The 57671-nt window shown below is 66.1% G+C and carries 49 protein-coding genes and 1 pseudogene; 31 read left to right on the forward strand and 19 right to left on the reverse strand.

Annotation, left to right across the window (positions count from 1 at the left end; all coding sequences use genetic code 11):
- The first annotated feature begins 470 nt into the window (after window positions 1-470).
- The 5 genes from G3A44_RS14240 to G3A44_RS24115 all read left to right on the forward strand — a co-directional run bounded on the left by G3A44_RS14240 (window position 471) and on the right by G3A44_RS24115 (window position 7001).
- Window positions 471-1547: a glycosyltransferase family 2 protein gene (locus tag G3A44_RS14240; RefSeq protein WP_163458200.1), complete on the forward strand. Its 1077-nt coding sequence runs from the start codon at window positions 471-473 to the stop codon at window positions 1545-1547.
- Between the two features lie 40 nt (window positions 1548-1587).
- On the forward strand, window positions 1588-3159 hold the full coding sequence (locus G3A44_RS14245; RefSeq protein WP_163458201.1) for a glycosyltransferase: 1572 nt from the start codon (window positions 1588-1590) through the stop codon (window positions 3157-3159).
- A 50-nt stretch (window positions 3160-3209) separates the two neighbouring features.
- On the forward strand, window positions 3210-4940 hold the full coding sequence (locus G3A44_RS14250; protein ID WP_163458202.1) for an ABC transporter ATP-binding protein: 1731 nt from the start codon (window positions 3210-3212) through the stop codon (window positions 4938-4940).
- 136 nt (window positions 4941-5076) lie between these two features.
- Window positions 5077-5889 carry a DUF707 domain-containing protein gene (locus tag G3A44_RS14255; protein WP_163458203.1) on the forward strand — a complete coding sequence of 271 codons (813 nt, stop codon included), beginning with the start codon at window positions 5077-5079 and terminating at the stop codon, window positions 5887-5889.
- Complete coding sequence (locus G3A44_RS24115) at window positions 5886-7001, forward strand: glycosyltransferase (protein WP_163458204.1); 1116 nt, start codon at window positions 5886-5888, stop codon at window positions 6999-7001. Before G3A44_RS14255 ends, G3A44_RS24115 begins: the two co-directional genes overlap by 4 nt.
- Window positions 7002-7065: 64 nt before the next feature.
- On the opposite strand, the gene G3A44_RS14265 is transcribed toward G3A44_RS24115, so the two are convergent.
- Complete coding sequence (locus G3A44_RS14265; RefSeq protein ID WP_163458205.1) at window positions 7066-9453, reverse strand: penicillin-binding protein 1A; 2388 nt, start codon at window positions 9451-9453, stop codon at window positions 7066-7068.
- Between the two features lie 204 nt (window positions 9454-9657).
- Here G3A44_RS14265 and G3A44_RS14270 point away from each other — a divergent pair, with 204 nt between their 5' ends.
- The 17 genes from G3A44_RS14270 to G3A44_RS14350 all read left to right on the forward strand — a co-directional run bounded on the left by G3A44_RS14270 (window position 9658) and on the right by G3A44_RS14350 (window position 29865).
- Window positions 9658-10737 carry a pilus assembly protein PilM gene (locus G3A44_RS14270; RefSeq protein ID WP_163458305.1) on the forward strand — a complete coding sequence of 360 codons (1080 nt, stop codon included), beginning with the start codon at window positions 9658-9660 and terminating at the stop codon, window positions 10735-10737.
- Window positions 10734-11384, forward strand: a complete 651-nt coding sequence (locus G3A44_RS14275) for a PilN domain-containing protein (RefSeq protein ID WP_163458206.1) — start codon at window positions 10734-10736, stop codon at window positions 11382-11384. The genes G3A44_RS14270 and G3A44_RS14275 overlap by 4 nt, the downstream gene beginning before the upstream one ends.
- Window positions 11381-12109, forward strand: a complete 729-nt coding sequence (locus G3A44_RS14280) for a type IV pilus inner membrane component PilO (RefSeq protein WP_163458207.1) — start codon at window positions 11381-11383, stop codon at window positions 12107-12109. Before G3A44_RS14275 ends, G3A44_RS14280 begins: the two co-directional genes overlap by 4 nt.
- A gap of 35 nt (window positions 12110-12144) precedes the next feature.
- Window positions 12145-12639: a pilus assembly protein PilP gene (locus G3A44_RS14285; protein WP_310734380.1), complete on the forward strand. Its 495-nt coding sequence runs from the start codon at window positions 12145-12147 to the stop codon at window positions 12637-12639.
- On the forward strand, window positions 12636-14786 hold the full coding sequence (locus tag G3A44_RS14290; RefSeq protein ID WP_163458209.1) for a type IV pilus secretin PilQ: 2151 nt from the start codon (window positions 12636-12638) through the stop codon (window positions 14784-14786). The genes G3A44_RS14285 and G3A44_RS14290 overlap by 4 nt, the downstream gene beginning before the upstream one ends.
- A 175-nt stretch (window positions 14787-14961) precedes the next feature.
- Window positions 14962-16950, forward strand: a complete 1989-nt coding sequence (locus tag G3A44_RS14295; protein ID WP_163458210.1) for an Ig-like domain-containing protein — start codon at window positions 14962-14964, stop codon at window positions 16948-16950.
- Entirely contained in the window at window positions 16947-17546 is a 600-nt protein-coding gene (locus tag G3A44_RS14300; RefSeq protein ID WP_310734381.1) for a shikimate kinase, read from the forward strand. Before G3A44_RS14295 ends, G3A44_RS14300 begins: the two co-directional genes overlap by 4 nt.
- The gene (gene aroB / locus G3A44_RS14305; protein WP_163458211.1) at window positions 17488-18609 is read left to right on the forward strand and encodes a 3-dehydroquinate synthase; all 1122 of its coding nucleotides are present in this window, start codon (window positions 17488-17490) and stop codon (window positions 18607-18609) included. The genes G3A44_RS14300 and aroB overlap by 59 nt, the downstream gene beginning before the upstream one ends.
- Window positions 18610-18630: 21 nt before the next feature.
- Window positions 18631-19329: a transposase gene (locus tag G3A44_RS14310; RefSeq protein ID WP_163458212.1), complete on the forward strand. Its 699-nt coding sequence runs from the start codon at window positions 18631-18633 to the stop codon at window positions 19327-19329.
- 136 nt (window positions 19330-19465) lie between these two features.
- Complete coding sequence (locus G3A44_RS14315; protein WP_163458213.1) at window positions 19466-24220, forward strand: glutamate synthase-related protein; 4755 nt, start codon at window positions 19466-19468, stop codon at window positions 24218-24220.
- A 98-nt stretch (window positions 24221-24318) separates the two neighbouring features.
- Window positions 24319-25800: a glutamate synthase subunit beta gene (locus G3A44_RS14320; RefSeq protein WP_163458214.1), complete on the forward strand. Its 1482-nt coding sequence runs from the start codon at window positions 24319-24321 to the stop codon at window positions 25798-25800.
- Window positions 25801-26039: 239 nt separating this feature from the next.
- Window positions 26040-26846 (forward strand): ABC transporter ATP-binding protein, encoded by an 807-nt coding sequence (locus G3A44_RS14325; RefSeq protein ID WP_163458215.1) that lies wholly within the window; start codon window positions 26040-26042, stop codon window positions 26844-26846.
- Complete coding sequence (mlaE, locus tag G3A44_RS14330) at window positions 26843-27625, forward strand: lipid asymmetry maintenance ABC transporter permease subunit MlaE (RefSeq protein ID WP_163458216.1); 783 nt, start codon at window positions 26843-26845, stop codon at window positions 27623-27625. Before G3A44_RS14325 ends, mlaE begins: the two co-directional genes overlap by 4 nt.
- A 28-nt stretch (window positions 27626-27653) precedes the next feature.
- Window positions 27654-28133 (forward strand): outer membrane lipid asymmetry maintenance protein MlaD, encoded by a 480-nt coding sequence (gene mlaD / locus G3A44_RS14335; RefSeq protein ID WP_163458217.1) that lies wholly within the window; start codon window positions 27654-27656, stop codon window positions 28131-28133.
- Complete coding sequence (locus G3A44_RS14340) at window positions 28130-28852, forward strand: MlaA family lipoprotein (RefSeq protein WP_163458218.1); 723 nt, start codon at window positions 28130-28132, stop codon at window positions 28850-28852. Before mlaD ends, G3A44_RS14340 begins: the two co-directional genes overlap by 4 nt.
- Window positions 28853-28935: 83 nt before the next feature.
- Complete coding sequence (locus G3A44_RS14345) at window positions 28936-29568, forward strand: MlaC/ttg2D family ABC transporter substrate-binding protein (protein ID WP_163458219.1); 633 nt, start codon at window positions 28936-28938, stop codon at window positions 29566-29568.
- Window positions 29569-29592: 24 nt separating this feature from the next.
- Window positions 29593-29865, forward strand: a complete 273-nt coding sequence (locus G3A44_RS14350; protein ID WP_163458220.1) for an STAS domain-containing protein — start codon at window positions 29593-29595, stop codon at window positions 29863-29865.
- 52 nt (window positions 29866-29917) lie between these two features.
- Here G3A44_RS14350 and G3A44_RS14355 read toward each other — a convergent pair whose 3' ends face one another.
- The gene (locus G3A44_RS14355) at window positions 29918-30814 is read right to left on the reverse strand and encodes a MurR/RpiR family transcriptional regulator (protein WP_163458221.1); all 897 of its coding nucleotides are present in this window, start codon (window positions 30812-30814) and stop codon (window positions 29918-29920) included.
- A 51-nt stretch (window positions 30815-30865) separates the two neighbouring features.
- The gene (gene zwf, locus G3A44_RS14360) at window positions 30866-32311 is read right to left on the reverse strand and encodes a glucose-6-phosphate dehydrogenase (RefSeq protein ID WP_163458222.1); all 1446 of its coding nucleotides are present in this window, start codon (window positions 32309-32311) and stop codon (window positions 30866-30868) included.
- A gap of 229 nt (window positions 32312-32540) precedes the next feature.
- Between zwf and tal the strand changes: the two genes are divergently transcribed.
- The 3 genes from tal to G3A44_RS14375 all read left to right on the forward strand — a co-directional run bounded on the left by tal (window position 32541) and on the right by G3A44_RS14375 (window position 35856).
- Complete coding sequence (tal, locus tag G3A44_RS14365; protein ID WP_163458223.1) at window positions 32541-33497, forward strand: transaldolase; 957 nt, start codon at window positions 32541-32543, stop codon at window positions 33495-33497.
- 78 nt (window positions 33498-33575) lie between these two features.
- Entirely contained in the window at window positions 33576-35207 is a 1632-nt protein-coding gene (pgi, locus tag G3A44_RS14370) for a glucose-6-phosphate isomerase (RefSeq protein ID WP_163458224.1), read from the forward strand.
- 4 nt (window positions 35208-35211) lie between these two features.
- Entirely contained in the window at window positions 35212-35856 is a 645-nt protein-coding gene (locus G3A44_RS14375) for an HAD family hydrolase (protein WP_163458225.1), read from the forward strand.
- A gap of 23 nt (window positions 35857-35879) precedes the next feature.
- Here G3A44_RS14375 and G3A44_RS14380 read toward each other — a convergent pair whose 3' ends face one another.
- The 6 genes from G3A44_RS14380 to G3A44_RS14405 form a co-directional block, all read right to left on the reverse strand.
- Complete coding sequence (locus G3A44_RS14380) at window positions 35880-36833, reverse strand: GlxA family transcriptional regulator (protein WP_163458226.1); 954 nt, start codon at window positions 36831-36833, stop codon at window positions 35880-35882.
- 83 nt (window positions 36834-36916) lie between these two features.
- Window positions 36917-37618: a DJ-1/PfpI family protein gene (locus G3A44_RS14385; protein WP_163458227.1), complete on the reverse strand. Its 702-nt coding sequence runs from the start codon at window positions 37616-37618 to the stop codon at window positions 36917-36919.
- Window positions 37615-38238, reverse strand: coding sequence for a cysteine hydrolase family protein (locus tag G3A44_RS14390; RefSeq protein ID WP_163458228.1), 624 nt, complete (start codon window positions 38236-38238; stop codon window positions 37615-37617). The genes G3A44_RS14385 and G3A44_RS14390 overlap by 4 nt, the downstream gene beginning before the upstream one ends.
- 134 nt (window positions 38239-38372) lie before the next feature.
- Window positions 38373-38930: a flavodoxin family protein gene (locus G3A44_RS14395; RefSeq protein WP_163458229.1), complete on the reverse strand. Its 558-nt coding sequence runs from the start codon at window positions 38928-38930 to the stop codon at window positions 38373-38375.
- A gap of 216 nt (window positions 38931-39146) precedes the next feature.
- Entirely contained in the window at window positions 39147-40367 is a 1221-nt protein-coding gene (locus tag G3A44_RS14400; RefSeq protein ID WP_163458230.1) for a M20 aminoacylase family protein, read from the reverse strand.
- 104 nt (window positions 40368-40471) lie between these two features.
- Window positions 40472-41614 carry an ABC transporter substrate-binding protein gene (locus G3A44_RS14405; RefSeq protein ID WP_239061888.1) on the reverse strand — a complete coding sequence of 381 codons (1143 nt, stop codon included), beginning with the start codon at window positions 41612-41614 and terminating at the stop codon, window positions 40472-40474.
- Between the two features lie 239 nt (window positions 41615-41853).
- Here G3A44_RS14405 and G3A44_RS14410 point away from each other — a divergent pair, with 239 nt between their 5' ends.
- From G3A44_RS14410 to G3A44_RS14425, 4 genes are all read left to right on the forward strand, one after another.
- On the forward strand, window positions 41854-43929 hold the full coding sequence (locus G3A44_RS14410; RefSeq protein ID WP_163458231.1) for a molybdopterin-containing oxidoreductase family protein: 2076 nt from the start codon (window positions 41854-41856) through the stop codon (window positions 43927-43929).
- A 5-nt stretch (window positions 43930-43934) separates the two neighbouring features.
- Window positions 43935-45086 (forward strand): aminopeptidase, encoded by a 1152-nt coding sequence (locus tag G3A44_RS14415; RefSeq protein ID WP_163458232.1) that lies wholly within the window; start codon window positions 43935-43937, stop codon window positions 45084-45086.
- A gap of 29 nt (window positions 45087-45115) precedes the next feature.
- Window positions 45116-45415, forward strand: a complete 300-nt coding sequence (locus G3A44_RS14420; RefSeq protein WP_163458233.1) for a polyhydroxyalkanoic acid system family protein — start codon at window positions 45116-45118, stop codon at window positions 45413-45415.
- A gap of 125 nt (window positions 45416-45540) precedes the next feature.
- On the forward strand, window positions 45541-45795 hold the full coding sequence (locus tag G3A44_RS14425; RefSeq protein WP_163458234.1) for an acyl-CoA-binding protein: 255 nt from the start codon (window positions 45541-45543) through the stop codon (window positions 45793-45795).
- A gap of 30 nt (window positions 45796-45825) precedes the next feature.
- Here the strand turns inward: G3A44_RS14425 and G3A44_RS14430 are convergent, their stop codons facing one another.
- From G3A44_RS14430 to G3A44_RS14465, 8 genes are all read right to left on the reverse strand, one after another.
- Window positions 45826-46323: a SixA phosphatase family protein gene (locus G3A44_RS14430; RefSeq protein ID WP_163458235.1), complete on the reverse strand. Its 498-nt coding sequence runs from the start codon at window positions 46321-46323 to the stop codon at window positions 45826-45828.
- Between the two features lie 97 nt (window positions 46324-46420).
- Window positions 46421-46978, reverse strand: coding sequence for a flavodoxin family protein (locus G3A44_RS14435; protein WP_163458236.1), 558 nt, complete (start codon window positions 46976-46978; stop codon window positions 46421-46423).
- 237 nt (window positions 46979-47215) lie between these two features.
- Entirely contained in the window at window positions 47216-48457 is a 1242-nt protein-coding gene (locus G3A44_RS14440) for an MFS transporter (protein ID WP_163458237.1), read from the reverse strand.
- 34 nt (window positions 48458-48491) lie between these two features.
- The gene (locus tag G3A44_RS14445) at window positions 48492-49178 is read right to left on the reverse strand and encodes an L-threonylcarbamoyladenylate synthase (protein ID WP_310734382.1); all 687 of its coding nucleotides are present in this window, start codon (window positions 49176-49178) and stop codon (window positions 48492-48494) included.
- On the reverse strand, window positions 49147-50178 hold the full coding sequence (locus tag G3A44_RS14450; protein ID WP_203561416.1) for a Fe(II)-2OG oxygenase family protein: 1032 nt from the start codon (window positions 50176-50178) through the stop codon (window positions 49147-49149). The genes G3A44_RS14445 and G3A44_RS14450 overlap by 32 nt, the downstream gene beginning before the upstream one ends.
- A gap of 213 nt (window positions 50179-50391) precedes the next feature.
- Complete coding sequence (locus tag G3A44_RS14455; protein ID WP_163458239.1) at window positions 50392-51672, reverse strand: HlyD family secretion protein; 1281 nt, start codon at window positions 51670-51672, stop codon at window positions 50392-50394.
- A 6-nt stretch (window positions 51673-51678) separates the two neighbouring features.
- Window positions 51679-52182, reverse strand: coding sequence for a YbhB/YbcL family Raf kinase inhibitor-like protein (locus G3A44_RS14460; RefSeq protein WP_163458240.1), 504 nt, complete (start codon window positions 52180-52182; stop codon window positions 51679-51681).
- Between the two features lie 103 nt (window positions 52183-52285).
- On the reverse strand, window positions 52286-54274 hold the full coding sequence (locus tag G3A44_RS14465) for an aconitase family protein (RefSeq protein ID WP_163458241.1): 1989 nt from the start codon (window positions 54272-54274) through the stop codon (window positions 52286-52288).
- Window positions 54275-54355: 81 nt separating this feature from the next.
- Between G3A44_RS14465 and G3A44_RS14470 the strand changes: the two genes are divergently transcribed.
- Window positions 54356-55036, forward strand: coding sequence for a GntR family transcriptional regulator (locus G3A44_RS14470; RefSeq protein ID WP_163458242.1), 681 nt, complete (start codon window positions 54356-54358; stop codon window positions 55034-55036).
- Between the two features lie 125 nt (window positions 55037-55161).
- Here the strand turns inward: G3A44_RS14470 and leuD are convergent, their stop codons facing one another.
- Together leuD and leuC are read right to left on the reverse strand one after the other, a co-directional pair.
- The gene (gene leuD / locus G3A44_RS14475) at window positions 55162-55782 is read right to left on the reverse strand and encodes a 3-isopropylmalate dehydratase small subunit (protein WP_163458243.1); all 621 of its coding nucleotides are present in this window, start codon (window positions 55780-55782) and stop codon (window positions 55162-55164) included.
- Between the two features lie 3 nt (window positions 55783-55785).
- Window positions 55786-57201: a 3-isopropylmalate dehydratase large subunit gene (gene leuC / locus G3A44_RS14480; RefSeq protein WP_163458244.1), complete on the reverse strand. Its 1416-nt coding sequence runs from the start codon at window positions 57199-57201 to the stop codon at window positions 55786-55788.
- Window positions 57202-57366: 165 nt separating this feature from the next.
- Here leuC and G3A44_RS23595 point away from each other — a divergent pair.
- Window positions 57367-57544 (forward strand): annotated as a pseudogene (locus G3A44_RS23595) (IS481 family transposase); the annotation flags it as partial.
- Window positions 57545-57671 lie beyond the last annotated feature (127 nt).

The following is a 57671-nucleotide window of genomic DNA, read 5'->3' on the forward strand; positions in this document are numbered from 1 at the left end:
GCGCGTGGCCGTGCTCAATCGCTTCAGTCAGATCGGCCGACCGCAGACCGTGCCGGTGGTCGCCGTGGCATGAGTCCGTCCGGGGCTGGGGTCATGCCGTCTGCTCACGGATTTGTGCAACAGAGCCGGCCCAACCAGCGGAGTTCGGCGCTCGGAATGACAAGTCAGTCGCCGGATGGAACCCCAAGTTCTGGGTAGCTTCGTAGGATTGACGCGGCCAGCATGTGGCCGTATCCACTGTCCATCGCCGCTGGAGCCGCATCTGTCGGGCCAGTGCAGCGTTGGGTCAAGGGAGCGTCAGACAATGCTCTTTACAATCACTTTCTACTAGAAGAGAACGCAACATGCCAGTCACCTGACTGATGATGGAAAGTCTGGTGGTTCTCACTAGCATGCTTGGCACCAAATATATAGAGAAATAATCAGTGGAAGTTTTTGAATCCTCATCATGGTCAAGCGACCATTCGCCGTTGATTTCCTTCATCGTTCCGGCCTACAACACCAAGGACTACATAGGTCGTACGCTTGCCGGATTTGAAGGTCATCCTGGTGTGAGCTTCGAATTGATCGTGGTCCATGATGGCGGCACTGACGGGACCCTCCAAAAAGTATTAGGTTGGGCCCGGGAAAACGAGCACATCCCTGTCAAGGTATTGGATCAGCCCAATGCTGGACTTTCGGCCGCACGACACAGCGGACTGCGGGTGGCGCGCGGACAGTACGTCGCCTTCTGTGACAGCGACGATCTCATTGATGTGTCGGTCTACGGGGAAATGGCGAGGATCGCCCGGCAGCGATCTTGCGAGATCTTCCTCTGCCGTGCGGTTGCCTTTGACAACGTATCCGGTTGGAGCCACGATTTTTATGACGGCTCGGTCTTTGAGGAGATTGTCGGGAAAAATGACTACGTGGTCACCAGTTGGGCAAGGCATCCCTCCATTTTCACCCTGGAGCCCAATGCCAACGTTCGCATCATCGCCCGAGAATTCTTCGAGCAGGCAGGGATAAGGTTCGAACCCGGCGCTCATTATGAGGATCTGGGACCGCACGTCAGATCACTCTGCAAGGCCCGGCATGTCGGCTTGCTCAACAAAACGGGCTTCTATTACCGGGTAGGGCGCCATGGCGCCATCACCGGTGAGCAAGGGATGCGGCGCTTTGATGTGCTGCATGGCGCCAAAGAAGCGCTTGACGCATGCGATGAAGAAGGATTGAGCGCCGAGGGGCGGGCTGCCGTCTTGGCACTCATCCTCAGGATGGTGTTTTGGTGTGGCAAAAACGTTCCCTATGCCGCGATCGGCCAGTTCGTGGAGCAATCCATGGCCGTGTTCCATGGGCGGATTTCCCGCGATGTGGTGGCCCAAGGCATGCGGCGCTTTTTCCGTACGCGGCGGCAGGCATTTTTGGCGCTGGCGTACATGGATGGGATGAAAGAATTGATTCAGCTTCGGCTGGAGGAAGGGCGGCTGCTCAAGTGGTCGGTGATTTCGTTTGCTGCCAGAAATCGGAAATTGATCCGCATGGGTTTCAAGCGACTTGGCGCCTGAATTGGTGACTCGCAGGGAAATGCAGAGGAGGTACGATTAAATGTACAGATTCCCAATGATTGAAAAGGCCAAGTCCATCATGCGCGGGGTGGTTGACGAGGCGCAGTTGGATGCAGATGCCTATGCCGTTTTTTCATCTGACGTTGGACCCTATCACCGTCCAGTGTCTGGCGAGACGCAGGCTGTCCTGCTGGGCCTTGGCTCTGGTCTGGATGTCGTGGCCTTTCTGGAAGGGTCTCCGGATTTGAAGGTGACTGTCGTCGAACGCGCCAGTGACTATGTTTCCGGAGTTCTCGACCGGCTGCGTGAGATCTTCCCGGGCCGCGTTGATAATTTTGAGACCTTCGATGAGTTTCTCCAGCGTCATCCAGATGGGCAGGGAGGCCGTAACCTCTTCGTCAAAGTCCGTGGCGGATTTGCTGCTGAATTCTTATCGCGACTGCATCAGATTGAGTCTCGGATCGTCACACTTTGCGGCGAGCTGAGATCTGCGGCCATGGATCCCATGGACCTTTATCGGCGCCTTCGGGACCAGGGAGTCGCGTTCTATCTGAATTTTTCAGACCTTGGGCAGCGTATTTTCACCAGCGAGGCCCCTGCGGAAGTTGAGGTTTCAGTGGTGGTTCCGGTCTACAACGTGGGTCGGTTTGTGGATAACTGCCTAGAGCGCCTTGCGCTGCAGACTTTGCGGCGCCTCGAAGTGTTGGTCATCGATGATGGCTCGCCTGATGACTCTGGCCAAAGGGCAGACGATTGGGCTTCTCGCTTTCCCGGGCGCATCAAGGTCATCCACAAGAAAAACGCTGGGTGTGCTGCCGCCAGAATGACTGGCCTTGAGCATGCGACGGGCGAGTTCGTGGGCTTCGTCGACGGCGATGACTGGGTCGACGTGCACATGTACGAAGACCTCTATCGTTCCGCCGTCCTGCACCATGCCGACATCGCACAGTGCGGGTTCACCCTGGCTTTCGACCATTCGGGCCGGCGTGAGCCGGTGGCAGAGGGATTTCCCGCGCTGACGCGGGGTGGTCATCCGTTCCTCGGGGTGCGGCCCACCATTTGGCGGCGAATCTACCGTCGGAGTTTCCTGAAGAAGAACGGCATTAATTTTCCTGCGCACATACGGCGGTTTGATGATCTGCCGTTCCAATTCTGCGCCTTGGTCCATGCTGGTTTTGTCTCCAGCATTCCGGAGCACTACTATTTTTACCGGCAGGAGCGGCCTGGTCAGGATATTGCCGTTCGTGACGGCAGGTTGTATGTCCACTTTGAGATCTTTGACTGGCTGGATGGCCAGCTTCAGAACTCGCTCACCAGAAAAGTGGAGGAGCAGCTGGTGAAAGTGGAGCTCAGTACCCACATCTGGGCGCTCTCGATCATCGACGAAAAGTTCAGGGCGGAATACCTCAGTCGTGCGAGTGCCCAAATATTCCGTGGCCGGCGACATTTGAGTTGGTGGAAGGTGGCCCGCTTGTGCTTGAAGCGCCCACACGATCAGCGGTCCTGGGGCCGCCGACTGGTGCTGCGCGGACTGCTGGGCGGTCGCGTCGATGTCGCAGGTCAAACGGAAGTTTTAGGTTCTGTTTTGTCGGCTGATGCCAAGAACAGCTGATTCTTTCGTAGGGAATATTTTGGGCGTGTAGATCAAAGGCTGCTCATTTGTTGACTTTCAAGGAAACAGGCCTCAGGCTTCTGGGCTACTTCCGCGCGACGCGTGTGCGCATGCTGAGTGGCATCGGGTTTTTTTTCCTGGCTGCGATGATGGAGCCCCTGGTCCCAGCATTGCTCGGGAAGCTTCTGGATACCGGTTTCAAGGCCGATCTCGGATTTCCCGTCTGGTGGGTTCCTATCATTCTGGTAGGAATGTTCTTGTGCCGGGGGTTGTTCCAGTTCTCAGGGGCCTACCTTTTTACCACCTCCAACGCGCGGGTAGTGATGGATCTGCGCGCGGATATGGTCCGGGCCATGATCAAGGCGGATGCGCCCTTGTATGCCCGGATGGGGCCAGGGGTCATGGCCGCTCGGATCATCAATGATCCGCAGGCCGCAGTGGGATCATTGCAGGGAGCGGTGGTCACGCTGCTGCGGGATGGCACCACGTTCATCGCCCTGGTGGGTTATCTGCTCTACCTGAATTGGTGGTTGACCATGGTTTCCATGGTGACCATGCCCCTGCTGGCGATCGTGGTGCGCATCGTTCAGAAGCGAATCCTCCATGCTGCAGGAAAGAGTTACGAGTCTCAGGTCAGGCTGATCGGCATCACCGACGACATCGCCCGGGCGTGGCGGGTGGTGCGAACCTTCGATGCCGGTGATTTCGAAGTCTCCAGGTTTCTATCTGAGGCAGATAGGCTCCGGCGCGCTGTGGTGAAGAACGGAACAGCGGCCGCCTCGATGACACCCTTGACCCAGTTGGTGGCCAGCCTGGGTGTGTCGGCCATACTCACCATGGCTATCCTGAATGCCCAAGGGGGAGGGGCGACGGTGGGTGAGTTCGTCGGTTTCATCACCGCCTTGCTCATGATTATTTCCCCGCTGCGTCACCTCACAGACGTGTCTCAGCCCATCATCAACGGATTCATCGTGGCGCGTGTCTGCTTTGAGTTCATGGATACGCCTAGTGAGCCTGATGCGGGTGAAGTGGTTCTGGACAGGTCGTCCGTGTCGGGCCACATCGAGTTCGATCGAGTGACCTTGAAGTATCCGGACAGTGAGACGAAGGCGCTTTCCGAGTTATCCCTCAACATCCCCGCCGGCTCCACGGCCGCGTTGGTCGGCGCCTCCGGTGCCGGCAAGACCACCATCGTCAGCACCCTGCTGGGCTTTGCCCAGGCGCAGGAGGGGGCCGTTCGGTTGGATGGCGTGTCCCTGCCCGAGATCCGCAAGCTCTCGCTGCGCCAGCAGTTTGCGGTGGTCTCCCAGGACATCGTCCTCTTCGAGGGCTCGATCGCGGACAACGTGACCTACGCGCTGCCCTTTGACGCCGCCAAGGTGGAATCGTGCCTGCGTGCGGCCAACCTCTGGGACTTTGTGCAGAGCCAGCCCGAGGGGCTGCAGACGGCCGTGGGCACCAACGGCAACCGGCTCTCGGGTGGGCAGCGCCAGCGGCTGGCCATTGCCCGGGCGTTGTACAAGGACGCGCGCATCTGGATCTTTGACGAGGCGACCTCAGCGCTGGACACCGAGTCCGAGCGCATCGTGCAGCAGTCCATCGAGCAGTGGCAGGGCCGCAAGACGCTGATCCTGATCGCCCACCGCCTGAGCACAGTGCGCAACGCCGACTGCATCCACGTGCTCTCGGAAGGGCGGGTGGTGGAGTCGGGCACGCATGAGGTGCTGATGGCCCGCCAGGGCCTGTACGCCGGCATGGTGAACGCCCAGTCCATGGCCTGAGTCCGCGTGGCAGTGGCCCTGGGGCCGGCCCTGCCTGCGCCTACACTTGCGCCCGCGGTGCCGCCCTCAGGGCTCGGGCCCGTTCAGCAAGGCGGCGCCGGACGGCGGATCGGCGCGGCCTGGACCCAGAGGCAAGATGTCCCAGCGCAACCTCATCATCCTGCGGGCCGGCGATGGCTCACTGCACCCCCAATGGCAGGTCGGCGCCACCCCCGATTTCGACCTGTTCATCAGCTACTACGGCAAGCAGGCCGGTCGCCATCAGGCCGACGCGACCTACTACGAGCACCGCCCGGGACCCAAGTGGTCCTGCATCGGCGAGTTGCTGGCGTCCCGGCCCGAACTGCTGGATCGGTACGACGCCTTCTGGTTTCCCGACGACGATCTGGCCGCCGATGCCCACACCCTGAACCGCATGTTTGCGTTGTTTCATGGCTTTGGCCTGGCCCTGGCGCAGCCGGCCCTCACCCAGGACTCCTTCTACAGCTGGGATCTGCTCCTGCAGGACCCCCGCTACGTGTTGCGCCACACCGGGTTTGTGGAGGTCATGGCGCCGATCTTCAGCCGGGCCGCCCTCAAGGCCTGCCTGCCCACCTTCACCGAGAGCCGCAGCGGCTGGGGTCTGGACTTTGTCTGGCCGCAGCTCGCGGCCCGTGGCAGCCAACGGGCGATTGCGGTCATCGACGCCACGCCGGTGCGCCACACGCGGGCGCTGGGCGGCAACCTCTACGCCAACAACCCGGACCTCGATCCCCGCGCCGACCGGGCCGACGTGGTGACCCGCTACCAGGCGCAGCGCGCCATGGTGCTGGCACCCCATACCTGTCACGGGGGGGTGCGCCTTTCCGGCCTGGGTTGGTGGGACGCGTTGAAATGGGCCTGGCGGCGCAAGTACGCGCTGCACCGCATGCGCCAGCGCCGGCGCCAGGGCAAGGCTGAGGGCCTGTGAACCGCCCGGTGGTCTTCCATGTGGTGGCCGGCAGCTTCACCGGGTCCACCCAAGTGGCCGCGCAGCTGGTGCGCGGTGGGCTGGAGGCGGGCCTTTACCAGCCTGTGCTGGTGCTGTCGGTCAAGCCTGGGGATGACCCGAGTCGCTGGCAGGCGTTGCAGGCCCAGGGACTGACCGTGGAGACGGTGCCGGCCCGCAGCCGCTGGGCCACGGTGCGGGCGGTCCGACGGTTGTGTCTGCGCCATCGGCCACAGGTCCTGGTGGCGCATGGTTTTCCCGAGCACCTGTATGCGCGCTGCGCGGGCTGGTGGGCGGGTGTGCCGGTGCTGATGCATGTGGAGCACAACAGCCGCGAGCGCTATAGCCGCTGGCGTCGTGCGCTGGCCCGTTGGCTCGCCGGAAGGACCGCCTGGTCCATCGGCGTGTCGGAGGGTGTCCGCCAGCAGTTGCTGGCCATGGGGCTGGCGCCGGGGCGGACGGTCACCATTGGCAATGGCATCGACCTGACCCGCTTTGGCGCAGCTGCCGGGAGGCCGCTGGCCGAGCGTCAGCCAGGCCTGGTGATGGCGGCACGGCTGGTGCCCCAGAAGGACCATGCCACCCTGCTGCAGGCCTTGCACCTGCTGCGGCGGGATCACGGTCTGGCGCCGCCGACCTGGTTGGTGGGGCAAGGGACGCCGGAGCGTTTGCAGGCCTTGCGTGCCGAGGTGCAGGCCCTGGGCCTGCAGGACCAGGTGCAGGTGCCCGGTCACCATGATGACGTGCCTGCCCTGATGGCCGGGCTGCGCGTAGGTGTGCTGTCCACCCACTATGAGGGCATGCCGCTGACCTTGCTGGAGGCCATGGCTGCCGGCATGGCCGTGGTGGGCAGTGCGGTGCCAGGGGTGCAGGAGCTGTTGCGGGATGGCGTGGATGGCTTGTTGGTGCCTCCCCGTGACCCCGCCGCCCTGGCCGCTGCACTGCACCGGCTGCTGACCGAAGAGGCCTTGGCCCAGCGGCTCGCCACCGCCGCACGCCAACGCGCGTGTGCAGAGTTCTCCTGGACCCGGACGCAGGCCGAATACGACCGTCTCATCCTGCAGTCCCTGGCCCGGCCACCCGCGGGCGGCTGAGGCGCCTGCGGCCAGGGGGCCTCTCCGCCGGGCCGCGGCTCGCGCCGCCCCCGGGGCAACAGGCTCAGCGGAACAGCTCCAGAATGCTGCGCCGCTCGGCCTCGGTGGTGCGCGGCCCGGCCGGCTCGGCGGGCAGCGGGGCGGAGGCTGGCGATGCCGGCAGGCTCAGGCGGTTGACTCCACCCTCCTGCGCCGACTCCACGTACAGCCATTCGCCATTGACGGAGGTGATGCCTTCGGGCGGGGTGTACTCCATCACCGGCTGCTGGCGCAGTGCCACCCCCATGTAGTCGATCCACACCGGCAGCGCCAGGCCACCGCCGGTCTCCCGGTCCCCGAGCTTCTTCGGGGTGTCGAAGCCGATCCAGACCACGGCCACACGGGAGGGCTGGAAGCCCGCGAACCAGGCATCCATCGCATCATTGGTGGTGCCGGTCTTGCCGTACAGGTCGGTGCGCTTGAGCTGCACCGGCGCCTTGGCCGCGGTTCCGGCGCGGGTCACCTCCTGCAGCAGTGTGTTCATGACAAAGGCATTGCGGGCGGGCAGGGTGCGCTGTGCCTCGTCGGGGGCCTGGAAGCGGGCCTGGTAAAGCACCTTGCCGCGGTTGTCGGCGATGCGTGAGATCAGCCCCGGCCGGACCAGGTAGCCCCCGTTGGCAAACACGCCATAGGCGGAGGCGACCTGCAGCGGCGTGACCGATCCCGAGCCCAGCGCCATGGTGAGGTAGGGGTCGTGCTTGTCCCGGTCAAAGCCAAACCGGGTGACCCAGTCGCGGGCGTTCTCCACCCCCACCGACATCAGCAGCCGGATCGACACCATGTTCTTGGACTTGGCCAAGGCGCGTCGCAGGGTGATCGGACCGTCGAACGTGCCGTCGTAGTTCTTGGGCTCCCAGGGCTGGCTGCCGGTACTGCCCGCATCAAAGAACAGGGGGGAGTCGTCCACCACGCTGCTGGGGTTGAATCCCTTCTCGATGGCTGCCGAGTAGATGAAGGGCTTGAAGCTGGAACCCGGCTGCCGCCACGCCTGGGTGACGTGGTTGAACTTGTTGCGGCTGAAGTCAAATCCCCCCACCAGGGCCTTGAGCTCGCCGGTCTGTGGATCCAGTGACACGAGGGCCCCCTCGACTTCGGGCATCTGGATCATGCGCCATTCGCCCTTGGCGTTGCGCATCACCCGCACGATCGAGCCGCGCCTGAGCTGGACCTTGGGGTCGGCCTTGGGGTGCAGCCCCGCGGCGGCGAACTTCAGGGCGTCGCCGGCCAGGGTGACGGATTCACCGTTCTGCAGGGCCAGCGTCAGCCGGCGGGGTTCCACGGTCAGCACGACGGCGGGCCGGAGTTCGTCGCCCTCGGGCCGGTCACTGAGGGCTTCGGCGATCCGGGGGTCCAGGGCGTTGGCGTTCTCCGGCAGTTCCACGTGCGCCTCGGGCCCGCGGAAGGCCTGGCGGGCCTCATAGTCCAGCAGGCCTTTGCGCAGGGCCTTGTAGGCAGCCTGCTGCTCCGCTGCGTCAATGGTCAGCGTCACGTTCAAGCCCCGGGTGTAGGCCTCACCGCCGAAGCTGGCGTGAACCGTTTGCCGGGCCATTTCCGTCACATAGTCCGCCTGTGCGTGGCGATCGGGTGTGGTTCGGTATTTCAGCGTCTGCGCCAAGGCGGTGTCGCGCTGCTCGGGTGTGATGAAACCCTGGTCGTGCATGCGTTCGATGATGTAGCGCTGCCGCACCACCGCCCGCTTGGGGTTGACGATCGGGTTGTAGGCCGAAGGCGCCTTGGGCAGGCCGGCCAGCATCGCGCACTCGGCCACCGACAACTCGCCCAGCCGTTTGCCGAAGTACACCTCGGCGGCAGCCGCAAAACCGTAGGCCCGCTGACCCAGGTAGATCTGGTTCATGTAGATCTCCAGGATGCGCTCCTTGCTGAGCTCGTGCTCGATCTTCAGCGAGAGCATCACCTCAAAGAGCTTGCGGCTGAGGGTCTTCTCGGTGGAGAGGAAGAAGTTGCGGGCCACCTGCATGGTGATGGTGGAAGCACCTTGGCTGCCCGCGGACTCCAGCTGGGCCAGGGCGGCCCGCAAAAGGCCGATGTAGTCCACGCCGTGGTGTTCGTAGAAACGGGCGTCCTCGATGGCCAGCACGGCGTTGATCATGTCCTTGGGGATCGCGGACACCGGCACGAAGGTCCGCCGTTCCTCGCCGAATTCGCCCAGCAGCGTGCCGTCGGCCGCGAAGACCCGCAACGGCAGCCGCGGTTGGTAGTCGGTCAGCGCATCGAGCTCGGGCAACTTGGGGAAGGTGAGCGCAAAGACGAAGGCCCCCACGATGGCCGCCGCCAGCACCCCGCCCAGTGCCAATCCCGACACGGCCAGCAGCGACCGGATGAACAAACGCGTCAAGCGTCTGGCCCAGGAAACGGAGGGGGCCCGGGCAGGGGGGTGGTGGGGTTCGGTCATGAGGACGCGGTGCGGGCAATGAGGAAATGAGTCGCGAAACCAAGGGCTGAAACCTGGTTTTCATCTGCTTACCAAGTCGGCGCAGCAACACGACAGGCGTAGCGAACGTGCCGGCATTTTCCTTGGTTAGTCAATGGTCTTGCTGCTAGCATTCAAGTGTTTTGTCAACTCGGCAACGGGGTTGCTGCCGTCGGAGCCAACGAAGTGGGCCTGTTAGATCGCATTCTTGGCCAGCGCCATCCGCCATTGCTGGGACTGGATATCAGCAGCACGGGTGCCAAGCTGGTGGAGCTGGGTCGTGCCCCGAATGGGGACTATGTGCTGGAACGCATGGCGCTAGAGCCTTTTGAGAAGGGCTGGATCGTCGAGGGGCAGATCGAGAAATTCGACGAGGTGGCCGATGCCGTCCGTCGGGCGGTTTCGCGCTCCGGCACCAAGACCCGCCGGGTGGCCATGGCCATGCCGGCGGCGGCCGTCATCACCAAACGCATCACGCTGCCCGCCGGGCTGCGCGAAGAGGAGATGGAAGTCCAGGTGGAGTCAGAGGCCCATCAGTACATTCCGTTTCCGCTGGATGAGGTGAGTCTTGACTTCTGCGTCATCGGGCCCAACGCGGCCTCGCCCGCCGATGTCGATGTGCTGATCGCGGCCTCCCGGCGCGATCGGGTGCAGGACCGCCAGGGGCTGGCCGAGGCCGCAGGGCTCACGCCGGTCATCCTGGATGTGGAGTCCCACGCCGCGCGTCTGGCCATGAAGCGGCTGAGCGAGGGCAGCCTGGGGTTTGAGCCAGATGCCCTGTTGGCGCTTTTTGAGATCGGCGCCGACAACGCCAGCCTCAAGGTGCTGCGCGGCGACGACATGGTCTATGACCGTGACCAATCTTTTGGTGGTGCCCAGCTCACCCAGCTGATCTCCCGGCAGTACGGGTTTTCCTTTGACGAAGCCGAGCAGAAGAAGATCTCAGGCGACCTCCCCGAGGATTACCAGACCACGCTGCTGATGCCTTTCGTGGAAAGCATGGCCCATGAAATTGGCCGGGCCCTTCAGTATTTCTTCACCAGCACGCCGCACCACCAAGTCAACTGCGTGATGTTGGCCGGCGGCGCGTCCTCGCTGGCGCAGCTGGATGAAAAGGTGGCCGAGGTGACGGGATTCCCGGCCCGGGTGGTCAATCCCTTTGAAGGCATGGTCATCGGATCGGGCGTGCGCGAAGCGCGTTTGCGCCGCGATGCGCCGTCCTTCCTGACGGCTTGCGGGCTGGCGCTGCGGAGGTTCGTCAAGTGATTCTGATCAACCTGCTTCCCCACCGCGAAGCGCGGCGCAAGGAGCGCAAGCGGATGTTCCTGTCGGGCCTGGGCCTGGCGGGGCTGGTGGGCGTCGCCATGACCGTGTTTGCCTTCGGCATCGTCCAGCAGATGATCTCGTCCCAGGAGGGGCGCAACGCTCGCCTGCAGTCGGAGATCGGCAAGCTGGACCAAGACATCAGCAATATCGCGAGCCTGCGCAACGACATCGATGCCCTCAAGGCCCGCCAAAAGGCGGTGGAGGACCTCCAGACCAACCGCAATGCACCCGTCCTGCTGCTCAATGAGCTGGCCCGGCAGACGCCTGAGGGCATCTACCTGACAGGCTTGCGCCAAACGGGCACGCTGGTGGCGCTCACGGGCGTCGCCCAGAGCAACGACCGTGTGTCCGAGTTCCTGCGCAATGTCGGCTACAACTCTGAGATGCTGGAGAAGCCGGAGCTGATCGATGTGAAGGCCGGCAACGTCGGTACAGGCAAGGAAGCCCGGCGCGCGCTGAATTTCTCGATCCGCGTCCGGATCAAGCCGGTGGAGCAGCAAGTCGCGGAAGGCGCCAAGCCAGGCAAGCCTGAGGCGGCCAAGGGCGTGAAGGCCGCTGCCTCGGCGCCCCGTGGAGTGTCCTCATGAAGTCACCCCAACTTCGTCTTCCTCGCGTCGACCTGGCGGCGGTTGCCAGCACGGTGCAGTCGCAGTTCCGTGACCTCAATCCCAAGGAGCCGGGCCAATGGCCCATCGTGCCGAAGGTCGCCGCTTGGGTTGGGGCGGGCCTGGCCACCTTGGCGCTGGGATGGTTCCTGGTGGTGGCCGAGCAGACCCAGGCCCTGGAGGCCGCGGAAGTGCGGGAGCAGAAGCTCAAGACCGAATACCGCGACAAACTGGCCCAGGCCATCAACCTGGAAGCGCTGACCAAGCAGAAGCAGCAGGTCCAGGAATATGTGACCCAACTGGAGAAGCAGCTGCCCGGCAAGGCCGAGATCGACGCGCTCCTGTCCGACATCAACAATGCGGCACGGGACGGCGGCAGCCTGCAGGTCGAGCAGATCACCCCCGGGCAGGTGGTGGTGAAGGATTACTACGCCGAGCTGCCCATTGCCATCAAGGTGGCCGGGCGGTACGACGATCTGGGTCGTTTCGCCTCGAACATCGCGCACCTGTCGCGCATTGTGACCCTTCACGATCTGGTGGTGCAGCCGGCCGCCAAGGATCCGAATGGGGCGCTGGTGATGGAGTCCACGGCCCGAACCTACCGTTACCTCGACCCTGAAGAGGTGGCGCAGGCGCGCAAGGCAGCGGCGGCCAAGGAAAAGGGCAAGGGCAAGGGCAAGCCGGCGCCCAAGGAAGGCAAGAAGTGATGGGCGCCACGTTCCGTTCTCTGGTCCTGGTGGCCGTGCCTGTCCTGCTCGTGGGTTGCGGGTCGGCGGACCAGGACATCCAGACCTGGCTGACCGAACAGCGCAAGCTCGCTCGGCCGCGCATCGAGAAGATCAGCCCTCCACGCCAGTTCGAGCCCTCGGACTACGTGGCCGCGGCGGTGGAGCCGTTCAGCGTGGCCAAGCTGGCCACCGGCGCCCGTGACCGAAGCAGCTCATCCAACGAGCTGGTAGAAGCCGAAAAGCGCAGGCGCAAGGAGGTCCTGGAGTCCTTCCCCCTCGACGGGATGGCCATGGTGGGCCTTGTGCAGCTGCAGCGGGATCGCCAGGCCCTGCTGCGGGTGGAGGGGCGCCTCTACCGCGTGCGCGTCGGGGAGTACCTGGGTCAGAACTTTGGCAAGGTGACCGCCATCTCTGACACCGAGATCAAGGTCCGTGAAATCGTGCAGGACGCTGCCGGGGAATGGGTGGAGCGCGTGGCCACCCTGGAACTGCAGGAGAACCAGAAATGAAATTCAGCATTCCCGTGCAGGGCTTCGGGCGCGCCGCCTGGGGCAAGAAGTGGCTGGCCTGCCTGGCCTTGATGGCCTCCCTTCCGGCTATGGCGCAGAACGCGGTGCTTGGCGTCACCGCCACCCAGCAGCCGCAGGGTGAGTTGATCCGGGTGGAACTGGATCAACCTTTGGCGCAGGTGCCCCAAGGCTTCACCATCCAGACGCCGCCCCGCATCGCCATCGACCTGCCTGGTGTGGTGAACGGCCTGGGACGCGGCAGCGTGGACCTGAACCAAGGCAATGTGCGTGGCGTGAGCTTGGCGCAGGCCGCGGACAGGTCTCGTTTGGTGGTCAACCTCAAGCGTCCGGCCACGTACAAGGTGGAAAGCCAGGGCAAGTACCTGCTGATCGCCTTGGCCACGGCCGAGGCCGCCGAGGCTGCGGGGCGTGCGGAGCACTTTGCCGTGGGGAGCAATGCCGCGCCGGCTTCCCTGCGTGACATTGATTTCCGCAAGGGCAACGACGGTGCCGGTCGCATCGTGGTCGGGCTCCCCAGTGCCCAGGTGGGTGTGGACCTGCGGCAGCAGGGCCAGAGCCTGGTGATCGAGTTTCTCAAGAGCAACTTGCCGGCCCACCTTCGGCGACGCCTGGATGTGACCGACTTCGGCACGCCCGTGCGTTCCATCGTGGCCACCCAGGTGGGTGAGCGGGTACGGCTCACCCTGGAGCAGAACGGCAACTGGGAGCACAGTGCCTACCAAGCCGACAACCAGTTTGTGGTGGAGGTGCGTGCGGTCAAGACCGATCCCAACCGCTTTGCCAATGGGGCCGGCTACCAGGGGGACAAGTTGTCGCTGAACTTCCAGAACATCGAAGTTCGCGCACTGCTCCAAGTCATTGCGGACTTCACCAACTTCAACATCGTGACCAGTGACACCGTCACGGGCAACCTGACCCTGCGCCTCAAAGACGTCCCCTGGGATCAGGCCCTGGACATCATCCTGCAGGCCAAGGGCCTGGGGATGCGCCGTTCCGGGAACGTGATGTGGGTGGCGCCGCGCGAGGAACTGGCCAACAAGGAACAGGTCGACCTGGAGGCGCGCAAGAAGATCTCCGAGCTCGAGCCGCTGCGCACGCAGGCCTTCCAGCTCAACTACACCAAGGCCGAGGAATTGGCCAAGGCGCTGGTGGGCGGTGGGTCGGGTGGCGGTGCCTCCCAGGCCTCCCGCATCCTGTCGTCCCGTGGCTCTGTGCTGTTTGATGCCCGTACCAACCAAATCTTCGTGTCGGACGTGCCCAGCAAGCTGGAAGAAGCCACGATGCTGATCGCCAAGATTGACGTGCCGGTGCGCCAGGTGCTGATCGAGGCCCGCATCGTGGAAGCCGACGACAAGTTCGGGCGGGCCCTGGGCGCCAAGCTGGGCATGACCGACCTGCGTGGTCTGCGTGGAGGCACCCCGGGCGTCAGCGTGGGCAGCAGCAATGTGGCCATCGGTGGCAACTACAACGCCGTGGGCTATCAGACCCTGCAGACCAGCACAGACCCGGGCTACTCCAGCACCCAGTTTGTCAACCTGCCCGCGTCCTCCGGCAGCATTTCCACCTCGCAGGCGGGCACCTTTGCCCTGTCGCTTTTCAAGGCCAGCGCCAACCAGTTCCTGAATCTGGAGCTCTCCGCGCTCGAGGCCGAGGGCAAGGGCAAGATCGTGTCGTCACCGCGTGTGGTGACCGCGGACCAGACCAAGGCGCTGATTGAGCAGGGTGAGCAGATTCCGTACTGGATTTCTTCTTCCAGCGGTGCCACCGCAGTTCAGTTCAAGACCGCTGCCCTGCGTCTTGAGGTGACCCCGCAGATCACGCCCGAAGGCAATGTCACGCTGGACCTGGACGTGAGCAAGGACAGCCGCGGCGAAACCACCACGGCGGGCCCGACCATCAACACCAAGCATGTGCGCACGCAGGTGCTGGTGGAGAACGGCGGCACGGTGGTGATTGGCGGCATCTTCACCCAGGACGAGCGCGAAGACATCAGCAAGATTCCGCTGCTGGGCGACATTCCTTTCCTGGGTCACCTCTTCCGCAACACCGTCCGCTACAACAACCGGACGGAACTGCTGGTGTTCATCACCCCGAAGATCGTGACCGAGCGGTCGGCCGTGCGCTGAGGCATTCAACAAGATTCGTACGGGGCATATAGAGATGCTGAATACCCTCAGAAAAGGTCTGATCGGGTTGGTGGTCGGACTGGCCGCTTTGATCCAGGGATGTGGCGGAGGAGATTCGGGGACCAATCCCTTCGATCCGGGTGACGGCAGCGATTCAGTGTCGATGTCGGTGACCTTGAGCAGTACCACGGTCACCGCAGCGTCACCGGTGACGGTGACGGCCAAGGTGGTCGACAGCGATGGTGACGCGGTCGCGGGCGCCGTGGTCAACTTTTCCTTGAGCAATGAGCTGGCCACCCTGTCGGCCGTTTCCGGCTTGACCAATGGTGCGGGCGAAGCGGTGGTGACCCTGTCGCCCGCGGTCAGCCAGAGTTCCGGTGCTGGCGTCCTGACGGCGACCACCTCGGGCTCGGCCGGCTCCGCCACCTCTTCGGTGGGTTTTCAGCTGACCGCTTCGGGCGCTGAGTTTGTCAGCATCGCCGCCAAGTCTGGTGCTGGGGGCGGGAGCTCGGCCAGCCAGCCGGTGGCGGCCTATGGCCAGACCACCTTGACGGTCAACCTCACTGGCGTGAGCGAACTGGCCCCGGCCACGGTCACCCTGACCTCCACCTGCGTGGTGCTGGGCAAGGCGACCATGTCGCCGCCCAGCGTGACCACCACCACCAACTCCTTCTCTGTGCTCTACACCGACAACGGCTGCGGCGCATCGCTGAAGGATTCGCCCAAGCAGGATCTGGTGACGGCCACCCTGGGCGGCAGTGGCGACCAAGAACAGTTGGCGCTGTTCCTGGAGACGCCCACCTCCAACGCCATCGAGTTCGTCTCGGCCAGCCCGGCCACCATTTACCTCAAGGGTTCTGGCTTGGCCGAGGCCTCGACGGTGGTCTTCAAGGTCAACGACACGGCAGGCACCCCGCTGCCCAACCAGAAGGTGACCTTCACCCTGTCCTCGACCGCCGGGGGCATCACCCTGGAGGACCAGACCTCAGGCACGGTGACCAAGACCACCAATGCCTCGGGCCTGGTCGATGTCCGCGTCAATTCCGGCACCGTGCCCACGCCCGTGGGCATCAAGGCCCAGCTCACCGACAAGCCCAGTGTGTCGATCACCGCCAATGCCCTGGCCATCGGCGTGGGGCTGCCCACGCAGATTGGCTTTGCCATGGCGCCCGGCACGCTCAACATCGAGTGCTACAGCATCAACGGGGTGCAGAACGAGTTTGTGGTTTACGCCGCGGACCGCAGCGGCAACCCGGTGCCCAACGACACCAAGATCTCCTTCTGGGCGGAATCCGGTCAGATCCAGACCAGCGTAGGCATTGCCAAGGACTCCCGTGGCATCGCCGGCGCCACCTCCAACTACGCCTGCCAGACCTCCAACATGCCGCTGGATGGCCGCATCACGGTGGTGGCCTATGCGGTGGGTGAAGAGTCGTTCTTCGACGCCAATGGCAACAACCAGTGGGACACGGGCGAGCCGTTCATGGACATGGGCGATGTCTCCAAGGACATGCTCCACGACAACAGCTATTCGTCCACCCAGGATGAATATGTGTCGCTGGGTCTTTCTGGCTGGAACAAGACCTGCGACACCAGTGCGGCGGCGAGCTATCCCCGCTTTGCCATGTCGGCCGATGTGCCCAACCGCCCGGGCACTTGCGACGGGACGTGGAGCGGCCAGGTGTATGTGCGTCAGGCGGCAGAGATCGTGGCGTCCACCTCCAGCGCGGGCCTGCTCTGGTACCCCAGCAGCTCGGTGTACCAGCACCTTGAAAGTGCGACCTGCGTCCGCCGTCAACTGCAGACCGGACCGGCGACGTCGAGCCTGTCGGACTTCTTTGCCGTGTCGGGCCAGACGTGGTTCGGCGGCGCGGCGGGCACGATCCCCTTCCTGCTGGCTGATGCCAACCCCATCCGGCTCAACCCGATGGCCGCAGGCACGGTGGCCACGGTGTCCGACGCCACGACGGGTCTGACCGTGAAGATCTCGGGTTCCCCGGTGCCCAACACCACCAGCGCCACTTCGCTTGCCGTCTCTTATGAGTTCGGCAAGGACGTTGTGAGCGGGGCCTTCAACCTGTCGGTGACCTCATCGCGCGGTTTGACGACCACCTACCGGATCGGAGTGGCTGTGGGGGCGCCGACCACGCCCGGCTGCTCGTGAGCGTGGTCCTGATCGGGATGCCGGGCTGCGGGAAGTCCACCGTGGGCCGGCATCTGGCCAAGCATCTGGGCTGGTCTTTCGTCGATGCAGACGTGGAGATCGAGCGCGACCTGGGGCACACCATCCGTGAGCACTTCGACCGATTTGGCGAGGTGTCCTTCCGGGATGTGGAGCAACGTGTCCTGGCCCAGTTGCTGGATCGCGGCGACCCGCTCGTGTTGGCCACCGGCGGGGGGGCCGTACTGCGGGAGGCCAACCGCGAGGCCATGCGCGGCAGCGGCCATGTGGTCATCTACCTGTGCGCGGCGCTTGAGGAATTGGTCCGCCGCTTGCGGCAGGACGTCTCGCGGCCACTGCTCCAAGGGGTGGACCCTGCGTTGAGGTTGCGCGAGCTGTTCCGCGTGCGCGATCCCTTGTATCGCGAGACGGCCGGGATGGTGTTGGAGACGGGGCGCAGCACGGTGTCGCAACTGGTGGCGCAGCTCAGTGGCCGGTTGGCGCCCGCGGGCGGCGTGGGTGGGTCTTACACTCCCGCGCATGACTCCCAACACGCACAAGCACCAGGAACCGGCGAAGGTACACATCGCCCTGGGTGAGCGCAGCTACGACGTCTGCATCGGCCAAGATCTGTTGAGTGACCCCCGGGCCTGGGAAGGCCTGCCAGGTGGCACGCTTGGTGTGATCATCACCAACGACACGGTGCGGCCGTTGTACGCCAGCCGTCTGCAGGCACTGCTGGCGACCAGACATCGCAAGGTGCTCGTCATCAGTCTGCCCGATGGCGAGGCCTTCAAAACCCTGGCGAGCTTTGAGCTGGTCATGGACCGGCTTCTGGCCGAGGGTGCCGATCGCAAGACCGTGCTCTATGCCCTGGGCGGCGGCGTGATTGGTGATCTGACGGGTTTTGCGGCCGCCTGCTACATGCGTGGCGTGCCCTTTGTGCAGATTCCGACCACCCTGCTGTCGCAGGTGGACTCGTCGGTGGGCGGCAAGACCGCCGTCAACCATCCGCGCGGCAAGAACATGGTGGGTGCCTTCTACCAGCCGGCGCGCGTGTTCTGCGACCTGGACAGCTTGCGCACGCTGCCGGCCCGGGAGGTCTCTGCCGGCTTGGCCGAAGTCATCAAGTACGGACTGATCACCGACGCCCATTTTTTCCACTGGCTGGAGGAGAACGCGGTGGCGCTGGTGGCCGGCGAAGTGTCTGCGCTTCAGCATGCGGTTCGCCGCTCCTGCGAGATCAAGGCGTGGGTGGTGGGCCAGGACGAGCGGGAATCGGGGCTGCGGGCGATCCTGAACTTCGGACATACCTTCGGCCACGCCATTGAGGCCGGCTTGGGCTTTGGCACCTGGCTCCACGGTGAGGCCGTGGCGGCGGGCATGGTGATGGCCACCGACCTTTCCGCCCGCCTGGGCATGGCCCCGCAGGACCTGCTGCCTCGCCTGCGGACCTTGCTGCGCCGGGTCGGCCTGCCGGATGCAGCCCCCGCGCTGCCTGGTGGCGAGGATGAATATCTGCACCACATGGCGGTGGACAAGAAGGCCGAGGCCGGTGCCATCCGGTACGTGCTGCTGCAGGGGCTGGGCCAGGCCGTGGTCAAGGCCGTGCCCGACGAGCAGGTGCGTCCGACCCTGCGCGCCTGCTTGGCGGCAGCCTGACGTTGGCGGAGTCCGTCTGCGATGGCTCGACAGGCCCGTCTGGCGGTGCCCGGCTTGGCCCATTGCGTGCGCCTGACCGCGTTGGCGGGCCAGCCAGCCTTTCTCGATGATGAGGATTTGACCCGTTTTCGGGCCCACCTGACCGAGGCAGTCCGCAGCCACGGCGTGCAGGTGCACGCCTTCTGCCTGCTGCCGAGCCGGGTGGACCTCTTGCTGCGGCCGGAGAAGGACCAGGGCCTTTCCCTGGCCATCCAGGCCCTGGGCCGGCGCTACGTCGCCTCGTTCAACCTGCGCCACGGCCGCCAGGGCACGCTTTGGGCGGGACGTTTCCGTGCCTGTCCGCTGCAGCCGGGGTCTGCCGAACTGGCGGCTATGGCCTGGGTGGAGAGTGGCGCCGAGCTTCGGGAGCACTTGGCACCGACCTTGCTGCAGAGCCCGGCCTCCAGCGCCATGCACCACCTCGGCGCGCGGCGGGAGCAACTGGTCACCGATCCGCCCGGCTACTGGGCGCTGGGTAACACACCCTTCGAGCGGGAGCTGGCCTATCGGGCGCTCCTGGGGGCCGACTCGGCCGAGGTGGCGCATTGGGCACCGCGGCTTCAAGCCGGGCTGCGGGGCGGGCGTGGTGTAGGCGAGGCGGAATTTGCCTCCACCCTGGAGGTGCAACTGGGCCTGGGGCCCCGTCGCCCCCGAGGACGCCCTCCCAAGGTGCGCCTTTGATGTGTCCCTATTTAATTATGCGTTTCGGGGTTGTGGTTTTTAAATGTTGATCTGACCCCATTTGATTTCTCTTGTGGGGGGGGGAGGGCTTTGGCCTAATACGGGTCTATCCCTAGTCACGTTCCAGGAGTGCGCCATGACCTCGGCTGCATCGGGATCCACGTCCCAACAAGAAGTCCAAGCCCTGGCCGCCCACGGCCTTTACAGCCCGGCCAATGAACATGACGCCTGTGGCGTCGGTTTCGTGGCGCACATCAAGGGCCAGAAGGCGCACTCGATCGTCGAGCAGGGTCTGAAGATCCTGGAGAACCTCGACCACCGCGGTGCGGTGGGGGCTGATGCCTTGATGGGCGACGGCGCCGGCATCCTGATCCAGATCCCGGACGAGTTCTTCCGCGCCGAAATGGCCAAGCAGGGCGTGGAGCTGCCGCCCGCAGGTGAGTACGGCGTGGGCATGATCTTCCTGCCCAAGGAGCATGCTTCCCGTCTGGCCTGCGAGCAGGAGATCGAGCGCGCCATCAAGGCCGAGGGTCAAGTGCTGCTGGGCTGGCGCGAAGTGCCGGTGGACAAGGCCATGCCGATGTCGCCCACCGTGCGCGAGACCGAGCCGATCATCAAGCAGGTGTTCATCGGCCGTGGCGCTGACGTCATCGTGCCGGACGCCCTGGAGCGCAAGCTCTACGTCATCCGCAAGACCGCCTCGGGCGCCATCCTGCGCCTGAAGCTGACGCACAGCAGCGAGTACTACGTGCCCAGCATGTCGTGCCGCACCATCATCTACAAGGGTCTGCTGCTGGCCGATCAGGTGGGCAAGTACTACCTGGACCTGCAGGATCCGCGCTGCGTCTCGGCCCTGGCCCTGGTGCACCAGCGCTTCTCGACCAACACCTTCCCGAAGTGGCCGCTGGCCCACCCCTACCGCATGGTGGCCCACAACGGTGAAATCAACACCGTCAAGGGCAACTTCAACTGGATGCGTGCCCGCGAAGGCGTGATGAAGTCGCCGGTGCTGGGCGATGACCTGCAGAAGCTGTACCCGATCAGCCTGTACGGTCAGTCCGACACCGCGGTGTTCGACAACGCGCTCGAACTGCTGACCATGAGCGGCTACCCGCTCGCCCACGCCGCCATGATGATGATCCCCGAGGCGTGGGAACAGCACGAGATGATGGACGAACGTCGCCGTGCGTTCTACGAGTACCACGCGTCGATGATGGAGCCGTGGGACGGCCCCGCCGCCATGGTGTTCACCGATGGCAAGCAGATCGGTGCGACGCTGGACCGCAACGGCCTGCGCCCGGCGCGCTACATCGTGACGGACGACGATCTGGTCGTGATGGCCTCGGAAACCGGCGTGTTGCCCATCCCCGAGAACAAGGTCGTCAAGAAGTGGCGCCTGCAGCCGGGCAAGATGTTCCTGATCGACTTCGAGCAGGGCCGCATCATTGACGATGAGGAGCTCAAGGCCCAGTACGCCAGCGGCCGCCCCTATCGCCAGTGGATCGACAACGTGCGCGTGCGTCTGGACGACGTGCCGGCCAACGCCTCCGGCCCGGCCGCCTTCAGCGAATCCTTGCTGGATCGCCAGCAGGCTTTCGGCTTCACCCAGGAAGACATCAAGTTCCTGATGGCCCCGATGGCCATCAACGGGGAGGAGGGCATCGGCTCGATGGGCAACGACAGCCCGCTGGCCGTGTTGTCCGACAAGAACAAGCCGCTGTACAACTACTTCAAGCAGTTGTTCGCCCAGGTGACGAACCCGCCGATCGACCCGATCCGCGAAGCCATCGTCATGAGCCTGAACAGCTTCATCGGCCCCAAGCCCAACCTGCTGGACATCAATGCGGTCAACCCGCCGATGCGTCTGGAGGTGGGCCAGCCGGTGCTGGACTTCAAGGGCATGGCCCGCCTGCGCGCCATCGAGGCCTACTCGCACGGCAAGTTCAAGAGCTATGAGCTGAACATCACCTACCCGCTGGCCTGGGGCAAGGAGGGTGTGGAAGCCAAGCTGGCCTCGCTGTGCGCGGAGGCGGTGGACGCCATCAAGGGTGGCCACAACATCCTGATCATCACCGACCGCGCGATGGACCGCGCCAATGTGGCGATCCCGGCCCTGCTGGCCCTGTCGGCCATCCACCACCACCTGGTGCGTGAAGGCCTGCGCACCACTGCCGGTCTGGTGGTGGAAACCGGTTCGGCCCGCGAGGTTCACCACTTTGCGGTGCTGGCCGGCTTCGGTGCCGAAGCCGTGCACCCGTATTTGGCGCTGGAGACCCTGGCGGCCATGCACGCCGAGCTGCCGGCCGACCTGTCCACCGACAAGGCGATCTACAACTACATCAAGGCCATCGGCAAGGGTCTCTCGAAGATCATGTCGAAGATGGGCGTGTCCACCTACATGTCCTACTGTGGCGCCCAATTGTTCGAGGCCATCGGCCTGAACAAGGCCATGGTGGACAAGTACTTCCGTGGCACCGCCACCCAGGTCGAGGGCATCGGCGTGTTTGAGGTTGCCGAGGAAGGCCTGCGCAACCACCGCGCTGCCTTCGGCAATGACCCTGTGCTGGCCACCATGCTGGATGCCGGTGGCGAGTACGCCTGGCGCACCCGCGGCGAAGAGCACATGTGGACGCCGGACGCCATCGCCAAGCTGCAGCACAGCACGCGCTCGGGCAAGTTCGACACCTACAAGGAATACGCCCAGATCATCAACGACCAGAACAAGCGTCACCTGACCCTGCGTGGCCTGTTCGAGTTCAAGATCGATCCGTCCAAGGCCATTCCGCTGGAAGAGGTGGAGCCGGCTGCGGCCATCGTCAAGCGCTTCGCCACCGGCGCCATGTCGCTGGGCTCGATCTCGACCGAGGCCCACAGCACCCTGGCGCTGGCCATGAACCGCATCGGCGGCAAGTCCAACACCGGTGAAGGCGGTGAGGACCCGGCACGCTACCGCAACGAGCTCAAGGGCATCCCCATCAACGCCGGCACCAAGGTGTCTGACGTGATCGGTGCCGAGCAGGTCGAGACCGACTACGAGATGAAGGCCGGCGACAGCCTGCGCTCGAAGATCAAGCAGGTCGCCTCGGGCCGCTTCGGTGTCACCACCGAGTACCTGGTCTCGGCGGACCAGATCCAGATCAAGATGGCCCAGGGCGCCAAGCCGGGTGAGGGCGGTCAGTTGCCGGGCGGCAAGGTGTCCGAGTACATCGGCAAGCTGCGCCACTCCGTGCCGGGTGTGGGCCTCATCAGCCCGCCGCCGCACCACGACATCTATTCGATCGAAGACCTGGCCCAGCTGATCCACGACCTGAAGAACGTGAATCCCAAGGCGGACATCAGCGTGAAGCTGGTGTCGGAGGTTGGCGTGGGCACGGTGGCCGCTGGCGTGGCCAAGTGCAAGGCCGACCACATCGTGATCGCCGGCCACGACGGCGGCACGGGCGCTTCGCCCTGGTCGTCCATCAAGCACTGCGGCACGCCGTGGGAACTCGGCTTGGCCGAAACCCAGCAGACCCTGGTGCTGAACCGTCTGCGCGGCCGTGTGCGCGTGCAGGCCGATGGCCAGATGAAGACTGGCCGCGACGTGGTCATCGCCGCACTGCTGGGCGCTGACGAGGTGGGCTTTGCCACCGCGCCGCTGGTGGTCGAAGGCTGCATCATGATGCGCAAGTGCCACCTGAACACCTGCCCGGTGGGCGTGGCCACCCAGGACCCGGTGCTGCGCAAGAAGTTCTCGGGCAAGCCTGAGCACGTGGTGAACTACTTCTTCTTCGTCGCCGAGGAAGCCCGCCAGATCATGGCGCAGCTGGGCATCCGCACCTTCGACGAGCTGGTGGGTCGTGCCGACCTGCTGGACACCAAGAAGGCCATCAGCCACTGGAAGGCCAAGGGCCTGGACTTCTCCCGTGTGCTGCACGTGCCGGCCGTGCCGACCGATGTGGCCCGCCTGCACCTGGACACCCAGGACCACGGCCTGGGCAAGGCGCTGGACGTCAAGCTGATCGAGAAGAGCCGTGCGGCCATCGAGAAGGGCGAGAAGGTCCAGTTCATGGAGGACGCCCGCAACGTCAACCGCTCCGTGGGTGCCATGCTCTCGGGCGAGCTGATCAAGCACCGTCCGGAAGGCCTGCCTGACCACACCCTGTTCATCCAGATGGAGGGCACCGGCGGCCAGAGCTTTGCTTCCTTCCTGGCGCCGGGCATCACGCTGTACCTGATCGGCGAGGCCAACGACTACACCGGCAAGGGCCTGTCTGGCGGTCGTGTCGTGGTGCGCCCGAGCATCGAGTTCCGTGGCGATTCCACCCGCAACATCATCGTGGGCAACACCGCACTGATGGGCGCCACCAGTGGCGAGGCCTTCTTCCGCGGTGTGGGCGGCGAGCGATTCGGTGTGCGCCTGTCCGGGGCTTCGGCTGTCGTGGAAGGCACGGGCGACCATGGCTGCGAGTACATGACTGGCGGCACCGTCGTGGTGCTGGGCAAGACTGGCCGCAACTTTGCCGCGGGCATGTCCGGCGGCCTGGCCTACGTCTACGACGAGGACGGGCTGTTTGCCAAGCGCTGCAACACCGCCCAGGTGGCTTTGGACAAGGTGCTGACGGCGGCCGAGCAGGAAGCATCGATGGACAAGGCCATTTGGCACCGCGACCAGACCGACGAGGCCCTGCTCAAGAAGATGATCGAGGACCACCACAAGTGGACCGGCTCGCTGCGTGCCCGCGAGATCCTCGACAACTGGGCCGCCTCGCTGCCGAAGTTCGTCAAGGTCTTCCCGCACGAGTACAAGCGCGCGCTCGGTGAGATCAATGCCCGCAAGCAGGCGGCGGACGCCGTCGTCAAGGCCAAGGGTGGCGACAAGAAGGGCAGCAAGGCCGTCGCGGCCAAGTGAGTGACCGGCCGGGTCGCAGAGGCGGTCCGGCTGCCTGAACACGCTGCGGGGTATGGGCTTCCATCCCCCCGTTCAACGCACTGAAGAGATTTGCGATCATGGGAAAAGTCACTGGCTTTCTGGAATTCGAGCGGCTTGAAGAAGGTTACGAGCCGGTCGAGAAGCGCCTGAAGTCCTACAAGGAATTCGTCATTGGCCTGACGCCTGAGCAGGCCAAGGTCCAGGGCGCGCGCTGCATGGACTGCGGCACGCCGTTCTGCAACAACGGTTGCCCGGTCAACAACATCATTCCGGACTTCAACGACCTGGTCTACAAGCAGGATTGGCGCAACGCCATCACCGTCCTGCACAGCACCAACAACTTCCCCGAGTTCACCGGCCGCATCTGCCCGGCGCCCTGCGAGGCGGCGTGCGTGATCAACGTCAACGGCGATGCCGTGGGCATCAAGTCCATCGAGCACGCCATCATTGACCGCGCCTGGGACGAAGGTTGGGTGGTGCCGCAGCCGGCCGAGGTCAAGACCGGCAAGAAGGTCGCCATCGTCGGCGGTGGCCCCGCCGGCTTGGCGGCGGCACAGCAACTGGCCCGCGCCGGCCACGCCGTGACGGTGTTCGAGAAGAACGACAAGGTCGGCGGTCTGCTGCGCTACGGCATTCCTGACTTCAAGATGGACAAGGGTCACATCGACCGCCGCATGAAGCAGTTGGAGGCGGAGGGCGTAGTGTTCCGTACCAACGTCGTGGTGGGCGAGTGGCCCAAGGACTCCAAGGTCACCAACTGGGCCAAGGAGAGTGTGAGCGCCGAACAGCTCAAGGCGGAGTTCGATGCCGTCTTGCTGACCGGCGGTGCAGAACAGTCACGTGACCTGCCCATTCCAGGTCGCGACCTGGCCGGCATCCACTTTGCGATGGAACTGCTGCCCCAGCAGAACCGTGTGAACCATGGCGGCAAGGTCAAGGACGCCATCCGCGCTGATGGCAAGCATGTCATCGTGATCGGCGGTGGCGACACCGGCAGCGACTGCGTGGGCACCAGCACCCGCCACGGAGCCGCCAGCGTCACCCAGTTCGAAGTGATGCCCCAGCCGCCGGAGCAGGAAGACAAGCCCTTGACCTGGCCGTACTGGCCGCTGAAGCTGCGCACCAGCTCCAGCCATGACGAGAGTGCCGAGCGCGGTCTGCTCAAGCGTGAGTTCGCCATCTCGACCAAGGAGTTTTTGGGCGAGAAGGGCAAGATCACCGGCCTGAAGACCGTGCGTGTCGAGTTCAAGGACGGCAAGCTGGTGGAGGTTCCGGGCTCGGAGCAGGTGCACAAGGCCGACCTGGTGCTGCTGGCCATGGGCTTCACCAACCCCGTCACTTCCGTGCTGGAGTCCTTTGGCGTGGCCAAGGATGTCCGCGGCAACGCCAAGGCCTCGACCGACGCGGACGGCGGCTACAAGACCAGCGTGGCCAAGGTGTTTGCGGCGGGCGACATGCGCCGCGGTCAATCCCTGGTCGTGTGGGCAATCCGCGAAGGTCGCCAGGCCGCGCGTGCCGTCGACGAGTTCCTGATGGGCACCACCACCCTGCCGCGCTGATCGCCAGCCTCCGGGCCGAGGGCCTCAGGGTCTGCCGACCCGGCCTCGGCCCCATCGCCGGTTGTTTGACCGGAAGGCTGCGAGTTCGACAAAAAGCCGGTGACGAGTCTCTCGTCACCGGCTTCTTTGTTTCCGGGGGGCGGTGTGCGGTTGCTTCAAATGCGTTTACATGGCATTTGGGGGGCGGCCATCCTGGGGGAAAACGACATGCCACAATCAGCCGCAAACCTCTAGGCACAATGTCAGACACCTTCATCGAGATCGACCGCGTCACCTTCGGGTACGACAGTTCACGGATCATCCTGAATGACGTGAGCATGCGCTTTCCGCGTGGCAAGGTCACCGCCATCCTTGGCGGATCCGGTTGTGGCAAGACCACGCTGCTGCGGCTGATCGGCGGCGTCTATCCGGCCAACCAAGGGCGGGTGGTCTTTGATGGTGAACTGGTGGATTCGCGCGACAAGGCGCAGCTTTACCGCATCCGCCGTCGCCTGGGCATGCTGTTCCAGTTTGGCGCCCTGTTCACCGATCTCAGCGTGTTCGACAACGTGGCCTTTCCACTGCGCGAGCACACCAGCCTGCCGGAGGCGCTCATCCGCGACATCGTCCTCATGAAGCTCAATGCCGTGGGGCTGCGGGGTGCTGCACCACTGCGCATCAGCCAGGTGTCTGGGGGTATGGCCCGACGCATCGCGTTGGCCCGTGCCATGGCGCTGGATCCTGAACTGATCATGTACGACGAGCCCTTTGCCGGTCTGGATCCCATTTCGATGGGGGTCACCGCTAACCTCATCCGTCGTCTGAATGACGCCACGGGTGCCACCTCGCTCATGGTGTCCCATGACGTCCAGGAGTGCTTTGCCATCTCCGATTACGCCTACCTGATGGCCCCCGGCGGCCGGGTGGTGGCCCATGGCACCCCCGAGGAGCTCAACCGCTCCGAGGATCCTGAGGTGCGGCAGTTCATCCGTGGCGAGCCCGACGGGCCCATCCGTTTCCACTATCCGGCGCCCTCCATGGCCCAAGACCTGGGGCTGTCCGCATGACCAAGACCCTGCAATCGGTGGGTGAGCGCACCCTGGAGATGCTGCGCGCGCTGGGCCACGCCTTCTTCTTCTTCGTCGACCTGCTGCGCTTCAGTCCGGGCGCCTTGCGGCGTTTTGGCCTGGTGGTTGGGCAGATCCATGCCATCGGCAACCTTTCCCTGGTGATCATCGTCGCCTCGGGCTTGGCCGTGGGCTTCGTGCTTGCCCTTCAGATGTACTACGCGCTGGTGGCCTATGGCGCCGCCGAGTCCCTGGGCCTGATCGTCAACCTGGCCTTGGTGCGTGAACTCGGGCCAGTGGTGACAGCCCTGCTGTTTGCCGGCCGGGCGGGCACCTCGTTGACAGCGGAAATTGGGCTGATGAAGGCTGGCGAGCAACTGTCTGCCATGGAGCTGATGGCCATCGACCCCCGGGCCCGCGTCCTGGCGCCGCGGTTCCTGGGCGGCATCATCGCCATGCCCATCCTGGCGGTCTTGTTCTCCACGGTGGGCATCCTGGGGGCCTATGTGGTGGCGGTGTTGCTGATCGGCGTGGATGCGGGCAATTTCTGGTCGATCATGCAATCCAAGGTCGACGTGTGGCGGGATGTGGGCAATGGCATGGTCAAGTCGGCCGTCTTCGGGGTGATCTGCACCACCGTGGCCCTCTACCAGGGGCATGAGACCCAGGCCACGCCAGAAGGGGTGGCCTACGCGACCACCCGGACCGTCGTGATCGCCTCCCTCTCCGTGCTGGCTGTGGACTTCATCCTCACGGCCCTGATGTTCTCCACCCCCTGAGACCCTTGAATCCTTTTGAAAGCTGCAAATGAACAAGAAGAGCATTGAGACCCTGGTCGGTCTGTTCGTGCTGCTGGGTGGCCTGGGTGTGGTCTTCCTGGCTCTCAAGGCCGCCAATCTGGCCAGTTTCTCCTCCGGAGACAGCTACACCCTGGTGGCCAAGTTTGACAACATTGGCGGCCTGAAGCCCCGTGCACCGGTGCGCTCCGCGGGCGTCAATGTCGGGCGTGTCACCAGCATCGCGCTGGACGCCAAGACCTACCAAGGGGTGGTGACGCTGGAGATTTCCAAGGGCGTTGAATTTCCCAAGGACTCCTCGGCCAAGATCCTGACCGCCGGTTTGCTGGGCGACCAATACATCGGCATCGAGCCTGGCGCGGCAGAAGCCAATTTCGCCGCGGGCGACGTGATCCGGCAGACCCAGTCCGCCGTGGTGCTGGAGAACCTCATCGGTCAGTTCCTCTTCAACAAGGCTGCCGACGCGGGAACGGAGGGCGCCGCCAAATGAGGCGTCGTGTCTTTCACACCGAAGGCCGGGCGTTGAGGGCTTTCGGCTTGTGCCTGGGGCTGTTGGTGGGCTCTGCCGTGCAGGCCGCCTCTGAGCCTGACCCATGGGAAGGGTTCAACCGGTCCGTCTTCAACTTCAATGACGCGGTGGACCAGGCGGCGCTCAAACCCCTGGCCGAGGGTTACAAGCGCTGGGTGCCTGAACTCGTGCGCACGGGTGTGGATAACTTCCTGGGCAACATCGGCGACGCTTGGTCGACGGTCAACCACGTACTGCAAGGCAAGGGCGTCGAGGCGACGACCATGGGCTTCCGGGTGGTCACCAACACCTTCTTCGGTTTGGGTGGCCTGCTCGATCCTGCCAGCGAAATGGGCATGGAGCGCCAGAGCGAGGACTTCGGCCAGACGCTGGGCCGTTGGGGCATGCCTTCGGGGCCCTACCTGGTCTTGCCGCTGCTGGGCCCGTCGACCGCCCGAGACGGGGCTGCGCGAGTGGTGGACAGCTTGGCTGGCCCCACGGCCCTGGTGCATGGCACCCCTGACACGGTCGGGGTGCTGACCCTGCAGATCGTGAGCACCCGCGCCGGGCTCCTGGGCGCGTCTCAGATGCTCGACGAGATCGCGCTGGACAAGTACCAGTTCCTGCGGGATGCGTACCTGGCCCGTCGCCGCAACCAGGTCTACGACGGCAATCCGCCCGAAGAGCCCGAGGCCGAGTGAGCCACCGGCCGGCCCTGCTGTCCACCTGCGGAGGCGCGCGCGCGTTGTAGGCGTGCTGGCCTTCGCGTCAGTGAAAGGAAATCATGTTCATCGATCGATTCAAGCGTGCTGGCCTGTTGGGCGCCGCGCTCCTGTCCCTGCCCCTGTGGTCCGTGTCCGTGCATGCGGCCGATGTGGCCACGCCTGATGCGCTGATCCGTCAGGTGTCGGTGGAGGTCATCGACACCGTCAAGGCTGACAAGTCCATCCAGGGTGGCGACATCAGCAAGATCATCGCGCTGGTGGACAGCAAGGTGATGCCGCATGTGAATTTCCAGCGCATGACCGCCTCCGCGGTGGGGCGCAGCTGGCGTTCGGCCACCCCCGAGCAGCAGAAGCGCCTGCAGGAAGAGTTCAAGGCGCTGCTGGTTCGTACCTACGCCGGTGCCCTGAGCCAGGTGCGTGAGCACACCATTGCCCTCAAGCCCATGCGCGCCGGTGCGGACGATACCGAGGTGGTGGTGCGTACCGAGGTCAAGGGCAAGGGCGACCCCATCCAGCTCGACTACCGCCTCGAGAAGACCGCCGACGGCTGGAAGATCTACGACGTGAACGTGCTGGGCGTGTGGCTGGTGGAGCAGTACAAGAGCAGCTTCGCCCAGGAGATCAACGCTTCGGGCATCGATGGCCTGATCGCCAAGCTGACCGAGCGCAACAAGGCCGCGGCCAAGCGCTGAGCGCCCTGCACGGAGTGGAACGCCATGTTGACCCTGCCCACACAGCTCACCCTGCGCGAAGCGCCTGATCTGGTCAAGGCGCTTCAGGCGCAGATCGCCCAGGGCGGGGGCGCGGTGGATATCGACGCGTCGGCCCTGCAGCAGATCGATTCCTCTGCTTTGGCGGTGCTGCTGGCCTGCCGCCGTGCGGCGGGCGGGCGGCCTTTTGCAGTGCATTCCGCCTCTGCACGTCTGCGGGATCTGGCCAGCCTGTACGGTGTGCAGGACCTGGTGGGGCTTGCGCCGGTGCAGGCCTGAACCTGTGGTGTACGGGCAAGGGCGGTGCTGCGGCGCCGCCCTTGCCGTTTTCTCAGCCCGGCAAGCCGTTGCGGCCGGCCGAAGGTGCCGGGCTCACATAGCGGCGCTGGCGCAGGTTGCGCTTGATTTCCTGCAAGTGCGTGCGCAGCTCCGGCCCCAGCCGCAGCGCCACTCCGGTGACCAGGATGTCGACGATCATCAGGTGGATGAGCCGCGAGACCATCGGGCTGTAGCGCTCATGGTCCTCGGGGTGGTCGGCCGCGATGAGGATCTGGTTTTGGCTCTGGGTGAGCAGGGCCAGCGGTGAGCCGCTGGCGGTGATCACCACCAGGGTCGCCCCCCGTTTGAGCACGATCTCCGCCACGTCGATCAGGTCCCGGCTGCGTCCGGAGTTGCTGATCACCACCGCCACATCCTGCGGACCCAGCATGGTGGCGCTCATGATCTGCACATGGCCGTCACTCATGGCCACGGCTTGCACCCCCAGCCGGAACAGCTTGTGCTGCGCATCCTGGGCGACGATGCCGGAGTTGCCCACTCCATAGAACTCGACGCGACCGTGCTGGCGGGCGCAGGTGGTCACCGCCTCCATGGCCCGCTCCACCGCCTGGGTGGCGATGTCGTTGCGGTACTTGAGCAGCGCGGCCACCGCGTTGTCGATCACCTTGACCACCACGTCCGAGGGCTTGTCGTCCTCGTCGACGGCGCGATGCACAAAGGGCACGCCCTCGTTGACCACGCCCGCGAGTTTGAGTTTGAAGTCGGCCAGGCCGTCATAACCCACGCTGCGGCAGAAGCGCACCACCGTGGGTTTGCTCACATGGGCCCGCTCGGCCAGCTCACCCACAGGCATGGAGGCGAAACTGCGGGGGTCCAGCAACACCAGCTTGGCCACGCGCTGCTCGGCAGGGGGCAGGGCGGGGATGGAGGCTCGGATCCGTTCAAGCATGGTGAGGGAGTGCGGGCCCGGTCTCGCGGCCCGTCGGTCTGTAATGGGATGTCATTGTTCCTCAGACCAGGCGAAGCCGTCGCGGGCCACCAACGCGCTGGCCGCCGCCGGGCCCCAGGAGCCGGCGGCATAGGTGCGCAGTGAGCCGCCGTCGGCTGCCCAGGCGTTGAGGATGGGTTCCACCCAGCGCCAGGCCTGTTCCTGTTCGTCGCTGCGCACGAACAGGTTGAGCCGGCCGGCGATGGCGTCCAGCAGCAGGCGTTCGTAGGCGCCCACGCGTTCGGCGGGGAACGCGCGGTCGAAGTCCAGGTCCAGTTTGACGCTGGAGAGCGCATCGTTGGCGGCACTGCCCTTGGCCGCCAGCAGGTGCAGCTCCAGCCCGTCTTCGGGTTGCAGCTTGATCACCAGCTTGTTGGCCTGCGCTGCGCCCGGGAAGATGGGGTGCGGCACCGGGCGGAAATTCACCACGATCTGCGCGTCGCGCGCGGCCAGGCGCTTGCCGGTGCGCAGGTAGAAGGGCACGCCGGCCCAACGCCAGTTCTGCACCTCGGTCTTGAGCGCCACGAAGGTCTCGCAGCTGCTGCCGGCGGGCACTTTCACCTCCTCCAGGTAGCCCGGCACGGACTTGCCTTCGGCATTGCCGGCGCGGTATTGGCCGCGCACCACGTCACGGGCCACGCTCTCGGGGGTGAAGGGCTTGAGCGACTTGAGCACCTTGAGCTTCTCGTCGCGGATGGCGTCGGCGTCGTTGGACGACGGCGGTTCCATGGCGATCATGGTGAGCAGCTGCAGGGCGTGGTTCTGGACCATGTCGCGCAGCGCGCCGGTGCGGTCGTAAAAGTCGCCACGGGTGCCCACACCCAGGGCCTCGGCCAGGGTGATCTGGATGTTGGCGATGCACTCGCGGCGCCACAGCGGCTCGAACAGGGCATTGGCAAAGCGCAGCGCCATCAGGTTCTGCACACTGGGCTTGCCCAGGTAGTGGTCGATGCGGAAAGCCTGCTCCTCGCGGAACACGCTGCGCACGGCCTGGTTGATGGCCTGGGCACTGGCCAGGTCGTGGCCCAGCGGCTTTTCCAGCACCACCCGCACCTTGGGGCCGTTCAACTCGGCGGCTCCCAGCTGCTCGCACACGGTGGTGAACAGGTGCGGGCTGGTGGCCAGGTAGAGCACCACGGTGTCCGCATTGCGCTCTTCGATCCAGCGCTTGAGCGTGGCGTAGTCGTCTGGCTTGGAGACGTCCATGCGCTGGTAGTGCAGCAGCGCGGCAAATGCCGCGAACTCTGCTTCGCTGGGCCGCTTGGAGGCGTCCACTTCAGCAAAACGCTCGCGGATGAACTCCCGGTATCCCTCATCCGTGCGCTCGTCACGGGCCACGGCCAGGATGCGGCCGCCTGCCGGCAACTTGCCGTGGCGGAAGGCCTGGAACAGGGCCGGCATGAGCTTGCGCCAGGTCAGGTCGCCGGTGCCGCCAAAGAAGACAAGATCGAAGGACATGGTGCTTGTGTAATTTGATTACCTGATTCATCATGCACCAGTTTCAACGACAGGTCAATGCAGGTTGTCGCGGTCCTGAGCCGCGGCTCTGGTGCCGTAACCGCCTTGTTCACAAACGGTGCGTCCGACCGGGTTCTAATTCCAGCTTGCACACCGCCGGGCCAGGGCGGAACGGGGCTTGCTCCCGTGCGCCAGGCCGGCCCCACCTCGATTTCCTCCTCCGCCTGCCATGAACCAGCTGGACCAACTCAAGGCCTTCACCACCGTCGTCGCCGACACCGGCAACTTCAAGCAGATGGCGCAGTTCGCGCCGCGTGATGCCACCACCAACCCCTCGCTCATCCTCAAGGCTGTGCAGCAGCCCGACTACGCGCCGCTGCTGGCCGATACGGTGCGCGCCCACCGGGGCCAGGCCCTGGACCAGATCGTGGATGAGGTGCTGGTGCGTTTTGGCCTGGAGATCCTCAAGGTGGTGCCGGGCCGTGTGTCCACTGAGGTGGATGCCCGCCTGTCGTTTGACACCGCCGCCACGGTGGCCCGCGCCCAGCGTCTGATGGCCTTGTACGAGGCTGCCGGCATCGGCCGCGACCGCGTGCTGATCAAGATTGCGGCCACCTGGGAAGGCATCCAGGCCGCCCGCATCCTGGAGCAGCAGGGTATCCATTGCAACCTGACGCTGCTGTTCTCCTTCTGCCAGGCCGTGGCCTGCGGCGAGGCCGGCGTTCAGCTCATCAGCCCGTTTGTGGGCCGCATCTACGACTGGTACAAGAAGCAGGCCGGTGCCGCTTGGGACGAGGCCGCCAGCGCTGGCGTGAACGATCCGGGCGTGAAGTCGGTCACCCAGATCTTCAACTACTACAAGAAGTTCGGCATTCCCACCGAGGTGATGGGTGCCAGCTTCCGCAATGTCGGCCAGATCGTCGCCTTGGCCGGCTCCGACCTGCTCACCATCAGCCCCGAGTTGCTGGCCCAATTGCAGAGTAGTGAGGCCCCTGTGGCGCGTGCCCTGGACGCCGCTGCCGCCCAGGACCTGCCGCTGCACGCCGTCAGCCTGAACGAGGCCGGCTTCCGCTACGCCCTCAACGAGGACGCCATGGCCACCGAGAAGCTGGCCGAGGGCATCCGCGCCTTTGCGGTCGATGCCGGCAAGCTCGACGTCCTGATCCAGCAGCAGCTGGCTGCCTGATCCGCCGGCGGCCCGTGTTGCCAGAGCGCTCGGCCGCCGTTTCTTCCTGACCTCCCTGTTCCTGAGGACCCCACCGACATGAGCACCGCCCCGCGCTGCGACGAAACCATCGCCTGGACCGCCCTGCAAGGCCACTTTGAAGGCCACGGGCGCGGCCTGGACCTGCGTGAATCCTTTGCGCGCGATGCTCAGCGCTTCGGTACCTTCAGCCTGCAGGCGCCGGAGGTGTTTGCGGACCTGTCCAAGAACCTCTGGGACCCGACCACCCGGCGCCTGCTGGTGGAGCTGGCACGGGCCTGTGGCCTGGAGGCGCAGCGTGACGCCATGTTCGCCGGCCAGCCCATCAACTCCACCGAAGGCCGCGCCGTGCTGCACACCGCCCTGCGCGCCCCGCGCGGTGCCGGCCCGTTCAGTGAGGACGTGCACGGCGTGCTCGATGCGCTGCTGGCTTATGCCGACGAGGTGCGTGATGTGGCGGGCAGCGGCATCACCGATGTGGTGAACATCGGCATCGGCGGCTCCGACCTGGGGCCGGCCATGGCGGTACCGGCACTGCAGGCCTACACCCAGCCCGGCCAGCGCCTGCATTTCGTCTCCAATGTGGATGGCCATGACCTGGTGCCGGTGCTGGCCCGACTCAAGCCCGAGACCACGCTGTTCATCGTGGCCTCCAAGACCTTCACCACCCAGGAGACCATGGCCAATGCGCACGCCGCGCGGGCCTGGTTCCTGGCCCAGGGCGGCACAGACACCGCACGGCACTTCGTGGGCGTGACCACCAACCTGGAGGCTGCGGCCGCCTTCGGCATCCACCGCACCTTCGGTTTTTGGGATTGGGTGGGGGGGCGCTACTCCCTGTGGAGCGCCATCGGCCTGCCGCTGGCCATCGCCATCGGCGGCGCCCAGTTCCGGGACTTCCTGGCCGGTGCCCGTGCCATGGACGAGCACTTCGCCCAGGCGCCGCTGGAGGCCAACCTGCCGGCCCAGCTGGGTCTGCTGGACGTCTGGTACCGCAACTTCCACGGTTTCACCAGCCGCTCGGTGGCGCCCTACCACCAGGGCCTGCGCCGGTTCCCTGCGTACCTGCAGCAGCTGGAGATGGAGTCCAACGGCAAGTGCGTGGACGCCGACGGACGGGCGCTGCCCTTTGGCACCAGCCCGGTGGTCTGGGGCGAGGCCGGTACCAACGGCCAGCACGCCTACTTCCAGATGCTGCACCAGGGCACCGACGTGATCCCGGTGGAGTTCATCGCTGTGGCGCGCACCAGCCATGACCTGGCCGACCTGCCGCCCAGTGTGCGCGAGCGCTTGGCCGACCAGCACACCAAGCTGCTGGCCAACTGCCTGGCGCAGAGCCAGGCCCTGATGTGGGGCAAGACGACCGAGGAGGCCGCCACCGAGAGGGCGCCCACCGCCTCCAAGACGCTGGATCCGGCGGTGCTGGCCCGCCACCGCAGCTTCCCCGGCAACCGGCCCAGCACCACCCTGGTGCTGGAGGCCCTGACCCCGCGTGCCCTGGGCGCATTGATCGCCCTGTACGAACACCGCGTGTTCACCAGCGGCGCGATCTGGGGCATCAACTCCTTCGACCAGTGGGGCGTGGAGCTGGGCAAGGCGCTGTGCAGCCAGCTGCTGCCGCGTTTTGCCAGTGGCGACGCCACCGGCCTGGACGCCTCCACCGCTGGCCTGTTGGCCCGCCTGCGGGGCTGAGCCCATGTCGACGAAGCCGCATGTGATCTTCGACTTCGGGGTGGTGCTGTTTCGCTGGCGACCCGAGGTTGTGCTGCGCCAGACCCTGCCTGGTCGGGTGAGGGACGCCGCCAGCGCCGCGCACTGGAAGGCCCAGATCTTTCAGGACTATGGCGGCGACTGGGGTGATTTCGACGCCGGTCTGCTGGAGGTGCCCGAGCTGGTGGCGCGCATCGCCACCCGCACCGGCCTGACTCCGGCGGAGGTGCTGACCGTGGTGCAGGCGGTGCCGCCCGAGCTGGAGATCAAGGCGGGCACCGTCGCCATCGTGCAGGCGCTGCGCGCGGCGGGGCACCGCCTGTTCTACCTCTCCAACATGCCCGAGCCCTATGCCCGGCATTTGGAGACGCACCACCCGTTGCGCGAGTGGTTTGAGGATGGCGTGTTCTCCGCACGGGTGCGTCAGCGCAAGCCCGACCCGGCCATCTTCCATACCGCGCTGCGTCAATTCGGCATCCCGGCGGCGGATGCGCTGTTCATCGACGACCACCCGGCCAACATCGCCACCGCCCGGGGCCTGGGCCTGCCTGGCCTCCTGTTTGAGTCGCCCGAGCAGTTGGCGCGGGACTTGAGGGGGCGTGGCTTGGCGGTGCCCGCCGTGATCGCCTGACGGCCTGACCGTGAGGCTCTAGGTCAGGTCGGCAGATCCAACGCCCGGCGCCAGGCGCGGGCACTGCCAAAGCCCTGGGTGGCCAGCGCCTGCTTCAAGGGCTGGCCGCCGCGCACCGCTTCGCTGACCAAGGCTGCCCGCACCCGGGCCACATAGTCGCGGGGGGACAGGCCCGCATGCTGCTGGAACAGTCGGCCCAGGTGGCGCGGGGTGACATGGGCCACCGCGGCCAAGCGCTCGGCCGTCCAGTCGGCTGCCGGTTCGGCATTCACCGCGTTCTGCACCTTGTGCACCGCCGGGTGCAGGTGGCTGCGGCTGGCCAGCAGCGGCGACTGTTGAGGCGCCTCGCCGGCCCGACGCTGAAACACGACCAGCACCTGCGCCACGGCGGCGGCCAAGGCCTCGCCGCCCACCTCGGCAATGCTGTGCAGGGCCAGGTCGATGCCGGCGGTGACGCCGGCGCTGGTCCACAGCGGGCCGTCTTGCACAAACACCCGATTGCCCAGCACCCGCGCGGCCGGCGCCAGGGCCTGCAGCTCGTCCAGCAGTTCATGGTGGGTGGTGAGGCAGCGGCCGGCGGCCAGGCCGGCGTCGGCCAGCAACAGGGCCCCGGAGCACACCGTCATCAGGCGGTGCGGGCTGCCCGGCGCCAGAAGAGCCGGGGCCAGCACCTGGCCGATCCACCGCCGCGTGGCCAGCCACGGCGGCTCGGCCCGCACCACGGCGTGGCCATCGCCCGGCCGGCCCAGCAGCAGCACCCAGCTGGGGGCCGGCAGGGTGGTGGGCAGCGGCGCCAGCCCCGCCAAGGCCACGCCCACCGAGCTGTCGGTCTGGGCTTGCGGGCCGACGTAATGCAAGACGAACAGCGGCGGGCGGCCTTGGCGCGCGCGCTGCTGGTTGGCCAGGCGGTAGGCCTCGGCCGGCCCGGCCAGGTCCAGCAGCAGGGTCTCGGGCAGCACCACGAACCACACATGCACCGGCCCGGGGAGGCCGTCAGGTGGGGTTCGCGTCTCGCCTCTTGGGACAGAAGGCCGATCGGCAGGCAAGGCAGCGCAGGGGTTCACGGCGCTGATGGTAGGTCGGCCGCCTCGGCGTCGCGCCAGGCGTAGTCCATCTGCCGGGCAGTGGCCAGGGCCAGGGCGCGGCTGTGCAGGCGCGCCACCAGGTGCAGGCCCATGTCCAGGCCGGCGGAGATGCCGGCCGAGCTGAGCACACGGCCCGCATCCACCCAGCGGGCCTCGGGCCGCAGGTCCAGGCCGGGGTGGCGGCGGCGCAGGTCGGCCACGTCTTCCCAGTGGGTGGTGCAGGGCTGGCCGTGCAGCAGTCCCAGGTCGGCCAGCACAAAGGCGCCGGTGCAGACCGAGGCGACGAGCCCGTCGGCCGTGGCGGCCAGGGTGTGCTCGGCGTGGTGGCGCAGGGCGGCCATCATCTCCGGGTTGGCCAGCACGCCGTTCACCACGCCGCCGGGCACCAGCAGCAGGGCGGTGGGCGCGGTGACATCCGTGAGGGCAGACGGCTCAGCCGGCCCGGGGATCAGCGCCTCGTCGGCCTGCAGCTGCAGCCCGGCCCGGGCGCGCACCGCCTGGCCGTGCAGGGAAGCGCTGCGTACCTGCCAGGGCGCTGGCGCCCCTGGGTGCAGGCGGCGGTGCACCCGCAGCGCGGTGGTGAACACCTCGTAGGGGCCGGCAAAGTCCAGCAGCTCCACCTCATCGAACAGCACCAGGCGAATCACCGGAGCCGGTAGGGTGAGGGCGTGGCTCATGCGCCCGCTCCGGTGGTGGCCGGGCGCTCTGCGCCGGCCCGCACCAGGGCCTCCTGCGGCGTGCACAGGGTGGCAAAGCGGCCGGCCAGCACGGTGCAGGTGCGCTCGATGATCTCGGCCGTGCTCAGGCGCCGGCCTTCGGGGGTGAGCATGTCGAAGGTGAGGGTGGCGCTGGGCACGTAGTCCACGGTCCAGCCTTCGTCGCTGGCGTGGCGGGTGGTGGTTTCGCAGCACTGCTCAGTGCGGATGCCGCACACCACCAGGCGGCTGATGCCGCGCTGGTGCAGCCAATGGCCCAGCCCGGTGCCCACCAGGGCGCTGTGGCGGTGCTTGAGGACTTCCAGCGCCGGCTCAAACGGCTGCAGGCCCGCCAGGGGGGCGACCAGGCCGCTGGCCAGTGCAAAGGGGTTGTCGGCTTGTTCGGCGCCATCGTGGTGCAGCACGCGCACGATGGGCAGACCGGCCTGGGCAAAGCCCTGCACCAGCGTGTTCACGGCCGCCAAAAAGGCCGGCACGTCGGCATCGGTCCAGTAGGGCCGGGCGGTGAAGGAGGTTTGCACGTCGATCACCAGCAGCGCGGTGCGGGCGGTCGAAGGGGAAGCTGCGTCAGAAAGCGACATGGCGGCAAGGCCCCGTGGCAGGGGCTGGGCAGGTGGATGATGGGCTCATCTTCCTGCCCGGGCGGCCGCACGCCCAGTCCGTCTCCAGACCTTCACAGGTCAGAAACGGACATGACTGGCTCGATCGGGCTGGGTCAGGCCAGACGGGCGGTGACCGCGGCCAGGCGCTCACCGAAGACCTTGGCGGTGGCCAGGTCACCCGCCACCATTTCGTCCACGCCGGCGTCCGACGGGGTGGTGGTCATCAGGCCGGACGACGAGGCCACGTAGTTGATGTCGTTACGGGTGGCAGCTTTGCTGTTGCTGGGCATCAGGCCGGTGCCCACCCACAGGCCACTGTGCTGTTGCGACAGGGTGAACAGGTAGTGCAGGGTGGACAGCTTGTCGCCATTCATCGAGGCGGAGTTGGTGAAACCGGCGAACAGCTTGTCCTTCCAGGCTTGGGTGAACCAGGCCTTGGAGGACGCGTCTGCAAATTTCTTGAACTGCCAGCTCACGCTGCCCATGTAGGTGGGCGAGCCGAAGACGATGGTCTTGGCCGCACCCAGCAGCTCCCACCCGCCTTCGGGCAGGTTGCCTTCGGCGTCGATGGGCAACAGCTTGGCGGCGGCGCCGGCGCCTTCGGCGACCGCCTGGGCCACCTTGGCGGTATGGCCGTAGCCGCTGTGGAAGACGATGACGATGTCGGACATGGGGAGGCTCCTGTGAGGTGGGGACCGGCTGGGCGGGGTGCCCTGCAGGCACCGGTCCATGGACGCATTGTGGAAACCTCAGGCCTTGCGGTCTTTCAGCGGGCTCGTCGCCATCCTTCAATTCCATCGAAGGCGCACCCGGCCCGGGGCCTTGGGTGCAGGTGCCAGCACCGCCGGCGCGGCTGTGCTGGCCGGTGCCACAGGGCAGGGGGGAACTCAGCGCGGCGCCAGAAAACGCTCGGCCAGCCGCACCCACAGCGAGGCGCCCAGGGGCAGGAGCGCGTCGTTGAAGTCGTAGTTCGGGTTGTGCAGGGTGCAAGGGCCCAGGGGGTAGCCGCCGTGGCCGCTGCCGTCGTGGCCAGCATAGGCGCTGCGGTGGGCCCCGTCACCGTTGCCGATCATGAAGTAGGCGCCCGGCTTGTCTTGCAGGAAGAAGCTGAAATCCTCGGCGCCCATGGTGGGCTCCATCTCCAGCGTGGCCTCCGGCCCCACCACCTCCCGCATCACCTCGCGCAGCACGGCCACCTCGGCACTGTGGTTGACGGTGGGCGGGTAGTTGCGGTGGAAGTCAAAGTCCACCCGTGCGCCAAAGGCGGCGGCGGTGTGGGTGGCGATGTCGCGCATGCGCTGCTCGATCAGGTCGAGCACGCCCACGCTGAAGGTGCGCACCGTGCCCTGGACCACGCAGGTATCCGGCACCACGTTGGTGGCTTCGCCGGTGTGGATCATCGTCACCGAGATGACGGCGGCGTCCAGCGGCTTCTTGTTGCGGGTGATGATGGTCTGGAAGGCCTGCACCATCTGGCAAGCCACCGGCACCGGGTCAATGCCGTTGTGCGGCAGCGCGGCATGCGAGCCCTTGCCGGTGAGGGTGATGTGGAACTCGTTGCTGCTGGCCATGATGGGCCCGTCGCACACGGCAAACTGCCCTTGCGGGATGCCCGGCCAGTTGTGCATGCCGTAGATGGCCTCCATCGGGCAGCGTTCGAACAGGCCGTCCTTCATCATCTCGCGGGCGCCGCCACCGCCTTCCTCGGCGGGCTGGAACACCAGGTAGACGGTGCCGTCAAAGTTCCGGTTCGTGGCCAGGTGCTTGGCGGCGGCCAGCAGCATGGCGGTGTGGCCGTCATGGCCGCAGGCGTGCATGCGGCCTGGGTACCGGCTGGCGTGCGCAAAGGTGTTGTGCTCCGTCATGGGCAGCGCGTCCATGTCGGCCCGCAGGCCCAGTCCACGGGGGCTGCTGCCCGCCTTCACCACCCCCACCACGCCCGTCTTGCCCAGACCCCGGATCACCGGGATGCCCCACGCCGTCAGCTGGGCGGCGACCAGGTCCGAGGTGCGCTGCTCCTGGAAGCACAGTTCCGGATGGGCGTGCAGGTCCCGGCGCAGCGCGGTGAACAGGTCGGCATCGGCCTGGAGGGCGTCGATCAGGGGCATGGCAGATCTCCCGGCCGGGAGCGGTGGCTATGTGGCCACCGATGTTACCGAGCCCGACTTCAGCACGCCGCCGTCGTCTGGTCGCGGCCCTGCCGCGCCCGGGGTCAGCGCCGCACCGAGCCCGTCTCGGTCAACATCGACAGTTCCACAAAGTGGCTGCCCACATGGTCGCGGGGGCCGAAGGTGACCCGGAAGCCCCCGTAGTCCTGGTTCTGGATGGATTCCAGCCCGGTGATCAGGCCCTCCCGGCTGGCCTTGCCGCCGGCGCGGCGCAGGCCGTCCACCAGCACCTTGGCGGCCAAGAAGCCTTCCAGGCTGGAGTAGTTGGGCTTGTCGCCGTTGCCGGAGGCCTTCAGGGCCTCCAGGTACTCCCGCACCACCGGCGTGGAGTTGCTGTAGGGGAAGGGCATGACCTGGCTGATGACCACGCCGCGCCCGTCCTTGCCCAGTTCATCGGCCAAGGCCTGGGTGCCCACGAAGGAGACGTTGTAGAACGTGCCCCCGAAGCCCGCGGCCCGCGCTTCGCGGATGAAGGCGGCGCAGCTGCGGTAGGCGCTGACCTGCACCACCGCGTCGGGCCGCGCGGCCATCAGGGCCTTGACCGCCGCGCCCACCTCCGCCGAGTTGCGCTCCACGGTGGCTACCGCCACCGGCTCCAGACCCTTGGCGGCCAGGGCCTTGCGCACCCCGTCCAGACCCGCCTGCCCGTAGCTGTCGTTCTGCCGGAACACCGCCACCCGCCGCAGGTCCAGCGAGGTGAGCTGCTTGACGATCAGCGCCGTCTCGTCGTCGTAGGAGGCGCGCAGGTGGAACACCTGCCGGCTGAACGGCTCGCGCAGCGCGCCCGCTCCGGTGAACGGGGCGAACAGCGGCACCTTGGCCTCCTGCAGCACCGGCATGGCGGCCAGGGTGGTGGGCGTGCCCACGTAGCCGAATAGGGCAAACACCCCCTCGTCAATGAAACGTTCGGTGTTGGCCTTGCAGCGTGCCGGCTCGTAGCCGTCGTCCAGGGTGCGCAGCTCCAGGGTCTGGCCGTTCACGCCCCCTTGGGCGTTGACCGCATCCAGCACCAGACGTGCGCCCCGGTTCATCTGCGTGCCCAGCTGGGCCGCCGGCCCCGAGAACGCCGCCGATTGACCCAGCACCAGCCGGCCGCTCTCCCGTTGTGCGCGGGCGGGCAGTGCCCATGCGCCCGCCCAAGCCGCCATGCCGCCCAGCGCTGCGCGCCGGTCCATCTTCTTCCACATGAATCCCAACTCCTGTGCTGACCTGGCGCCCTGATGGCGCGCCATTGGTGCGGCCACGGGTCAGGCCCGTGTGCCGCCCTCCCTTTGTCCGAAGGGGGATACAAACACTAACACTTGCATCGCGACAACTTGTCGCACTCCTCGCCGCCAGAACGTCGTGGTGTGGGCTGGCTTGTAGGTAGTTTCCCTTGGTATCCGGGCGACCGTGAGGAGGCGAGACGCTGTGCCATCATCTCTGGATGACCGTCCAGCCAGCTCATGTCGCGGCACCGTCGGGTGCTGCGCGCACCGTCCACGCCGCCTGTCCGCACGATTGCCCCGACACCTGCGCCATCCGCGTCACGGTGCAGGGCGGGCAGGTCATCCGCCTGCAGGGCGACCCCGACCACCTCACCACCCATGGCGCGCTGTGCACCAAGGTCTCGCGCTACGCCGAGCGCAACAGCCACCCCGAGCGCGTGCTCACCCCGCTCAAGCGCGTGGGCCCCAAGGGCGCCGGCCAGTTTGTGCCGGTGGGCTGGGACGAGGCACTGGACGACATCGCCGCCCGCGTGAGGGCCATTGCTGCCGACGACCCGCAGGCCATCCTGCCCTACAGCTACGCCGGCACCATGGGCTTTGTGCAGGGCGAAGGCATGGCCGCGCGCTTCTTCCATCGGCTCGGGGCCTCGCAGCTGCAGCGCACCATCTGCGCCGAGGCGGGGGCCACGGGCCTGGCGCAGACCTACGGCGCCACCGTGGGCATGCACGTGCAGCACTTCGCCGAGAGCCGGCTGATCCTGATCTGGGGCAGCAACTCGATTGCCTCCAACCTGCATTTCTGGACCTACGCCAACGCCGCCAAGCGCGCCGGAGCCAAGCTCATCGCCATTGATCCGCGCCGCACCGAAACCGCCGAGAAGTGCCACCAGCACCTGGCCCTGCGCCCCGGCACCGATGGCGCCCTGGCCCTGGGCCTGATGCACGAGCTGATCGCCCACGACTGGCTGGACCACGATTACCTCAGCCGCCATGTGGAAGGCTGGCCCGAACTGCGCGAGCGCGCCCTGCAGTGGTCGCCCGAGCGCACCGCCGCCGAGTGCGGCCTGAGCGCCGACGAGGTGCGCGGCCTGGCGCGGGACTACGGCACCACCGCGCCGGCCGCCATCCGCCTGAACTACGGCATGCAGCGGGTGCACGGCGGCGGCAATGCGGTGCGGCTGATCGCGTTGCTGCCCTGCCTGATCGGCGCCTGGCGCCACCGCGCCGGCGGCCTGCTGTTGTCGGCCTCGGGCTGGAACAAGCCCTTGCGCAACCCGGCACTGGGCCGGGCCGACCTGCTGGCCGGCCGCCAACCCCGCAGCATCAACATGAGCACCATCGGTGCCGACCTGCTGCGCGAGGCCTCGCCCGACTTCGGCCCGCGCATCCAGGCCCTGGTGGTCTACAACAGCAACCCGGTGGCGGTGGCGCCGCAGTCGGCCCAGGTGGTGCAGGGCTTTGCCCGGGAGGACCTGTTCACCGTGGTGCTGGAGCACTTTCTCACCGACACCGCCGACCATGCCGACTATGTGCTGCCCGCCACCACCCAGCTGGAGCACTGGGACGTGCACGCCAGCTACGGCCACACCTGGGTGCTGATCAACCAGCCGGCGCTGCCGCCGCGCGGCCAGGCCCTGTCCAATGCCGAGATCTTCCGCCGACTGGCCGCCCGCCTGGGCTTTGACGAGCCCTGCTTCCTGGACAGTGATGAAACCCTGGCCCGCCAGGCCTTCCAGCCGGAACACGTGGATTTCGACGAGTTGTGCCGCGTGGGCTGGGTGCGCCTGCCGGTGCCGGACGCGCCGTTCGCCGAAGGCGGCTTTCCCACGCCCAGCGGCAAAGCCCGCGCCTGCGCGCCGGATCTGCCGCTGCCCGACCATGTGCGCAACCACGAGTGCGCCGAGACCGACCCGGCGCTGGCTGAGCGCTACCCGCTGGCCATGATCTCGCCGCCGGCGCGCAACTTCCTCAATTCCACCTTCGTCAACGTCAAGAGCCTGCGCGACATCGAGGGTGAGCCCCTGGTGGAGATGCATGCTGAGGATGCCGCCGCCCGCGGCCTGGCCGAGGGGCAGATGGTGCGCGTGTTCAACGACCGGGGCGAGCACCACTGCCGCCTGCGCGTCAACGGCCGCGCCCGGCCCGGGGTGGTCAACGGCTTGGGCGTGTGGTGGCGCAAGCTGGGCGTCAACGGCACCAACGTCAACGAGCTGACCCACCAGCGCCTGACCGACCTGGGCGCCGCCCCAGCCTTCTACGACTGTCTGGTGGAGGTGGCGGCCCTGGCCGCCTGACCGCCATGGCACCTCGGGAGCTGCCGCCGGCGTGGCGTGCCTGGCGTGGAGGGCCCGGGCGCCGCTGGGGGCTGGCCGTTGGGGGGGCGGTGCTGGCGGTCGGCCTGGCCGTGCTGGCCAGCGGCTGCAGCACGGTGGCTTACCTGGGCCAGTCGGTCGGCGGCCACTTGAGCCTGATGGCGGCTGCCCGCCCGGTCCCCGAGGTGCTGGCCGATGCCCGCAGCGACGACACCCTCAAGGCCCAGCTGGCCCTGAGCCAGCGCCTGCGCGACTTTGCCGTCAGCGCCCTGCAACTGCCCGACAACGGTAGCTACCGCCGCTATGCCGCGCTGGACCGGCCCGCAGCCGTGTGGAACGTGGCCGCCACGTCGGAGCTTTCGCTCAAGCTGCACACCTGGTGCTTCCCCGTCACCGGCTGCATCGGCTACCGCGGCTATTACGCCTTGGCCGATGCCGAGGCCGAGGCCGCCGGCCTGCGCGCCCAGGGGCTGGAGGTCACGGTCTACCCGGTGCCGGCCTATTCCACCCTGGGCAAACTGGAATGGCTGGGGGGAGATCCGCTGCTGTCCACGTTCATCCGCTGGCCCGAGCACGAGCTGGCGCGGCTGATCTTCCATGAGCTGGCCCATCAGGTGGCCTATGCGCAGGACGACACCGCGTTCAATGAATCCTTCGCCACGGCGGTGGAACAGCTGGGCATCTCCGCCTGGATCGACCACCGGCAGGAGGCGGGCCTGGCCGCCCGTTTTGCCCAGTCTCAGGCCCGGCGGGCCGCCTTCACCGCGCTCACCCGCGGCGCGCGGGCCCGGCTGCAGGTCCTCTACGCCAGCGGACTGCCCGCCGAGCGACTGCGTGAAGCCAAGGCCGCCGAGTTCGCCCGGCTGCAGGCCGACTACCGCGTCTTGCGCGACGGCCCCTGGGCGGGCTTTGCCGGCTACGACGCTTACTTTGCCCGTGTCAACAACGCCACCTTGGCCCTGCAGGGGGCCTACCTGGACCAGGTGGACCGCTTCATCGCCTGCCACCGGGAGCTGGGAGGGGACTGGTCCGCCTTCTATGATCGCGTCCGACAGCTGGCGCGCCTGCCGGCGTCGGCCCGTCAAGCCGGGCTGGCGGCCTGCGGCCACGGCCCTGCCGATCCCCATGCCGGCGCTTGACGCCCTCCACCACTCCTTTCGTATCGCCCATGTCCGACATTTCCGTTCGCCGATCCCACAACCGCGGCCAGGCCTGGTGCCTGGAACAGGGCCAGGCCTGGGCCCGCATGGCCGAGCAGAAGTTCGACGTCACCTGCACCACCACCCAGGTCAACGGCTGCCCCGCCATCGAGTTCAAGCGCAGTGGCGTGCAGGGCGTGGTGCTCATGGGCGAGGACTTCATCGACATCTCCGCCAAGCTCGGCCTGCTGTTCAAGCCCTTTGCCAAGCGTGCCCAGGACGAGGTGGGGCAGGGCCTGGACAAGCTGATCGCCAAGGGCCGGCTCTGAGGGCCGGGGGGACAGCAAAAATCCACAGTCCGCCCCTAGGGCGACACTTGGGTGACAGCAAGGGGGCGGGTCGGTCGATACGATCGGCCACCCCGTTTCCTTGCGAGGCCATCCGCCTCCCCATCATGAGCGACCTGAACTCCCGATTCCTGCAGGCCGTGGCCGACAGCAAGCAGCTGCCCGAGCGTCCTGACAACATGACGCTGCTGCGCATCTACGCCCTCTACAAGCAGGGCAGCGAGGGCGACGTCCAGGGCGAGCGCCCCGGTTTTGCCGATTTCGTCGGCCGCGCCAAGTTCGATGCCTGGTCGGCCCTGCAAGGCACCGCACCGGCCGAAGCCCAGCAGCTCTACATCGACCTGATCGAGTCGCTCAAGTGAGCCGTGTGCCGCCGGGCCGTAGGCCCGGGCTCACATCTGGTCGGCCGAGCGTACGGCCACCAGCACCACCTCGCCGCGTTCTTCCCGCGGGCGGTAGCGCAACCACCACACGCTGCCCTTCTTGATGGACCACGGCCGCAGCAGGTCTTGCGAGGGGCCGGCCATCCCGGCCAGCTGCGGCCCGATCATCAGGTAGGCGGCGGCCAGACCCAAGGTGGGCTGGTGGCCCACCACCAGCACCGGCTCCTTGGCCTCCGGCCAGCGCACGGCGGCCAGCAGGCTCTCCACCGTGGCCTCGGGCCCCAGCGCCTCCAGTGTCTTGACCCGTCGCGCCAGCGGCGCCACGGTCTGCTGCGCCCGCAGCGCCGGGCTGGCCAGCACCCGCGTGCCTTCGGGCAGGAAGCGGTTGAGCCATTCGGCCACGCGCCGGGCCTGCTTCTCGCCCTTGGGCGTCAGGCCACGGTCCAAGTCTCGGCCACCTTCGGGCAGGTCTTCGGCATCGGCATGGCGCCACAGGATCAGGTCCATCGTCGTGTGTCAGGGGCAGCAAGGGCCGCCCCAGTCTAGGCCGCGAGGATGAACCGGACATGACGGCCGGCCCGGTGGGGCCGGGCGGTGGCCGCTTTCAGCCCAGCAGCCAGTCGTCGGCCGCCTGCAGCGCCGTCGTGTCGGCCAGCACCGCCCCCGGCGCGCCGCCCTGGCCCCACAGCGGCGGCATCCAGCGCATGCCCATGAACTCGGCGCACATCGCCAGGCTGTCAAACATCGGCTGCGCCTTGGCGCGGCTGCCGTTGGTGGACACGGCCCACAGGCGTTTGCCGCTCATGCGGGCCTTGAAGTCCAGGCCTGGCACGCGCAGGAAGCCGCTCCAGTGGTCCAGCACCCCCTTGAGCGGGGCGGGCAGGCTGAACCAGTACACCGGGGCCACGGCCACCACATCGGTGGCCGCCAGCAGGGCGTCCAGCACGCGCTTCAGGTCGCCCTCGGGCGCGGCGTAGTGGCCCTGGGTGTGGCGCACATCCACAAAGGGCGGAATGTCCAGCTGCGACAGGTGCAGCCAGGTCTGCACGGAGCCTTCGGGCAGCGCCGCCGCAGCGCGCCGCGCCAGCGTTTCGGTGTTGCCCAGCTGGCCGGGCTCGCGGCTGTTGCTGACAAGGAACAGGACGTGACGGGTGGAACTCATGAGGTGATGACTTTGCCGAGAGGTGATCAGCGTTGTGCACGCAGCGTGCGACGCCGGTTCATTCTGACGGCGTTCGCCACAAGGGCGCTTGTCCCACTCGCCAGGGCTGTACGTCGTCCTGAGGCCGACAGGGCGGCCGTGCCCCGTCAAACATCCCTGACTTCAGTTTCGCAATGGTCTTGGTGAGGTCTGCAAAGCCATCCCGAGTCCGTCGCAACGCTGTCGCGGTCTGGGGCATCACCTGGCTTGCGGAGCGCTCGACGGCTCGGCCGAGTCCGTCAGCACCAGCCAGGCCGCGCTGGCGGCGAGCACCCCCAGCAAGGCCAGCGCGGTGAACGCGAACGTGACCGTGATGCTGAAGCGCTCGACCAGCTCGCCAAAACAGATCAGCAGGAAGGCGCTGAGATAGCCGAACAGGCGTTCCATGCGTGCGAACACCGTGATGCGTTGCGGCATGGTGAGGTGCTGGAGGTCCATCCGCGTTGTCACCACCGATCGGATGGCACCTGCGGCGATGCCGAGCAGCGAGATGCCGATGAGCGAGGTCGAGAAGATGTCGACGATGCCCCAGTCCTGAAGCCTGTCCGAGGCCGCGAACAGCGCGAGCGAACCGGCGATGCCGCTGAACGTGATCCATACCCCTGCCTGCGGTCCCAGCCAGGCGATGACCGGCGAGCCCCACAGCGCGACCACGAACCCGCCTAGGGTGAAGAGCCCCAGCACGATGCCAAAGAGGTAGGGATCCACGTTCTGAAGCGCGAAGTGCAGAGGCAGTAGGCCGATGAAGGGGGCGAGCGCGAACCCGCGCGTGATCGCGTAGAAGCCCACCCAGGTGGTCTGATTGCGCGAAAGCGTGAAGGGTGGCGGTGGGGTGGACGGCTGCGTGACGCCAGACGGACGCGATGCCGGGGCGGCTGGCGTCGGCGGCGCTGAGATGAACAGCACCGCGATCATCGATACGACGGATGCCGCGATGCCGGCGTAGAACGCCCAGTGCATCTCGTGATCGAACAACACGCCACCGATGAAGCCCGCCACCAGCGTGGCGATGAACATCATGCTTTGCGTGCGGCCCTGGATGTGTCCCAGCGTCTTGGCGTCCGCACCCGGGGCGGCGATGCGCAGCAGGCCGCCATCCGCCGCAAGCGCGAGGGCGAACCCCGTGCCGCCGATCACCTGCCCCAGAAACAGCGTGGGCAGCGACACCTCTCCCGGCAGCGTGCCGATGATCAGTACGACCAGACCGAGCGACTTCATGCATTCGCCAAGCAGCACCAGGCGCATCGCCGTCATGACGCGGCTCAGCCGCGGCGCAAGGTCTGCAGCCAGTGTGGATGCGCCGCTGTAAGTCGCCAGCAGCAGCGTCACGGTGCTGTACTCCGTTCGCAGGGACCAGAACAGCAGGAACAGCACGGGAAGATGGAAGTACAGCCGCGAGATCACCCGGTAGGCCATAAAGAGACGGACATTTCGGTTCATGGCTTCGCGGGCGGCTGGCGCGGCTGACGTTGCTTCACTGCACCACGACGTCACCTTGGCGGACCACCTCGAGGCGGCCGCCCACCAGCGACACGATGGTGCTGGACTGTGTGGTTCCCGCATCGGAGTCCACCGGCGGCACGAACACCTCGATCCTGTCACCGAACAGTTCGGCCGCCAGCGCGGCGGACACCAGCCCATCGACGGTCGTGCCCGAGATGTTCGCCGACGTCATGGCAAGCGGCCCGTCCACCGCATCCAGCAATGCCCGCAGCGCGCTGTTGCGGTTGCAGACCAGCGAGATCGTCCGGGCGTCGAAGTACTTGTGCTTGGGCGCCTTGGGGCCGGCGCTCACGATCAAGTTCAGGGGCCCAGGCCAGAAACGCGCGGCCAGATCCTTGAAGAGCACTTCCTCCTCGGGCGACAGGTCGGCATAGGCCATGCCCTCCGCGGCGTCGCGCACGAACAGTGTCAGTGGCTTTTCGGCCGGGCGCTGCTTGATGTCGTAGAGCCGTGCGCATACCGCCTCGTCCTGAGGCAGGCAGCCGAGGGCGTAGTTGGTGTCGGTCGGCAGCAAGGCGACACCGCCCTGCTTCAAGCGCCGTGCGGCTGTTGTCGGATCGCAGGCTGTGGCTGCCCGAGTCATCGATGGGGTCATGTGGTGTGGCCGAAGTTGGGGTGACTCGGGGTCAGGCCGCAAAGGCCGATTCGACGTGGTCATAGACGAAGCCGTCCACACCCGTTGTGAACGCTTCCCGGAAGCGGCGCATGTATTCGGGGCTGCGGAAGCTGTAGGTCTTCAGAAGCCAGCGGCGCCGGGCTTGCACCGGATAGCTCAGTTCCAAGATTTCGCGGTTGTGTAGTCCCGCCTGATTGGGGAAGGAAAACAGATCGCCCACGCCCAGGCGCACGCGTTGCCGGGTGGTGCGCACCAGCGCATCCTTCAGCGCGAGCATCGCGTCCCAGGCTTCGACCGGTGCCGCGGGCAGCGGCCGCGTCCGCGTGTCGTAATAGCGGAAGCAGTGCGACTCCTCCAGCACCGTATGTGGCTTGGAGTCCACCTGCAAGGTGTTGGAGTCGCGTGAGTACTCGTCGTAGGGCGTGTGGAACAGCGGTTGACGGAGCGCTTCTTGGCAATGGGCGGGGAGCAGTCTCAGGATATCGCGGCCGTCGATGTATCCCGTGTAGATCAGGTTGCGCGGATCAGAGCGCATGCCAAGCAGGGCCAGGTAGTCGGCGCGGACGGGATGCGCCGTGCGGTCGTTGTGGAAGTAGAGCTCGCCGTCGGTCTTCTGCGTTTGCGTGTTGCGGTAGCGGTTGTGCGCATAGACGTCGTGGAAGAAGTCGCCGTTGTTTCGGGTCGAGTACGCCAGCAGCGGCGAGCCGGTCAATTCGGCGAACAAAGCCAGGAAGCCCTCGGCGACGAAGGTCCGCTTCTGGCGGTACTTGTCTGTCACGGGATCGTCCTGGTCGAACACAGGCACCTCGGGGTCGAGCGGGCAATTGCGCAGCAGGTAAGCTGCTTCACCACCTGTTTCGCGGGCGACCAGGATGCGCTCACATGCGCTGGTCAGGGCATCGGGTAGCGCGCTCGATGTGGCCAGGTGAGAAATCTCCTCCTTGAATGCCAAATATTCGCTGTAGGGATTGGTGGACAGTTTCAGGAAGGTCGATGTCAGGGCTTCTTTGTCGTGTTCGCTCAGATGCAGGAACGGTTGCATGATCTTTCTACTCCTTAAGTTTAGATTGACATTGAGTGGTGGCAATTTTTGAAATGCATGGCGACCCTGTCGATGTCGATGAAAATCGAATCACCATGCGCCGGGGGCGCGCCAGAAAACCTTTTGCCCCGATTTGAAAAGTCGCGCGTCGGCCGCGACGGCCGTCGAAAGACTTCTTGGCGAGGAGACCGGCAAGGGGGCCCGGTCCAAACTTCAGGGTGTGGTGGGCCGCGGATCCAGCGAAGCAGAGGTCCTGGTGCCGTCGCTGGGCAGCACTTCCACGCTGCGCCCCACATTGCACAGGGGCGCGCTCCGTTCCTCTGGCCCCCATTCCACCTGGATGCGCGCGGTGGCGACGCGGACCGGTAATTGACGGCGCATGACCTCCGGTGGCGGGTCCACCACGTACTGCCCGACGGTCACGCGTCCCGTCCCGTATCGGACGCTGATCACTTCGCCGTCCCATTCGTGACCGGCGTCGTAATACGAGCGCACCTTGACCCGTGTGCCCGCTGCCATGCGAGCGGCGTCCTTCTCGCTGAAGAAGGCTTCCACCCAACGGTCTTCGCAGTTCACCAGTTGCAGCACGGCACCTTGACGGGTCACCGCGTTGCCACTGTTCGCGTCAATGCTCCAGATCGCGCCCTGCACCGGCGACGTCAGCCTCGCGCTTGTCTGCTTGTCCAGCTCCCGTTGCAGCACGGCGGCTTCCGCGACGATGGCCTGGATCTGCATGTCCAGCTGGCCTTTCCTCGCGGTGAGATCGGCAATCGATTGAGCGATCTCCTGGCTGCGCGTCACGGCGTAAGGCAGGCCTCTCGAACCATCGAGCTGCACGCCTTGGCGCGCCCCCGTCAGGACCGTCTCCGCACGCTGCACGGCCTCCTTCGAGGCGCGCTGCGCAGCACGCGCCATGTCTTCCTCGGCCTTGGCGGTGTCATAGGCGGCGACGCTGATGAAGCCCGAGGTACGCAGGGAGTCGTAACGCTCGACCTTGCTCCTGGACTCGCCGAGCGCGGTATTGGCACGTTCGAACTCGGCGACCGCCAGCGCCAGACTCGCGCGCGCACCCTGTACATCCACCGTCTGCTGGACACTCGCCCGCTGCTGCTGCTCCGCCATCTCCTTGCGGCGATGCGCCAGCTGGACGTCGATGGCCTCGATTTCTGCTTGGCGCGCCGCGCGTTGCGAGACCAGCTCGGCGATGTTGCCGGTGAGTTCCGATATCCGCGGATTCTCGGTGTCGCCCACCACGGCGCCTAGTTGTTCTCCCTTGGCGATGCGCCGGCCCACCCGCAAGCCGTCTTCAAGTTGGGTGCGACCTGGAATGGGCGCACGCAAGGTGATCACCGGTGCATTGATGAATGCTTGCGTGGTGATCTGCCGCGTCTCGCGGTAGACCAGCGTCCCGGCCACGATGCAAGTGACCGCCCCGCATGCAAGCATGACGCCGCCTTTTCGGCTTTGCAGGCGCTCACGCCAAGTGTTCAACATGCCCACTCACGGCCGTCCGTATTGACCGGTCAGCGTCGCGGTCGCCAGAGTGTTCTGGTGGATCATGAAGCGAACGATGGCATTGGTGACGCCACGACCCGGGCTCAGCCCCAGCGAGGGCACGCCCAGGGCGTGCAAGGTGAAGAGGTAGCGGTGCGCCGCGGCGCCCTTCGGAGGGCAGGGTCCGCCGTAGCCCGTGGCACCGAAGTCGTTTTCTGCCTGGAGGCCGATACCGGTCAGCGCCGACACGTCAACAGAGCCGACGCCTTGCGCGAGCTGCCTCGCTTCGGCGGGAATGTCGTACAGCACCCAATGCCAGAAGCCGCTGCCTGTCTGGGCATCCGGGTCGTACATGGTGAGCGCGAAGCTGCGCGTGTTGGCCGGCGCCCCTTGCCACTGCAGCGCGGGCGAGCGGTTGTGGCCCTCACCGTCGAAGCCGTTGAACTCGTGCGTCTTGCTCAGTTCTGCCTGCTCCTTGAAGTCAGGCGATGTGATCGTGAAGTTGGTCATCTGCAGCCCTGTGTTGCCGCCAATGGGTGTGCCATGTGGCTGGCGCGTATGTCCCTCCGCTCGCTGATGGGCGCGAGGCGGTACATCGTTTGAATACGGTGAATCAATCTGCCGTGGCCGGCGCTCCCTTCTCGACCCGGCTCTGCAACGCCGAGAACGTGATGAGCTCGCCTGCCAACGCGCTGGCCGCGACGCTGGCCGGACTCGCGAGCCACACCTGGCCTGGTCCCGAACGTCCGGGGAAGTTGCGGTTGATCGCGCTCACCGTCACCTGGTCGGCCGATGTGGAGGATCCCGGTCCGCAGTTGGCGCAGGCGCCGCAACCGGGCATCAGCATCTCGGCTCCGGCCTGTTCGAACACGGCCAGCATGTCGCGTTCTTCGCAATAGCGCTTCACGTCCTGGGTGCCGAACTGCAGATAGAGGGAGACGTTCGGCTGCACCTTGAGCCCATGTTTCAATCCCCACGCGAAAACCGCCAGGTACTCGTCGAAATCGGCGCGCTTGCCAGCGGTGCAGGAGCCGCCGTAGGCTATGTCGATGGGCACCGCTCGGCCGATCCTGCTGAATGGCATGCCGTTGCCCGGATCACCGGGCGCCGCGAACATCGGCTCGATGGCGGAGCAGTCGATCGAGATCGTGTGCTGGTACACCGCGCCCGCGTCGCTCTTCATCCACGGCTCCAACTCGAAGTCCACGCCGCGGCGTTCCTTGAGGAACATGACCGTCTGCTCATCGGGCGCCACGATGCCGGTGAAACCACCGAGTTCCGCCACCATGTTGGTGAGCGTGGCGCGGTCGTCCACCGACATGCGCTCGACCGCGGGTCCGGTGTACTCGAACACCATGCCGATGCCGCCGCCCTCCGCAATGAAGGGTGAGCGCAGGAGTTCCAGCACCACGTCCTTGGCGTGCACGCCCGGCTGGAGTTCTCCTTTGAGCTCGACGCGGCAGACCGCTGGGTGCTTGCACCGCACGAGCCCCGTCACCCAGGCATTGGCCATGTCCGTGGCGCCCGCACCGAAGCACAGCGCGCCCAGCGCGCCAGAATGCGGGGTGTGCGAGTCGGTGCCGACCGCCACCTGCCCGGGAAGGACATAGCGCTCGGCCATCATGGCGTGGCAAATGCCTTCCGACCCCAAGGTGCCCGGCATCGCGCCGTGGCCGATGACGCCGTAGTCCCTGACGAAATGGTCGTGTCCGTCTGCCAAGCCGCGCACGCCCTCCACCAGGCCCATCTTCTGGTGCACCGGGCTGCGCGTGACGTAGGTGAGGTGATCCTGGAACGCGATGATGGTGGCCGGGTCGTGCAGCGGGGCTGGCTTGCCGAAGGCGTCGTGCATCAGGTGCGCGGCCATCCCGGTGAAGTATTCGTGCGAGAAGCGCCAGTCCGTCTTCAGGAAGATGCCGTCGCCCACCTTGGGCGGCTGTGCATCCTCGGCCAGCCAGGGCGCGCTGACCAGATGGCGGTTGATGATCTTGTGCACGAGGCTGAGAGGGCGGTCGCTCCCCGCGGGGGCCGGCCGTGCGGCCTGGCCTCGGAAGTTCTCCTTGGAGAGCGCAAGCAGACCACCTGCGCGAATGATCCGTTGTGTGAGTTCGTCGTGGCCTTCCGTGAACTCGCTCAGCGCGATGGCCTCTCCCCGCTGGATGCGCGCCACCAGCCCCAGATCGGTCGAGGTGAGGAGCCCCACGTTGTGCGCGTTCTGCCGATAGATGCGCTCGAAGCTTTCGGCGATGACCAACTGGATGCCCGCGCTCAACTCCGCCATCGGGCTGTTCTCCCGCGAGGACCCCTTGCCGTAGCGCTTGCCTCCAACGACGACCGCAAAGCCGCCCTGGCGCACGGCGCCTTTGCCGATCGGCATGACGCCGCCGGCCTGATAACCGACGTAAGGAAACTCGCCCAGGCGGTCGTCATAGACCGTCATGACGGTCGTCGGCGTGATCTCGTCGGTGGACACGTTGTCCCGCAAGGTGCCGGCCTGCTCCAGTGTGAAGTCGCCGCCCTCCAACTGCCGGGTGATGCGGGCGGGGTCGTCGCAGAGGAAAAGGATGCGTCCTTCGAAGGTGACAGAGGGGGTGTTCGGCATGGGCGACTCAGTATGTATCGGCTTTCGTATCGCTATATGTATACGTAAAGGTATGGGGGTGATGATACGTTAGAATCAGCCATGGGCAAGCTCAAGAAACCCCCTCAGGCAACAGCCAGCGATGTTGTTTACAACGCGTTGCAGCACAAGATCATCAACAACCTGCTTCCCGGCGGCAGCCAGCTGTTGGAGGAAGAGGTCGCGGCGGAAATGCATGTCAGCCGCACGCCTGTGCGCGCGGCGCTGGCGAGGTTGGAGGTCGAGGGGCTGGTGTATGCGGTGCGTCGGCACGGGTACCGGGTGACGCCGATCACCGTGCAGGACGTGCGCGAGATCTATCAGGTCCTGTCCCCGCTCGAGACGGTCGCGGCGGAGTTGCTGGCCGAGAAGGACCCCAACGGGCTGGAAGTGGATGCGCTGCAGGAGTGCATCGACCGCATGGATGCGGCGCTGAAGAACGACGACCTCCAGGCCTGGGCGGACGCCGATGAGCTGTTCCATGCCCGCTTGGTGGATCTGTGCGGCAACAAGCGTCTGGCGCGGGCCGCCAAGTTGATGTTCGCGCAGTCGCATCGGGTGCGGTTGTTCGCGCTGCGACTGCGGGACAAGCCCGTCAATTCAGTGAAGGACCACGGTGCCTTGGTGGACGCGATACGGCAGAAGAGGCCGGCCCTGGCACGTGAGATCCACAGTGCCCATCGGGACTCCTGGACGGAGACGCTGGGGCAGATACTCGCTGATCTGAATATCCACCAGCTTTGATGGGCACCAAGCCGCCGGGATCCGTGTGCGGCGGTGGTCAAGGTTTGTGCGGGGTGCCCATGCGGGTGTCAGGCGGACACCGCGCGGCGCCCCCTTGGGGGGGCGATGTCGGCGAGGGCGTCGTCTCAGACCAGTGAAGCCCGGTCGTACAGCCAAGGCTGGCGCGTCTGCTGTGTGCGCTCGAACTCGCTGATCTTGGTCGCCTGCTCCAGGGTGATGCCGATGTCGTCCAGGCCGTTCAGCAAGCAGTATTTGCGGAACTCGGTGACCTCGAACGCGAATTGGCGGCCGTCCTCCAGCGACACCCTCTGCGAAGGCAGGTCGACGGTGACCTGACGTCCCGCCTTGGCTTCCTGCATCACCTGGCCCACTTCGTCATCGGTCAGGATCACCGGCAGCAGCCCATTCTTGAAGCAGTTGTTGTAGAAGATGTCCGCGAATGAGGGCGCGATGATGCTGCGGATCCCGAAGTCGTAGAGTGCCCAGGGCGCATGTTCGCGGGAGGAGCCGCAGCCGAAGTTCTCCAGCGCGACAATGAGTTTTGCCTCCCGCCAGGGAGCCTGATTCAACACGAAGTCCGGGTTTTCCGAGCCGTCGTCGAGGATTCGGTATTCGCGGAACAGGCCCCAGCTGAGGCCGGTCTTGGTCACCCACTTCAGCATGTACTTGGGGGTGATCATGTCGGTGTTGATGTTGGGAATCGGCATGGGTGCCGCGTACCCTTGGATGGTGGTGAACTTTTCCACGGTTTACTTCCAGTTTCTGATGTCGACGAAACGGCCGGCGATGGCTGCCGCGCCGGCCATGGCCGGGCTGACGAGATGGGTGCGGCCACGGGGGCCCTGGCGTCCGACGAAATTGCGGTTGGACGTGGAGGCGCAGCGCTCCTCGGGCTGGAGGCGGTCGGGGTTCATGGCAATGCACATCGAGCAGCCCGGTTCGCGCCACTCGAAGCCGGCATCGATCAGGATCTGCGCCACGCCTTCTTCTTCGGCCTGCCGCTTGACCAGTCCGGATCCCGGCACGACCAGCGCTTGGACGTGGGGCGCGACGCGCCGCCCTTCGACGAGCCTTGCCACCTCTCGCAGGTCCTCGATCCGGCTGTTGGTGCACGAGCCGATGAACACCTTGTCGATCTTGATATCCGACATCTTCTGGCCGGCCTGCAGCCCCATGTACTCCAGCGCAGCCATGGCGGCCTGACGCGAGACATCGTCCTTGGCGGCTGCGGGATCCGGCACCACGTCCGTCACCTGCACGACGTCCTGGGGGCTGGTGCCCCACGTCACCATGGGGGCGACTTCAGAAGCATCGATCTCCACCTCTGTGTCGTACACGGCGCCCGGATCCGACGGCAGCGTCTTCCAATACGCGAGCGCCTGCTCCCAGTGGTGCGCCTTGGGTGCGCCAGGCCGTCCCTTGATGTAGTCAAAAGTGGTGTCGTCCGGCGCGATGAGACCCGCCCTGGCGCCTGCTTCGATCGCCATGTTGGACATGGTCATGCGGCCTTCCATCGACAAGGCGCGCACCGCGGAGCCGGCGAACTCGATGACGTGTCCGGTCGCGCCCGCGGTTCCGATGCGGCCGATGATGGCCAGGACGAGGTCTTTGGCTGTCACCCCGGGGCGAAGGAGGCCGTGGCAGGTGATCCGCATGTTTCTGGAGCGCTTCTGGATCAAGGTCTGCGTCGCCAGCACATGCTCCACCTCCGACGTGCCGATGCCCACCGCATAAGCGCCGAAGGCACCGTGGGTGGATGTGTGGCTGTCGCCGCACACGATGGTCATGCCGGGCTGGGTTAAGCCCTGCTCCGGGCCGACGACGTGCACGATGCCCTGGCGTGGATCTTCATAGCCGAAGTAGGTCACGCCGAACTCACGGGTGTTCTTTCGCATCAGCGAGAGCTGCAGCTTCGCCTCCGGGTCTTCGACATCGTCGGTGCGGCCTGGTGTCGTGGGGATGTCGTGGTCCGCGACCCCCAGCGTGGCGTCCAGCCGGCGCACCTTCCGCCCTGCGCCGCGCAATCCGTCAAAGGGTTGCGGCGTGGTCACTTCGTGGACCAGGTGTTGATCGATATACAGCAGGGCAGTGCCGTCGGAGAAGTTGTGCAAGACATGGGAGTCCCAGATCTTGTCGTACAAGGTCCGTGGCGTAGCTTCTTTCATCATCGCGTCCTCAAGAAATATTTATGTGTATACGTATAAGGATTGTAGATGATGTGGGGCGCACCCGTCTGCGCTTCTGTTCTTGAGGGGCGGGGTCTCTCGCCCGGCGCGCAAGGACCAGCGGCGGGGCCACTCCGGCCAGCCGGTGCCGGACCAGCCCGCGGGCGTCATGTCTTCGTGGCCATCAACCGGGCCACACGCTGGGTGTTCATGGCCTCAAGGGCCACTAGGCGGTGGCGGCTGTGCGGGCTTCTTGAACGCGCTGGCCAAGGCCGCGCCGTTTCGCATCCGCACGCTGCTGACGGACAACGGCAAGGCGTTCACCGACCGCCTGTTTGCTTCAACGGCCGCCCGGACCCTGAGACCCCGGTGCAGGCGCTCATGCGATGGCGCCGCTCCTCTCCCGAAGGATTCCAAAAGTCAATTTGGAATCATCCGGGGCCTGACAGTGCAGTCGCCGTGCGGATCAC

Source organism: Ideonella livida (genome assembly GCF_010499455.1).
GTDB classification, from domain to species: Bacteria; Pseudomonadota; Gammaproteobacteria; order Burkholderiales; family Burkholderiaceae_C; genus Ideonella; species Ideonella livida.

Excerpts from the sequence above, each read along its gene's own strand:
- G3A44_RS14450 (WP_203561416.1), bottom strand. The coding sequence starts at position 50,178 with ATGCAACCGTTCCTGCATCTGAGCGAACACGACAAAGAAGCCCTGACA.
- G3A44_RS14430 (WP_163458235.1), bottom strand. The coding sequence starts at position 46,323 with ATGGACCTGATCCTGTGGCGCCATGCCGATGCCGAAGACCTGCCCGAA.
- G3A44_RS14350 (WP_163458220.1), top strand. The coding sequence starts at position 29,593 with ATGTTGACCCTGCCCACACAGCTCACCCTGCGCGAAGCGCCTGATCTG.
- G3A44_RS14325 (WP_163458215.1), top strand. The coding sequence starts at position 26,040 with ATGTCAGACACCTTCATCGAGATCGACCGCGTCACCTTCGGGTACGAC.
- G3A44_RS14435 (WP_163458236.1), bottom strand. The coding sequence starts at position 46,978 with ATGAGTTCCACCCGTCACGTCCTGTTCCTTGTCAGCAACAGCCGCGAG.
- G3A44_RS14410 (WP_163458231.1), top strand. The coding sequence starts at position 41,854 with ATGACCGTCCAGCCAGCTCATGTCGCGGCACCGTCGGGTGCTGCGCGC.
- G3A44_RS14290 (WP_163458209.1), top strand. The coding sequence starts at position 12,636 with ATGAAATTCAGCATTCCCGTGCAGGGCTTCGGGCGCGCCGCCTGGGGC.
- G3A44_RS14420 (WP_163458233.1), top strand. The coding sequence starts at position 45,116 with ATGTCCGACATTTCCGTTCGCCGATCCCACAACCGCGGCCAGGCCTGG.
- G3A44_RS14400 (WP_163458230.1), bottom strand. The coding sequence starts at position 40,367 with ATGCCCCTGATCGACGCCCTCCAGGCCGATGCCGACCTGTTCACCGCG.
- G3A44_RS14385 (WP_163458227.1), bottom strand. The coding sequence starts at position 37,618 with ATGAGCCACGCCCTCACCCTACCGGCTCCGGTGATTCGCCTGGTGCTG.
- G3A44_RS14280 (WP_163458207.1), top strand. The coding sequence starts at position 11,381 with ATGAAGTCACCCCAACTTCGTCTTCCTCGCGTCGACCTGGCGGCGGTT.
- G3A44_RS14425 (WP_163458234.1), top strand. The coding sequence starts at position 45,541 with ATGAGCGACCTGAACTCCCGATTCCTGCAGGCCGTGGCCGACAGCAAG.
- aroB (WP_163458211.1), top strand. The coding sequence starts at position 17,488 with ATGACTCCCAACACGCACAAGCACCAGGAACCGGCGAAGGTACACATC.
- G3A44_RS14405 (WP_239061888.1), bottom strand. The coding sequence starts at position 41,614 with ATGTGGAAGAAGATGGACCGGCGCGCAGCGCTGGGCGGCATGGCGGCT.
- tal (WP_163458223.1), top strand. The coding sequence starts at position 32,541 with ATGAACCAGCTGGACCAACTCAAGGCCTTCACCACCGTCGTCGCCGAC.
- mlaE (WP_163458216.1), top strand. The coding sequence starts at position 26,843 with ATGACCAAGACCCTGCAATCGGTGGGTGAGCGCACCCTGGAGATGCTG.
- G3A44_RS14265 (WP_163458205.1), bottom strand. The coding sequence starts at position 9,453 with ATGACCGAACCCCACCACCCCCCTGCCCGGGCCCCCTCCGTTTCCTGG.
- pgi (WP_163458224.1), top strand. The coding sequence starts at position 33,576 with ATGAGCACCGCCCCGCGCTGCGACGAAACCATCGCCTGGACCGCCCTG.
- G3A44_RS14470 (WP_163458242.1), top strand. The coding sequence starts at position 54,356 with ATGGGCAAGCTCAAGAAACCCCCTCAGGCAACAGCCAGCGATGTTGTT.
- leuC (WP_163458244.1), bottom strand. The coding sequence starts at position 57,201 with ATGAAAGAAGCTACGCCACGGACCTTGTACGACAAGATCTGGGACTCC.
- G3A44_RS14255 (WP_163458203.1), top strand. The coding sequence starts at position 5,077 with ATGTCCCAGCGCAACCTCATCATCCTGCGGGCCGGCGATGGCTCACTG.
- zwf (WP_163458222.1), bottom strand. The coding sequence starts at position 32,311 with ATGTCCTTCGATCTTGTCTTCTTTGGCGGCACCGGCGACCTGACCTGG.
- G3A44_RS14460 (WP_163458240.1), bottom strand. The coding sequence starts at position 52,182 with ATGACCAACTTCACGATCACATCGCCTGACTTCAAGGAGCAGGCAGAA.
- G3A44_RS14465 (WP_163458241.1), bottom strand. The coding sequence starts at position 54,274 with ATGCCGAACACCCCCTCTGTCACCTTCGAAGGACGCATCCTTTTCCTC.
- G3A44_RS14340 (WP_163458218.1), top strand. The coding sequence starts at position 28,130 with ATGAGGCGTCGTGTCTTTCACACCGAAGGCCGGGCGTTGAGGGCTTTC.
- G3A44_RS14445 (WP_310734382.1), bottom strand. The coding sequence starts at position 49,178 with ATGACCACGTCGAATCGGCCTTTGCGGCCTGACCCCGAGTCACCCCAA.
- G3A44_RS14315 (WP_163458213.1), top strand. The coding sequence starts at position 19,466 with ATGACCTCGGCTGCATCGGGATCCACGTCCCAACAAGAAGTCCAAGCC.
- G3A44_RS14455 (WP_163458239.1), bottom strand. The coding sequence starts at position 51,672 with ATGTTGAACACTTGGCGTGAGCGCCTGCAAAGCCGAAAAGGCGGCGTC.
- G3A44_RS14375 (WP_163458225.1), top strand. The coding sequence starts at position 35,212 with ATGTCGACGAAGCCGCATGTGATCTTCGACTTCGGGGTGGTGCTGTTT.
- G3A44_RS14345 (WP_163458219.1), top strand. The coding sequence starts at position 28,936 with ATGTTCATCGATCGATTCAAGCGTGCTGGCCTGTTGGGCGCCGCGCTC.
- G3A44_RS14310 (WP_163458212.1), top strand. The coding sequence starts at position 18,631 with ATGGCTCGACAGGCCCGTCTGGCGGTGCCCGGCTTGGCCCATTGCGTG.
- G3A44_RS14320 (WP_163458214.1), top strand. The coding sequence starts at position 24,319 with ATGGGAAAAGTCACTGGCTTTCTGGAATTCGAGCGGCTTGAAGAAGGT.
- G3A44_RS14440 (WP_163458237.1), bottom strand. The coding sequence starts at position 48,457 with ATGAACCGAAATGTCCGTCTCTTTATGGCCTACCGGGTGATCTCGCGG.
- G3A44_RS14395 (WP_163458229.1), bottom strand. The coding sequence starts at position 38,930 with ATGTCCGACATCGTCATCGTCTTCCACAGCGGCTACGGCCATACCGCC.
- G3A44_RS14355 (WP_163458221.1), bottom strand. The coding sequence starts at position 30,814 with ATGCTTGAACGGATCCGAGCCTCCATCCCCGCCCTGCCCCCTGCCGAG.
- G3A44_RS14415 (WP_163458232.1), top strand. The coding sequence starts at position 43,935 with ATGGCACCTCGGGAGCTGCCGCCGGCGTGGCGTGCCTGGCGTGGAGGG.
- G3A44_RS14245 (WP_163458201.1), top strand. The coding sequence starts at position 1,588 with ATGTACAGATTCCCAATGATTGAAAAGGCCAAGTCCATCATGCGCGGG.
- G3A44_RS14390 (WP_163458228.1), bottom strand. The coding sequence starts at position 38,238 with ATGTCGCTTTCTGACGCAGCTTCCCCTTCGACCGCCCGCACCGCGCTG.
- mlaD (WP_163458217.1), top strand. The coding sequence starts at position 27,654 with ATGAACAAGAAGAGCATTGAGACCCTGGTCGGTCTGTTCGTGCTGCTG.